General features: G+C 66.3%; 57 protein-coding genes (1 of these 57 running past the window's edge). 39 read left to right on the top strand and 18 right to left on the bottom strand.

Features of this window, described 5'->3' with window-relative positions; genetic code table 11:
- The 7 genes from ABZ827_RS13625 to ABZ827_RS13655 form a co-directional block, all read left to right on the top strand.
- Nucleotides 1-3: the 3' end of an ABC transporter permease gene (locus ABZ827_RS13625; protein WP_357236769.1), read on the top strand. 855 nt of this gene lie to the left of the window's left edge; 3 of the gene's 858 nt are visible here — the last part of the coding sequence; its start codon lies beyond the left edge, outside the window; its stop codon occupies nucleotides 1-3.
- A 2-nt stretch (nucleotides 4-5) separates the two neighbouring features.
- Nucleotides 6-1,283, top strand: coding sequence for an MCE family protein (locus tag ABZ827_RS13630; RefSeq protein ID WP_357236770.1), 1,278 nt, complete (start codon nucleotides 6-8; stop codon nucleotides 1,281-1,283).
- Complete coding sequence (locus tag ABZ827_RS13635) at nucleotides 1,280-2,296, top strand: MCE family protein (protein WP_357236772.1); 1,017 nt, start codon at nucleotides 1,280-1,282, stop codon at nucleotides 2,294-2,296. Before ABZ827_RS13630 ends, ABZ827_RS13635 begins: the two co-directional genes overlap by 4 nt.
- A gap of 1 nt (nucleotide 2,297) precedes the next feature.
- The gene (locus tag ABZ827_RS13640) at nucleotides 2,298-3,329 is read left to right on the top strand and encodes an MCE family protein (RefSeq protein WP_357236773.1); all 1,032 of its coding nucleotides are present in this window, start codon (nucleotides 2,298-2,300) and stop codon (nucleotides 3,327-3,329) included.
- A complete protein-coding gene (locus tag ABZ827_RS13645; protein ID WP_357236775.1) occupies nucleotides 3,326-4,579 on the top strand; it encodes an MCE family protein in 1,254 nt (417 codons plus the stop codon). Before ABZ827_RS13640 ends, ABZ827_RS13645 begins: the two co-directional genes overlap by 4 nt.
- A 67-nt stretch (nucleotides 4,580-4,646) precedes the next feature.
- The gene (locus tag ABZ827_RS13650; protein ID WP_357236777.1) at nucleotides 4,647-5,855 is read left to right on the top strand and encodes an MCE family protein; all 1,209 of its coding nucleotides are present in this window, start codon (nucleotides 4,647-4,649) and stop codon (nucleotides 5,853-5,855) included.
- A 2-nt stretch (nucleotides 5,856-5,857) separates the two neighbouring features.
- The gene (locus tag ABZ827_RS13655) at nucleotides 5,858-7,306 is read left to right on the top strand and encodes an MlaD family protein (protein WP_357237411.1); all 1,449 of its coding nucleotides are present in this window, start codon (nucleotides 5,858-5,860) and stop codon (nucleotides 7,304-7,306) included.
- A 117-nt stretch (nucleotides 7,307-7,423) separates the two neighbouring features.
- Here the strand turns inward: ABZ827_RS13655 and ABZ827_RS13660 are convergent, their stop codons facing one another.
- Nucleotides 7,424-8,599: an acyl-CoA dehydrogenase family protein gene (locus tag ABZ827_RS13660; protein WP_357236779.1), complete on the bottom strand. Its 1,176-nt coding sequence runs from the start codon at nucleotides 8,597-8,599 to the stop codon at nucleotides 7,424-7,426.
- Between the two features lie 86 nt (nucleotides 8,600-8,685).
- Between ABZ827_RS13660 and ABZ827_RS13665 the strand changes: the two genes are divergently transcribed.
- The 6 genes from ABZ827_RS13665 (at nucleotide 8,686) to ABZ827_RS13690 (ending at nucleotide 13,036) form a co-directional block, all read left to right on the top strand.
- A complete protein-coding gene (locus ABZ827_RS13665) occupies nucleotides 8,686-9,345 on the top strand; it encodes a TetR/AcrR family transcriptional regulator (protein WP_357236781.1) in 660 nt (219 codons plus the stop codon).
- A 135-nt stretch (nucleotides 9,346-9,480) separates the two neighbouring features.
- The gene (locus ABZ827_RS13670) at nucleotides 9,481-10,983 is read left to right on the top strand and encodes an AMP-binding protein (protein ID WP_357236783.1); all 1,503 of its coding nucleotides are present in this window, start codon (nucleotides 9,481-9,483) and stop codon (nucleotides 10,981-10,983) included.
- Between the two features lie 26 nt (nucleotides 10,984-11,009).
- Nucleotides 11,010-11,315, top strand: a complete 306-nt coding sequence (locus tag ABZ827_RS13675) for a hypothetical protein (RefSeq protein WP_357236784.1) — start codon at nucleotides 11,010-11,012, stop codon at nucleotides 11,313-11,315.
- Nucleotides 11,316-11,337: 22 nt separating this feature from the next.
- The gene (locus ABZ827_RS13680) at nucleotides 11,338-12,309 is read left to right on the top strand and encodes a hypothetical protein (RefSeq protein WP_357236786.1); all 972 of its coding nucleotides are present in this window, start codon (nucleotides 11,338-11,340) and stop codon (nucleotides 12,307-12,309) included.
- Nucleotides 12,306-12,815 carry a twin-arginine translocation pathway signal gene (locus tag ABZ827_RS13685; protein WP_357236787.1) on the top strand — a complete coding sequence of 170 codons (510 nt, stop codon included), beginning with the start codon at nucleotides 12,306-12,308 and terminating at the stop codon, nucleotides 12,813-12,815. Before ABZ827_RS13680 ends, ABZ827_RS13685 begins: the two co-directional genes overlap by 4 nt.
- Entirely contained in the window at nucleotides 12,812-13,036 is a 225-nt protein-coding gene (locus tag ABZ827_RS13690) for a hypothetical protein (protein ID WP_357236789.1), read from the top strand. Before ABZ827_RS13685 ends, ABZ827_RS13690 begins: the two co-directional genes overlap by 4 nt.
- 3 nt (nucleotides 13,037-13,039) lie before the next feature.
- Here the strand turns inward: ABZ827_RS13690 and ABZ827_RS13695 are convergent, their stop codons facing one another.
- A complete protein-coding gene (locus ABZ827_RS13695) occupies nucleotides 13,040-13,804 on the bottom strand; it encodes an SDR family NAD(P)-dependent oxidoreductase (RefSeq protein WP_357236791.1) in 765 nt (254 codons plus the stop codon).
- Nucleotides 13,805-13,980: 176 nt separating this feature from the next.
- On the opposite strand from ABZ827_RS13695, the gene ABZ827_RS13700 reads away from it, so the two are divergent.
- Nucleotides 13,981-14,871, top strand: a complete 891-nt coding sequence (locus ABZ827_RS13700) for an RNA polymerase sigma-70 factor (protein WP_357236793.1) — start codon at nucleotides 13,981-13,983, stop codon at nucleotides 14,869-14,871.
- A gap of 169 nt (nucleotides 14,872-15,040) precedes the next feature.
- Nucleotides 15,041-15,175: a hypothetical protein gene (locus tag ABZ827_RS13705; protein WP_357236795.1), complete on the top strand. Its 135-nt coding sequence runs from the start codon at nucleotides 15,041-15,043 to the stop codon at nucleotides 15,173-15,175.
- A 129-nt stretch (nucleotides 15,176-15,304) separates the two neighbouring features.
- Here the strand turns inward: ABZ827_RS13705 and ABZ827_RS13710 are convergent, their stop codons facing one another.
- Together ABZ827_RS13710 and ABZ827_RS13715 are read right to left on the bottom strand one after the other, a co-directional pair.
- Nucleotides 15,305-15,598: a ferredoxin gene (locus tag ABZ827_RS13710; protein ID WP_357236797.1), complete on the bottom strand. Its 294-nt coding sequence runs from the start codon at nucleotides 15,596-15,598 to the stop codon at nucleotides 15,305-15,307.
- A complete protein-coding gene (locus ABZ827_RS13715; RefSeq protein WP_357236799.1) occupies nucleotides 15,595-16,923 on the bottom strand; it encodes an NADH-ubiquinone oxidoreductase-F iron-sulfur binding region domain-containing protein in 1,329 nt (442 codons plus the stop codon). Before ABZ827_RS13715 ends, ABZ827_RS13710 begins: the two co-directional genes overlap by 4 nt.
- Before the next feature lie 53 nt (nucleotides 16,924-16,976).
- Here ABZ827_RS13715 and ABZ827_RS13720 point away from each other — a divergent pair, with 53 nt between their 5' ends.
- Complete coding sequence (locus tag ABZ827_RS13720) at nucleotides 16,977-17,450, top strand: hypothetical protein (protein WP_357236801.1); 474 nt, start codon at nucleotides 16,977-16,979, stop codon at nucleotides 17,448-17,450.
- Between the two features lie 17 nt (nucleotides 17,451-17,467).
- Here ABZ827_RS13720 and ABZ827_RS13725 read toward each other — a convergent pair whose 3' ends face one another.
- The 6 genes from ABZ827_RS13725 to ABZ827_RS13750 form a co-directional block, all read right to left on the bottom strand.
- On the bottom strand, nucleotides 17,468-18,337 hold the full coding sequence (locus ABZ827_RS13725; RefSeq protein WP_357236803.1) for an alpha/beta hydrolase: 870 nt from the start codon (nucleotides 18,335-18,337) through the stop codon (nucleotides 17,468-17,470).
- A 93-nt stretch (nucleotides 18,338-18,430) separates the two neighbouring features.
- Entirely contained in the window at nucleotides 18,431-18,859 is a 429-nt protein-coding gene (locus ABZ827_RS13730) for a Rieske 2Fe-2S domain-containing protein (RefSeq protein ID WP_357236805.1), read from the bottom strand.
- Nucleotides 18,859-20,004: an amidohydrolase family protein gene (locus ABZ827_RS13735; RefSeq protein ID WP_357236807.1), complete on the bottom strand. Its 1,146-nt coding sequence runs from the start codon at nucleotides 20,002-20,004 to the stop codon at nucleotides 18,859-18,861. The genes ABZ827_RS13730 and ABZ827_RS13735 overlap by 1 nt, the downstream gene beginning before the upstream one ends.
- Nucleotides 20,005-20,118: 114 nt before the next feature.
- The gene (locus ABZ827_RS13740) at nucleotides 20,119-21,210 is read right to left on the bottom strand and encodes an amidohydrolase family protein (protein ID WP_357236809.1); all 1,092 of its coding nucleotides are present in this window, start codon (nucleotides 21,208-21,210) and stop codon (nucleotides 20,119-20,121) included.
- A gap of 62 nt (nucleotides 21,211-21,272) precedes the next feature.
- Nucleotides 21,273-22,637: a cytochrome P450 gene (locus tag ABZ827_RS13745; protein ID WP_357236810.1), complete on the bottom strand. Its 1,365-nt coding sequence runs from the start codon at nucleotides 22,635-22,637 to the stop codon at nucleotides 21,273-21,275.
- Nucleotides 22,638-22,809: 172 nt separating this feature from the next.
- The gene (locus ABZ827_RS13750; protein ID WP_357236811.1) at nucleotides 22,810-23,670 is read right to left on the bottom strand and encodes a mycofactocin-coupled SDR family oxidoreductase; all 861 of its coding nucleotides are present in this window, start codon (nucleotides 23,668-23,670) and stop codon (nucleotides 22,810-22,812) included.
- A 788-nt stretch (nucleotides 23,671-24,458) separates the two neighbouring features.
- On the opposite strand from ABZ827_RS13750, the gene ABZ827_RS13755 reads away from it, so the two are divergent.
- The 14 genes from ABZ827_RS13755 to ABZ827_RS13820 all read left to right on the top strand — a co-directional run bounded on the left by ABZ827_RS13755 (nucleotide 24,459) and on the right by ABZ827_RS13820 (nucleotide 39,815).
- Nucleotides 24,459-26,072 (top strand): FAD-dependent oxidoreductase, encoded by a 1,614-nt coding sequence (locus ABZ827_RS13755; RefSeq protein ID WP_357237413.1) that lies wholly within the window; start codon nucleotides 24,459-24,461, stop codon nucleotides 26,070-26,072.
- 75 nt (nucleotides 26,073-26,147) lie between these two features.
- Entirely contained in the window at nucleotides 26,148-27,011 is an 864-nt protein-coding gene (locus tag ABZ827_RS13760; protein WP_357236812.1) for an alpha/beta fold hydrolase, read from the top strand.
- A gap of 1 nt (nucleotide 27,012) precedes the next feature.
- Entirely contained in the window at nucleotides 27,013-28,683 is a 1,671-nt protein-coding gene (locus tag ABZ827_RS13765) for a bifunctional 3-(3-hydroxy-phenyl)propionate/3-hydroxycinnamic acid hydroxylase (RefSeq protein WP_357236813.1), read from the top strand.
- A complete protein-coding gene (locus ABZ827_RS13770; protein WP_357236815.1) occupies nucleotides 28,640-29,608 on the top strand; it encodes a 3-carboxyethylcatechol 2,3-dioxygenase in 969 nt (322 codons plus the stop codon). The genes ABZ827_RS13765 and ABZ827_RS13770 overlap by 44 nt, the downstream gene beginning before the upstream one ends.
- The gene (locus ABZ827_RS13775; RefSeq protein ID WP_357236817.1) at nucleotides 29,605-31,404 is read left to right on the top strand and encodes an FAD-binding protein; all 1,800 of its coding nucleotides are present in this window, start codon (nucleotides 29,605-29,607) and stop codon (nucleotides 31,402-31,404) included. Before ABZ827_RS13770 ends, ABZ827_RS13775 begins: the two co-directional genes overlap by 4 nt.
- Nucleotides 31,401-32,705, top strand: coding sequence for an LLM class flavin-dependent oxidoreductase (locus ABZ827_RS13780; RefSeq protein ID WP_357236819.1), 1,305 nt, complete (start codon nucleotides 31,401-31,403; stop codon nucleotides 32,703-32,705). The genes ABZ827_RS13775 and ABZ827_RS13780 overlap by 4 nt, the downstream gene beginning before the upstream one ends.
- A gap of 40 nt (nucleotides 32,706-32,745) precedes the next feature.
- Nucleotides 32,746-33,576 carry a coniferyl-alcohol dehydrogenase gene (locus ABZ827_RS13785; protein WP_357236821.1) on the top strand — a complete coding sequence of 277 codons (831 nt, stop codon included), beginning with the start codon at nucleotides 32,746-32,748 and terminating at the stop codon, nucleotides 33,574-33,576.
- 70 nt (nucleotides 33,577-33,646) lie between these two features.
- The gene (locus ABZ827_RS13790; RefSeq protein ID WP_357236823.1) at nucleotides 33,647-34,636 is read left to right on the top strand and encodes a cyclase family protein; all 990 of its coding nucleotides are present in this window, start codon (nucleotides 33,647-33,649) and stop codon (nucleotides 34,634-34,636) included.
- Between the two features lie 10 nt (nucleotides 34,637-34,646).
- On the top strand, nucleotides 34,647-35,258 hold the full coding sequence (locus tag ABZ827_RS13795) for an NADPH-dependent FMN reductase (protein WP_357236825.1): 612 nt from the start codon (nucleotides 34,647-34,649) through the stop codon (nucleotides 35,256-35,258).
- 53 nt (nucleotides 35,259-35,311) lie between these two features.
- Complete coding sequence (locus ABZ827_RS13800) at nucleotides 35,312-36,190, top strand: alpha/beta hydrolase (RefSeq protein ID WP_357236827.1); 879 nt, start codon at nucleotides 35,312-35,314, stop codon at nucleotides 36,188-36,190.
- Between the two features lie 57 nt (nucleotides 36,191-36,247).
- On the top strand, nucleotides 36,248-37,087 hold the full coding sequence (locus ABZ827_RS13805; RefSeq protein ID WP_357236829.1) for an SDR family oxidoreductase: 840 nt from the start codon (nucleotides 36,248-36,250) through the stop codon (nucleotides 37,085-37,087).
- 43 nt (nucleotides 37,088-37,130) lie between these two features.
- The gene (locus ABZ827_RS13810; RefSeq protein WP_280426192.1) at nucleotides 37,131-37,328 is read left to right on the top strand and encodes a ferredoxin; all 198 of its coding nucleotides are present in this window, start codon (nucleotides 37,131-37,133) and stop codon (nucleotides 37,326-37,328) included.
- Between the two features lie 2 nt (nucleotides 37,329-37,330).
- Entirely contained in the window at nucleotides 37,331-38,578 is a 1,248-nt protein-coding gene (locus tag ABZ827_RS13815) for a cytochrome P450 (protein ID WP_357236831.1), read from the top strand.
- A 37-nt stretch (nucleotides 38,579-38,615) separates the two neighbouring features.
- On the top strand, nucleotides 38,616-39,815 hold the full coding sequence (locus ABZ827_RS13820; RefSeq protein ID WP_357236832.1) for a cytochrome P450: 1,200 nt from the start codon (nucleotides 38,616-38,618) through the stop codon (nucleotides 39,813-39,815).
- A gap of 463 nt (nucleotides 39,816-40,278) precedes the next feature.
- On the opposite strand, the gene ABZ827_RS13825 is transcribed toward ABZ827_RS13820, so the two are convergent.
- Complete coding sequence (locus tag ABZ827_RS13825) at nucleotides 40,279-40,746, bottom strand: hypothetical protein (protein ID WP_357236834.1); 468 nt, start codon at nucleotides 40,744-40,746, stop codon at nucleotides 40,279-40,281.
- Between the two features lie 88 nt (nucleotides 40,747-40,834).
- Here ABZ827_RS13825 and ABZ827_RS13830 point away from each other — a divergent pair, with 88 nt between their 5' ends.
- A complete protein-coding gene (locus ABZ827_RS13830) occupies nucleotides 40,835-41,038 on the top strand; it encodes a zinc-ribbon domain-containing protein (RefSeq protein ID WP_357236835.1) in 204 nt (67 codons plus the stop codon).
- A gap of 41 nt (nucleotides 41,039-41,079) precedes the next feature.
- Complete coding sequence (locus tag ABZ827_RS13835; protein WP_357236837.1) at nucleotides 41,080-41,799, top strand: siderophore-interacting protein; 720 nt, start codon at nucleotides 41,080-41,082, stop codon at nucleotides 41,797-41,799.
- Between the two features lie 22 nt (nucleotides 41,800-41,821).
- On the opposite strand, the gene ABZ827_RS13840 is transcribed toward ABZ827_RS13835, so the two are convergent.
- Nucleotides 41,822-42,652, bottom strand: coding sequence for an NAD(P)-dependent oxidoreductase (locus tag ABZ827_RS13840; protein WP_357236839.1), 831 nt, complete (start codon nucleotides 42,650-42,652; stop codon nucleotides 41,822-41,824).
- A 75-nt stretch (nucleotides 42,653-42,727) separates the two neighbouring features.
- Here ABZ827_RS13840 and ABZ827_RS13845 point away from each other — a divergent pair, with 75 nt between their 5' ends.
- From ABZ827_RS13845 to ABZ827_RS13860, 4 genes are all read left to right on the top strand, one after another.
- On the top strand, nucleotides 42,728-44,305 hold the full coding sequence (locus ABZ827_RS13845; protein WP_357236841.1) for a methylmalonyl-CoA mutase family protein: 1,578 nt from the start codon (nucleotides 42,728-42,730) through the stop codon (nucleotides 44,303-44,305).
- A complete protein-coding gene (locus ABZ827_RS13850; RefSeq protein ID WP_357236843.1) occupies nucleotides 44,305-44,706 on the top strand; it encodes a cobalamin B12-binding domain-containing protein in 402 nt (133 codons plus the stop codon). The genes ABZ827_RS13845 and ABZ827_RS13850 overlap by 1 nt, the downstream gene beginning before the upstream one ends.
- 90 nt (nucleotides 44,707-44,796) lie before the next feature.
- Nucleotides 44,797-45,753, top strand: a complete 957-nt coding sequence (locus tag ABZ827_RS13855) for a TIGR03564 family F420-dependent LLM class oxidoreductase (RefSeq protein WP_357236844.1) — start codon at nucleotides 44,797-44,799, stop codon at nucleotides 45,751-45,753.
- A gap of 52 nt (nucleotides 45,754-45,805) precedes the next feature.
- The gene (locus ABZ827_RS13860; RefSeq protein WP_357236845.1) at nucleotides 45,806-46,852 is read left to right on the top strand and encodes a CoA transferase; all 1,047 of its coding nucleotides are present in this window, start codon (nucleotides 45,806-45,808) and stop codon (nucleotides 46,850-46,852) included.
- Nucleotides 46,853-47,000: 148 nt separating this feature from the next.
- On the opposite strand, the gene ABZ827_RS13865 is transcribed toward ABZ827_RS13860, so the two are convergent.
- From ABZ827_RS13865 to ABZ827_RS13875, 3 genes are all read right to left on the bottom strand, one after another.
- Nucleotides 47,001-47,252 carry a hypothetical protein gene (locus tag ABZ827_RS13865; RefSeq protein WP_357236846.1) on the bottom strand — a complete coding sequence of 84 codons (252 nt, stop codon included), beginning with the start codon at nucleotides 47,250-47,252 and terminating at the stop codon, nucleotides 47,001-47,003.
- A gap of 93 nt (nucleotides 47,253-47,345) precedes the next feature.
- Nucleotides 47,346-48,623: an MFS transporter gene (locus tag ABZ827_RS13870; protein WP_357236848.1), complete on the bottom strand. Its 1,278-nt coding sequence runs from the start codon at nucleotides 48,621-48,623 to the stop codon at nucleotides 47,346-47,348.
- Nucleotides 48,624-48,684: 61 nt separating this feature from the next.
- Entirely contained in the window at nucleotides 48,685-49,935 is a 1,251-nt protein-coding gene (locus ABZ827_RS13875) for an FAD-dependent oxidoreductase (RefSeq protein WP_357236849.1), read from the bottom strand.
- A gap of 89 nt (nucleotides 49,936-50,024) precedes the next feature.
- Between ABZ827_RS13875 and ABZ827_RS13880 the strand changes: the two genes are divergently transcribed.
- Complete coding sequence (locus tag ABZ827_RS13880) at nucleotides 50,025-51,017, top strand: LysR family transcriptional regulator (protein ID WP_357236851.1); 993 nt, start codon at nucleotides 50,025-50,027, stop codon at nucleotides 51,015-51,017.
- Nucleotides 51,018-51,048: 31 nt separating this feature from the next.
- Here the strand turns inward: ABZ827_RS13880 and ABZ827_RS13885 are convergent, their stop codons facing one another.
- Nucleotides 51,049-51,921, bottom strand: a complete 873-nt coding sequence (locus tag ABZ827_RS13885; protein WP_357236853.1) for an aldo/keto reductase family oxidoreductase — start codon at nucleotides 51,919-51,921, stop codon at nucleotides 51,049-51,051.
- A gap of 157 nt (nucleotides 51,922-52,078) precedes the next feature.
- Here ABZ827_RS13885 and ABZ827_RS13890 point away from each other — a divergent pair, with 157 nt between their 5' ends.
- A complete protein-coding gene (locus ABZ827_RS13890) occupies nucleotides 52,079-52,951 on the top strand; it encodes a LysR family transcriptional regulator (RefSeq protein ID WP_357236855.1) in 873 nt (290 codons plus the stop codon).
- A 126-nt stretch (nucleotides 52,952-53,077) separates the two neighbouring features.
- Nucleotides 53,078-54,481, top strand: coding sequence for an MFS transporter (locus tag ABZ827_RS13895; RefSeq protein ID WP_357236857.1), 1,404 nt, complete (start codon nucleotides 53,078-53,080; stop codon nucleotides 54,479-54,481).
- A gap of 9 nt (nucleotides 54,482-54,490) precedes the next feature.
- Here the strand turns inward: ABZ827_RS13895 and ABZ827_RS13900 are convergent, their stop codons facing one another.
- Together ABZ827_RS13900 and ABZ827_RS13905 are read right to left on the bottom strand one after the other, a co-directional pair.
- Nucleotides 54,491-55,426: a hypothetical protein gene (locus ABZ827_RS13900; RefSeq protein ID WP_357236859.1), complete on the bottom strand. Its 936-nt coding sequence runs from the start codon at nucleotides 55,424-55,426 to the stop codon at nucleotides 54,491-54,493.
- Nucleotides 55,427-55,546: 120 nt separating this feature from the next.
- Nucleotides 55,547-56,431 carry a hypothetical protein gene (locus tag ABZ827_RS13905; protein WP_357236861.1) on the bottom strand — a complete coding sequence of 295 codons (885 nt, stop codon included), beginning with the start codon at nucleotides 56,429-56,431 and terminating at the stop codon, nucleotides 55,547-55,549.
- Nucleotides 56,432-56,507: the final 76 nt, after the last annotated feature.

A 56,507-nucleotide genomic window follows, 5' to 3' on the forward strand; every position in this document is an offset into this window, starting at 1 on the left:
TAGGGATGGCGCTGGTAGGAAACGAAACGCAGCACCGGTCCGCCGGACGTCCACCGGACGGACCGCCACAGGCGCCGGCCCCCGTACGCCGGGGCTGGCGCGACCGGTTGCGACCGCTGTCCGCCGCGGGCCGCCCGGCGGCGGGATTCGCGGCGATCGCGGCCGGGACGGCGATCGTGGTGCTCGCGGTAGCCCTGTTCCAGGGCGCATTCGCCGATACTGTGGCGATTACCGTGCACGCGCCGCGGGCCGGCCTGGTCATGTACCCCGATGCCGAGGTGAAACTCCGCGGGGTGACCGTGGGCGCGGTGGATTCGATTGTCGAGCGCGCCGACGGGACCGCGGAGATCGAACTGGCCATCGACCGTGGCAACCTCACCCGGATACCCGGCGACCTCACCGTGGATATCGCATCCACCACGGTTTTCGGCGCGAAGTACATCCAGTTGGTGCCGCCCGAGCAATCGTCGGAGGGCCACCTCGAACCGGGGCAGGTGTTCGAGGCCGAACATGTGACGGTCGAGATCAATACGGTGTTCGAACAGCTCACCCAGGTGCTTGGGCAGATCCAGCCGGAGAAGCTCAACGAAACCCTGGGCGCGCTGGCCAACGCGATGCGCGGGCGCGGCGACCGGGTGGGCCAGATGATGGTCGATCTGGAATCGTTCCTGGCGAAGGTCGAACCCGGGCTCCCCGCCCTGCAGGCCGATCTCGCGATGGCTCCGCAGGTCGCCGGAACGTACGCGGACAGCGCGCCCGCCCTGCTGGATACCGTGCGGAACACGACACAGATCAGTAAGACCGTGGTGGAGGAGCAGCAGCAACTCGATGTGCTGTTGATGAGCCTCATCGGACTCGCCGATACCGGGAACCGGGTGGTCGGCGAGAGCGGCCCCGGACTGGTGAGCAGTATGGACGCGCTGGTACCGAGCACCGACCTCACCAACCGCTATCACGCCGCGCTCACCTGTGCCCTGGACGGGCTCGGCTACCTGTCGTCGGTGACGCCGGTGCAGGTTCCGGGTATCGGGTTGTCGGCGAACTTCCTGTGGGGCGTGGAGCCGTACAAGTATCCGGATCATCTGCCGAAGGTCGCGGCGTCGGGCGGGCCGCAATGCTCGATGCTGCCGGTGGCCTATGAGGATTTCCCGCCGTTCGTGGTCGCCGATGTCGGGGCCAATCCGCAGGCCGGACCCTTCCGGCCCGGGTTGACGCTGAATACGACCTCGCTGGCCCAGGCGCTGTTCGGGCCGGCCGCCGCAGGGAAGGAAGCACCGCGATGAGCAATCGCAATACTCCGCTGCTGAAATTCGGTGTCTTCGCCGCGGTGATGGTGGTGCTGTCGGCCTGCCTGATCCTCGTTTTCGGCGAATACCGCAGCGGCTCGACCAGCGATTACTCGGCGGTGTTCGCCGATTCGTCAGGGTTGAGTGTCGGGGATACGGTACGAGTCTCGGGGGTCGTGGTGGGTTCGGTGCGCGCAGTCGCGCTCCAGGACGATCACCGGGTCGAGGTGGAGTTCGATGCCGACCGTTCACTCTCGCTCACGTCCGGGACCGAGGTCGCGGTGCGATACCTGAATCTCGTCGGCGACCGCTATCTCGAACTCACCGACCGCCCCGGCGACAAACTGCCGGAGGGCGGGCAGCTGCCGATCGAGAACACCGCCGGGGCATTGGATCTGGACCTGCTGCTCGGTGGGTTGAAACCTGTGATCCAGGGACTCAATGCCCGCGATGTGAACGCCTTGACCTGGTCACTGCTGGAAATCGTGCAGGGCAAAGAGGGCACCGTGAATTCCATCCTCGGAAAGACCGCGTCGTTCTCCGCCGCACTGGCCGATAAGAACGAAATCGTCGAGCAGCTGATCGACAACCTGAACACCGTGATGCAGACGATCGCGGCCGACGGTGGGCAATTCTCGGGTCTGGTGGACCGGCTCGAACAGCTCATCACCCAGCTGAACAACGACCGTGATCCGATCGCGTCCGCGATCGATTCCCTGGAAGCCGGAACGGCGACGGTCGCAGATCTGCTGTCTCAGGGGCGCGCGCCGTTGGCGGGGACGGTCGATCAGGTCAACGCCCTGGCCGCGAATATCGACAACGATAAAGGCACGCTCGACACCGCGTTGCAGAAAGCCCCGGAGAATTTCCGGAAGCTGGTGCGCACCGGCGCCTACGGCAATTTCATCCAGTACTACCTGTGCGATTTGACCCTGCGGGTCAACGATCTGTCCGGGCAGGTCGTGGAGATTCCGGCCGCCGTACAGACAGACGGAAGGTGCGCTGCCTGAGATGCTTCGATACCGCGGAAAACATCTACTGCGGCACGGCCTGGTCGGGATCGTGCTCATCCTCTGCGTCATATCGCTGGGTCTGCAGTCGCAACAGGCGATCGCCTGGGCTACGACCGTCCGCTATCAGGCGGTGTTCGAGGAAGCCGGCGGTCTGGAGTCCGGTGACGAGGTGATCGTCTCGGGTGTGAAGGTCGGCACTGTCAGTGATGTCGGACTCGAGAACGGACAGGCGCGGGTGGTGTTCACCGTCCGCGAGAATGTCTCGCTCGGTGAGTCCAGCGGCGCGCAGATCAAAACGGGTTCGCTGCTGGGCAAACGGATCATGACGCTGGTTTCGCACGGTGACGAGCGGCTGCGCCCCATGGAAACCATCCCGGTCGAGCGCACCTCCTCGCCCTATTCGCTGACCGACGCGCTCGGTGATCTCACGAATACGACCGCCGCGATGGACACCGATTCGCTGAACAGCTCACTGGAAATGTTGTCCTCCACGCTCGATTCCATCGCGCCGCAACTGGGCCCGGCCTTCGACGGACTGTCCGATCTGTCGAAATCCATCAACAGCCGCAATACCGCGCTCGGTGATCTGCTCACCGCGTCGCAGGAGGTCACCAAGATCCTCGCCGATCGCAGCGGACAGTTGAACACCATGCTGCTCAACGCCAACACCCTGGTCGGGGTGCTCGATGAGCGCCGGCAGGCGATCGCCACCCTGCTGGCCAATACGGCGGCCGTCGCCGACCAGCTCACCCAGTTGGTCGCCGATAACGAGGCCGAACTGGGTCCGGCGCTGGACCGGCTGAACTCGGTGACCGAAATACTGCAGAAGAACCGGGACAATATCGCCAAAGCGATTCCGGGGCTGGCGAAAACCGCGCTCACCCAGGGTGAAGCGGTTTCGGGCGGGCCGTTCTACAACGCCTACGTCGCCAACCTGATCCCGGCCCAATGGATCCGGCCGTTCGTCGACGCCGCGTTCGGCGGTGCGGTCCCACCACCACCTGTACCGCAACCGGGGGCGCCACGATGAAGCGGAAACTGATCATCCGGCTGGCCGCGGGAGCCCTGGCGCTGGTGGTGGTTGCCGCCGCGTTCGTCGTGGTGAACCGCACGCTGTTCGCGCCGACCACGGTCCGCGCGATCTTCACCACCGCCACGGCGATCTATCCGGGCGATGATGTCCGGGTGTCCGGGGTGAAGGTCGGCACGATCGCCGATATCGAGCCGCGGGGCGAGACCGTCGAGATGACGTTGCATGTCGACCGCGGGGTGGAGATCCCGGCCGACGCGGGTGCGGTGATCGTCGCCCAGAGTCTGGTGGACTCCCGTTATGTCCAGCTCACCCCGGCCTATCACGGGGACGGCCCGACCATGGACGACGGCGCGGTGATCCCACTGGAACGTACGGCCATTCCGGTCGAATGGGACCAGATCAAAACACAGCTGACCCGGCTGGCCACCGAACTGGGGCCCGACGGAGACAAATCGTCCGGTCCGGCCGGGCGGTTCATCGACAGTGCCGCCAACGCGCTCGCGGGTAACGGCGACAAACTGCGGGAGGTGCTGACCCAGCTGTCGGGGGTCGGGCGAATCCTGGCAGACGGCAGTGGTGATATCGCGGCCACCATCGCGAACCTGCAGACCTTCGTCACGGCATTGCGCGACAGCAATGTGCAGATCGTCCAGTTCGAGAACCGGCTGGCCACCCTGACCAGTGTCCTGTCCGACAGCCGCTCCGATCTCGACGCCGCACTGTCCAATCTGTCCATCGCGGTCGGCGAGGTACAGCGATTCGTCTCGGAGAACCGGGACAAGGCGAGCGAACAGGTGGGCCGGTTGGCCGACGTCACCCAGAACTTGGTCGACAATCGCGGCCAGCTCGAGGAGCTGCTGCATATCTTCCCGACCAGCCTGGCCAACTTCTACAACATCTACAACCCCGATACCGGCACCGAGGCAGGCGTTTTCGTGCTGAACAACTTCTCCAATCCGATCGAGTTCGTCTGCGGTGGTATCGCCAGCGTGGAGAATATCGGGGCCGAGGAGGCGGCGCGTAAATGCCGCGACTACCTCGGTCCGGTGCTCGGTCTGCTCAACTTCAACTATCTACCGGTGCCGGTGAACCCGGCCCTGGGCCCCTCCGCCGATCCGAAGAACGTCATCTACAGCGAACCCGATCTGATTCCGCCGGCCGCGAATCCGGCGGCGCCACCACCGGGTCCGGCGCCGGCACCGCCGGTGCCCTCACTGGCGGATATCCTCTTCCCCGGCGGGCGGTGACCATATGACGAATACGGGTTGTCGAACGAAGTTCCGCAGAGTCGTACTCGGCTGTGCGTGTGTCCTGATGACGGCCACCGGCTGCAACTGGGACGGGGTCAATTCCCTGCCGCTGCCGGGCGCCACGGGTCGTGGGGCCGATGCCACCGTGCTGTATGTGGAAATGGACGATGTCGGCACGCTGACCCCGAATTCCCCGGTGCTGATCGACAATGTGGTGGTCGGCAGTGTCGGCGATATCAAGGTCGAGAACTGGCACGCGCTGGTGGAAGTCTCCATCCAGCCCGGTCAGGTGGTGCCGGCGAACGCCCATGCCAGTGTCGGCCAGACGAGTCTGCTGGGTTCGATGCATCTCGCGCTCGATCCGCCGCCGGGGCAGCCGCCGCAGGGACAGCTCGAGCCCGGCGCGCGTATCGGACTCGACGAGACCGGGACCTATCCGTCGACCGAACAGACGCTGGCCTCGCTGTCGGTGGTGGTCAACGGCGGGGGTCTGGGCCAGATCGGCGATATCGTCGGCAGTCTCAGTTCTGCGTTCGAGGGGCGCGAAACCAATGTGCGCGCGCTGCTGGATCGCCTCGACGTCTTCATGGGCACGCTCGACGCGCAGCGCGCCGATATCGTCGCCACGATCGACGGGCTCAACCGGCTCGGCGCTACCTTCGCCGGCCAGCGTGATGTGCTCACCGAAGCACTCCAGAAGATCCCGCCCGCGCTGGATGTACTCATCGCCGAACGCCCGGACCTGATCACCGCCATGGACAAGCTGCGCACGTTCAGTGACACCACGAACGGGGTCCTGACGGCCGTGCACGACGATCTGCTCACCAACCTGCGCAATCTCGAACCCACGCTGAAGGCGCTGGCCGATGTCGGGCCGGATATCAATTCGGCGCTCCAGTTCGCGACGGTGTTCCCCTACGGGCAGTACCTGGTCGACAACGGTGTCCGCGGCGATTTCATCAACCTGTTCGCGACCGTGGACCTCACCATTCCCCGGTTGCGCCGGGAACTGCTCCTGGGCACCCCCTGGGGCGACCCGACCTCTGTTATCCAGGCCGCCGTCGGTGACCCCGGCTATGCCGAACAGACCAAGAATCCGCTCGGTTTCGGTATCACCCCGCCCCCGGTCGCGGCGCCCGCACCGGCTCCGGAACAGCCACCGGCACCGGCACCGGCCCCGCCGCCTGCTCCCGCGCCCGCCCCGGTGCCCGGTCTGCCGTTCCCGCTGCCGCAGATCCAGCTTCCCCAGATTCCCGGGCTTGGAGGCCGCTGATGCTGCTGTCCCGTTTCGTCCGTGCCCAGCTGATCATCTTCAGTATTCTCTCGGTGATCGGCATCGTGGTGATGTCGGTGGTGTACATGAGACTGCCGACCCTCGCCGGCGTCGGCACCATCGGCGTGACCGTCGAACTTCCGGAGGCCGGCGGGCTCTACCGCTTCGGCAATGTGACCTACCGGGGGATCCGGGTCGGCAAGGTGACCGGCGTCGAGCTCAGCGGAGACGGTGTGCGGGCGACGCTGGCGATCGACAGCTCCTACCGGATTCCGAAGGATCTGACCGCCGAAGTGCGCAGTGTGTCGGCGGTGGGTGAACAGTACGTGGACCTGCTGCCCCGCACCGATTCTCCGCCGTACCTGTACGACGGGGCGACGGTCGAACGCCGCGATACCGCCGTGCCGCAACCGGTGGGCCCGATGCTCGACAAACTGAGCGCCCTGGTGGACACGATCCCCAAGGACGATCTGAAGCGTCTGCTCGACGAGATGTTCGCCGGGGTCAACGGGGCCGGCTACGACCTGGATTCGCTGCTCACCTCGGCCGAGAAACTGACCGCCGATATGAACGGCGTCGGCGATTCCACCCGGACCCTGGTGCAGGACGCGCAACCGCTGCTGGACACTCAGGTGCAGACCGCCGACGCGATCCGCATCTGGACCCGCGCTACCGCGGATGTCACCGGTCAGCTGGTAGCCAACGATCCCCAGATCCGCACTGTGCTGCATTCCGGTCCGGGTTTCGCCGACGAAGTGTCCGAACTACTGGACTCCGTGGATCTGACGTTGCCCGTTCTGCTGAACAACCTCACGTCGGTGGGGCAACTCGGGGTCACCTACAACGCGGGCCTGGAGCAGCTGCTGGTTCTGCTCCCGCCGGTGGTCTCGCTGGTGCAGGCCGTCCAGCCGACCAAGAACGCGTCCGGGCTGGGGCTCGGTGACTTCCGCGTCAGCGGTGTTTCCGATCCGCCCGCCTGCACCCTCGGCTTCCTGCCGCCCTCGGAATGGCGGTCCCCGCAGGACACCACGACGATCGACACCCCGGATAATCTGTATTGCAAACTGCCACAGGATAATCCGGTAGCAGTGCGCGGGGCTCGCAACATACCCTGCGCCAATAATCCGGCGAAGCGCGCCCCGACCGCCGCGATCTGCAACAGCGATCAGGATTTCGTACCGGTGGCGCCGGAGCAGCCGGTGGTGGGGCCCTATCCACGGGATCCCGAACTGGAAGAACAGGGAATTCCCCCGGATTCACGTTTCGCTCCGCCGCCCGGAAACGCGCCCGCGGCCGCGACAACACCGGCACCGGCCGCCGCCCCGGCGGTCGCGTACGCCCAGTACGACCCGAGCACGGGCGAATATATGGCCCCGGACGGTCAGCTCTACCGCCAGACGGATCTGGTGGCCGACAGCCCCGGCAACTGGGAGGCAATGCTCCCGCACTGATGTCCCGTGTGCGGGATGCTCGAACGCGCTGAGGGTGGGAGCAGAATCTCTGCTCCCACCCTCACTCTCGTTTCGCGGTATTCCGACCGGTTCCCGGTCGCGGGTTCGGTATCGCGGTCAGCTCCGCGGCAGTCCGAGGACGCGCTGGGCGATGATATTGCGCTGGATCTCGGAGGTCCCGCCGGCGATGGTGCCGGAGAAACTGCGCAGATACCGCTCGAACCAGCTCGGTGCGTGATCCTCCAGATTCAACAGGCTGTGCCGGGAGGTGACCGCCGGATGTTCGAGTCCCTCGGCGCCGGCCGCGTCGAGAGCGGCCTCCAGACCGCGTTGCACGCTCTCGGATCCCAGCAGTTTCAGGACCGACAGGGCCGCGACATCCGCCTCGCCGCGTGCTTCTTTGGCCAGTGCCGTCGACCCCAGCAGTTCGAGGGCCTGCAGATCCATGACCGCGGTGGCGAACCGGTCGGTGTCGAGTTCGGTGCGTGGCGTGAAATCCTGCACCAGCATGCGCAGGCGCTGCGCGAAGCTCATCCACAGCAGTGTGCGCTCGTGGCCGAGGGAGCCGGTGGCCACCGTCCAGCCCCGGTTCAGTTCGCCGACCAGGTTCTCCACCGGAACCCGGGCATCCTCGAAGAACACTTCGTTGAAGTCCAGATCGTCCTCGGCGCAGGCCGACGCGAACGGGCGGCGGCGTACGCCGGGGGTATCGGTGGGTATCAGCAGTACCGAAATACCCTTGTGTTTGGAGGCATCCGGATCGGTCCGCACGAAGGTGAGGATGACATCGGAATCGTGCGCGCCCGACGTCCACACTTTCTGGCCGTTGACCACGAAATGGTCCCCGTCGCGGACGGCGCGGGTGCGCAACCCGGCCAGATCCGAACCGGCTCCGGGCTCGCTCATCCCGAGGGCGGCCGGCATCTCGCCGCGCAGGATCGGGACCGCCCAGCGTCGCTGCTGTTCGGGTGTGCCGAAGGTGATAAGCGACGCGGCGATGATGCCCTGCCCCTGCGGGTTGCAGCTTTCGTAGATCTTGCGGGCGCCGAGTTCTTCCCGGTGCACATATTGCTGCAGTACCGTCGCGTTGCGACCGCCGAATTCGGGCGGATATCCGGGGACCAGCCAGCCGTGGTCGAATTGCGTGCTCTGCCAGGCGCGTGACCATTCGGGCACGTGTGAGCTCGAACGCGGCCGCTCGCCGGCGACCGCCTCGGGCGGCAGATGCTCGTCGAGGAACGCGATGAACTCGGCGCGGAACTGTTCCACATCCTCGTCGAAAGTCAGCTGCACTTGGTACCTCCTTTGGCCAAATATGAGAATATCATTCTCTCAACGGGATATTCTAGTTTCCGTAGGCGGCGATGGGAGGTACGGCCATGCGGAGTACCGGCAGTGGGCTGACCCTGCAGCAGCGGATCGATGCGCGTTCGGTGCGCACCACCAAACTGTTCGGCAGTGTGCAGGTGCAGCGATTTCTGGATGCGGCGCGGGCGTTGATCACCGAGCGGGGCAGTACCGATTTCACCATGCACGAAGTGGTCGACGAAGCCGGTCAGTCGTTGCGCAGTTTCTATCTGCTCTTCGACGGTAAACACGAGTTGCTGCTGGCCCTCTACGAAGAGGCGATCGCCAAGGTGGCCGAACAGATCCGTGAGGCCACCGGTAACGACGCCGACCCCCTGGACAAGTTGCGTATCGCGGTGGAACTGCTGTTCGAGTTCTGCCGGCCCGATCCGGGGGCGCACCGCCCGCTGTTCACCGAGTTCGCGCCCCAACTGCTGATGTCGGACCCGATCGAGATCCAGGTCGCGCACGCGGCATTGTTCGACCTGCTCGCCGATCTCGTGCGCGCGGCCGACGCCGCCGGATATCTGCGCACGGGGGCGCGGCCGCGGCGGCTGGCCGCCATGACTCTGCAGACCGTGATGTTCGTGGCGCAGAGTGCCCGTGCCGAGGACGGTGCGCATCCGATCACTGCGTCCGAGGTGTGGAATCTGTGCGCGTTCGGTGCGCTCAGTGGTGCCGGCCGTGGGTGAGTCGCGGACATACCGGCCGGTTGGTCGATCCGGGCTCGCAGGCCAGCGAATATGCTATTCTCGGTTTTCGAGAATACCGATATCACTACCGGCTGGGCGCTGGATCGCGGCGCTCGGCGTTCAGAAAGTAGTCGCATGAGTATTTCGCTACTGCTGGATATGGCGGCGTCGAGCAACCCGGACCGGGTGGCCGTCGTATCCGGTGAATCGCGGTGGACCGGCGCCGAGTTGGACGCCCTGGCCCACGGTGGCGCGGGGGCGATCACCGCCTCGGGCGCCCGCAGTGTCGCGTACGTGGGTACCGGCGGAGCGCTCCTGCCGCTGCTGATCTTCGCCTCGGCCCGGGCCGGGGTGCCGTTCACTCCGTTGAACTACCGTCTCAGTGCCGATAAGCTCGCCGAACTGGTGCAGCGGCTGGACGCCCCCCTCGTGATCCACGACGAGGCCTACGCCGACGCGGTGGCCGGTACCGCCGAGCTGCTGTGGGATTCGGCGCAGTTCCCGGACCGGGCTCGCCGTGCCGAACCGGCCGGCGTGGAACCGGATCCGGACGCGCCCGCGGTTGTCCTGTTCACCTCGGGGACGACCTCACAACCCAAAGCGGTCGAACTCTCACACAACAACCTGGTCAGCTATATCACCGGCACGGTGGAATTCGCCGCCGCGGCGGACGACGATGTCTCGCTGATCTGTGTGCCGCCCTACCATGTGGCCGGGGTGAGCGCGGCACTGTCGAACCTCTACGCCGGCCGCAAAATGGTCTACCTGCGGAGTTTCGATCCGCGCGAGTGGATCCGGCTGGTCGAGTCCGAGCAGGTCACCACCGCGACCGTGGTCCCCACCATGCTGGACCGGATCGTTAGCGGGCTGAAGGACACCGAGGCGCGGCTGCCGACCCTGCGCACCCTGGCCTACGGCGGCTCGAAAGTGGCGCTGCCGCTGGTACGCACCGCGCTCGAACTGCTGCCCGAGGTCGGATTCGTCAATGCCTACGGGCTCACCGAGACCAGTTCCACCATCGCCGTGCTCGGGCCCGATGATCACCGGACCGCGCTGGCCTCCGACGACGAGAAGGTCGCCCGGCGGCTCGGGTCCGTCGGGCAGGCGGTGCCCGGTATCGAAGTGCAGATCCGTGACGAGGGCGGTGCCGTCCTGCCCGCCGGGGTCACCGGTGAACTGTTCGTCCGGGGCCCGCAGGTATCCGGCCGCTACACCGGGATCGGTTCGGTACTCGATGCCGAGGGCTGGTTCCCGACCAAGGATCTCGCGGTACTCGACGCCGACGGCTACCTGTTCATCCACGGCCGCAGCGACGACACCATCATCCGCGGGGGCGAGAACATCGCCCCGGCCGAGATCGAGGACGTACTGGTCGAACACCCCGCCGTGCACGATTGTGCGGTCGTCGGCGTAGAAGACGCCGAATGGGGACAGATCATCGTCGCGGTCGTGGTACCCGCCGAACCCGGCCGCAATCCCGATCCCGAAGAGTTGCGCACCTACGTCCGGTCCGGGCTGCGCGGTTCGCGGACCCCGGATCGGGTCGTGTTCCGGCCGGAACTGCCCGCGACCCCCACCGGGAAGATTCTGCGCCGCGAACTGGTCGCCGAACTGTCCCGCGAAACCGCCGGCGCGTAGCCGCACCCCTCGAAAGGAAGAAGATCATGGTCAAAACCGGTACCCGGCTACGGAGTCAGGTGTGTAATACCGAGGTCATCATTGTGCGGGCCGCCGACAGCCTGGACGATCTGCGGGCCGGCGGTGTACCGATGGTGCCCATCGACGGCGGCGCCGCGGACTCGGCCGGCAGCCCGCAGGAGGGTTTCGGCGACGGCAACCTGATCGGTAAACGCTACGTCGACGACCAGGGCGCCGAAGTTCTGGTGACCAAGGCGGGTGCGGGCACGCTGAGCGTGGGCAGCACACCGTTGACCATCAAGGAAGCAAAGCCGCTGCCCGCAAGCGACTAGACGAGTGATCGAGGTGGGATAGATGCCCCAGACCGCCACCGACCCGCTGATCCTGGCGGCCGAGGAAGCCGATGCGGAAGCAGCGGCGGCGGAAGCCGACGCGCTGGCCGCGCAGGCTTCCGCGACGGCGGCGCGGGCTCGGGCCCGGGCCGCGAAATTGCGCCGCGAAGCCGGGGACACGGGGGAGCACCCCGCATCCGGTGCAGACGCGGACGATATATCGGCCGAGAGCGCGGTCGAGGGTTCTTCGGCGGAGACCGTATCGCCGGAGACCGATGCGGTCACCGCGGAGAGCGCCGAACACTCGGGGGAATCGGCTCCGGCCGGTGAGACCACCGCGGACTCCGGCTCGGACGAGACCGCTGCCGCGACATCCGCGAGCGCATCGCTGTCGAAAGATGCCGATTCGGATGGCACCGGCTCGACGAGTGATGCCGCCGAGACTGCGCGTAAGCCGGCCGGGAGGTTCGTGGCGGCCATCCGCCGGGTGAAGCCACCCCGGCCGCGCCGTCCGGGCCGCCGGACCGCCGGCCGTGCCCTGGTGGTGCTGGTGGTCCTCGTATCTCTCGTGGCCGGCGGGTACTCGATGTGGAATCACCACCAGATCACCGCGGATCAAGCACGGGAAGACGAGTACCTCAATGCCGCCCGGGACGGCGTCGTCGCACTCACGACGCTGGATTCCGGCCGGGCCGCCGACGATGTGAAACGGGTCCTGGACCATTCCACCGGTGCCTTCCGCACCGATTTCCAGACTCGCTCGGAGGACTTCACCAAGGTCGTCGAGCAGTCCAAGGTCGCGACCCAGGGCGAGATCACCGCGTCCGCGGTCGAATCCATGACCGACGAATCGGCCGTGGTGCTGGTATCGGCCGTCTCCAAGGTCACCAATACAGCGGGAGCGCAGCAGGAACCACGGGTGTGGCGGCTGAGCGTCACCGTCACCCGGGAAGGTTCGGAGTTGAAGATGTCGAAAGTGGAGTTCGTCCCGTGAGTGTCCCCAGCTTTTTCCGTTCGGTCCGCAAGTCCCCGGAACCCGTCCTGCTCACCCTGGTGGCCGTGGTCGCGGTGGCCGTGGCGGCCTCGCTGCTGATCTTCCAGTACCGGCCGGATTCCCGGGGCGACGCGGCGAAGAACGAAATCCTCTCCGCCGCCACCGAGGGCACTGTGGCCCTGCTGTCGTATTCCCCCGAAACCCTGGACCAAGATTTCGCGGCCGCGAAATCGCGGATGACCGGCGATTTCCTCAACTACTACACCCAGTTCACCGAAAAGGTGATCGCGCCCGCCGCGAAGGAGAAGTCGGTGAAGACTTCCGCGACGATCGTGCGCTCGGCCGTGGCCGAATCGCACCCCGATTCGGCGGTCGCGCTGCTGTTCATCAACCAGACCACCACCAGCGCGGAGAAACCGGACCCGGCAATGGCCGCCAGTAGCGTGCGTGTGTCGCTGTCGAAGGTAGAAGACTCATGGCTGATCTCGTCGTTCGATCCCGTGTGAGATCTGGTGGTGCCGCCCGCGGCGAGCACCCGCCCGGCATTCGCCGCGAGGCGCCGGTGCTCGTCACGGTGTATCCGGTGCTCGACTACTTCTCGGTCTGTCCACGCTGCGGCTATGCCGCTGAAGCATCGAAGACCGTGCGGACCTTCGCCGACGGTGCGACCGATTCCGAAACTCACATCACCTGCGGAATGCCGTGCGGCTGGCAGGAGACGCGGTAGCCGTTACCAGGGCGCCGGGCCGTCCGCGGTGAAGAAACCGCCGGTCGGCCCGTCGGCGCCGAGCGTGGCCAGCCGCACCAGCACCGCGGCACCTTGTGCGGGCGTGAGGAATCCGGTGTGGTTGTTGCTGTCGGTGTCGACGTAGCCGGGGGCCACGGCATTGACCAGGATGCCGTCCTTGCGCAGCTCGTTGGCGTAGTTCACGGTCAGCGCGTTGAGGGCGGTCTTGGACGGTGAATACGCCGCCGAGGGCAGCAGTGCGGCGAACGGCCCGTCCGGATCGCCGATCAGGGTCAGCGACCCGGCGTGACTGCTGACGTTGACGACGCGCGGCGCGGCGGAACGCCGCAGCAGTGGCAGAAAGGCGTTGGTCACCGCGATCACGCCGAAGACGTTGGTCTCGAATACCGCCCGGACCATATCGAGATCCACGGTGCTGGGGATCTGATCGACGGCCTTGTCCGGGTCGACCTGCTGGTAGCTGGTCATACCGGCGTTGTTGATCAGTATGTCCAGGCGTCCGAAGCGTTCCTCGGTCTGTTGCGCGGCCGCCCGGATGCCGGCCGGGTCGGTGACGTCCAGAGCGACCGCGTGCGCCACACCGCCCGAAGCGCGTACTGCCGCCGCGGCCTCCTCGCCGCGTTCGGCATTTCGGGCGCCGATCAGGACCGTCGCGCCCAGTTCGGCGAGTTGTCCGGCGGCCGCCCGGCCGATCCCTTTGTTCGCTCCGGTGACGAGCGCGATCTGCTGGTTCGTGGTGGTATTCACGGTGTTGTCCTCACTGGTGGATGCTGTGTTCCGAACGACCACAAGATGTCGGCGCCAGCCGGCTTGTGACGGACCGGCAGTGTGACGTGAACCACGGGCTGGGTGGTGTCACAAACAGGGGCCGGCCGGCGTCTCGTGTGTGCCCGCAGTCGACGCGAACGGACAGGAGTCACCCCATGAGCGAGCCGACGGACCCCGCCACCGCAGCTTTCGTAGCTCACCGCAACCTGCTCTTCACCGTCGCCTACGAAATGCTGGGCTCGGCCGCCGACGCCGAGGACGTGCTGCAGGAGACCTGGATGAAATGGATGGCTGTGGACCTCGGCGCTGTCCGGGATCAGCGCGCCTACCTGGTCCGGATCACCACCCGGCAGTCGTTGACCCGGCTGCGTACGCTCGGCCGGCGCCGGGAGTCCTACGTCGGGCCCTGGCTACCGGAGCCGCTGCTGACCACACCCGACGTGGCCGAAGATGTCGAACTGGCCGACAACATGTCGATGGCGATGCTGCTGGTCCTGGAGACACTCGCGCCCACCGAACGCGCGGTGTTCGTGCTGCGCGAGGTCTTCGACCTGGGCTACGACGAAATAGCCGAAGCCGTGGAGAAGACCCCTGCGGCCGTCCGTCAGATCGCCCATCGGGCCCGGACGCATGTCGCCGCCCGCCGGCCCCGCGGAGTCGTCTCCCCGGCCGAAACCCGCGATGCGCTCGCCGCGTTCCAGCGGGCGATCGAAACCGGCGATCTGCAGGGCCTGCTCGACCTGCTCGCCCCGGACGTCGTCCTGCTGGGTGACGGCGGCGGGGTGAAGGAGGCGGCCCCGCAGCCGATCGTGGGATCCGCCGCGGTCGCGCGCCTGCTGTCGGCGGGCCTGCCGCGGTTCGGAAATGCGCTCACAGCCGAGCCGGTGGATATCAATGGTTCTCCGGCCCTGATCATCCGATCGGCCGGGCTGGTCGACGATGTCGTCGCGATGCGGATCGACAACGGCAGGGTCACCGGGCTCTACATCGTCCGCAATCCCCACAAGCTGGAGCGCATGCAGAAGGAGATCACGCTGAGCCGGTGAGTCCTCGGCGGCCGGCGTCCGGGTGTCGTGCGGCGTTCCTGCCGCGGTCGTCACGGATTCGGCGCTCCCTGGTGTCGGGTAATTCGGCTCAGCGACAACATAATTCGAGGATGTGATGGGATCGGATCGGCTGAGGTACATCGGTTCCCCATCGATCTTCTCGAGGAGTATGGATGCCGCACTACGCGGAATCTTCGCCGGCGCCCTGGTCGGCGCCGCACCCCTGATCGGCGGGGGAGCTGCCACAGCAGCTCCCCTCCCGCTCGAATTGTCCAACGTGGCGCCGGCCGGTCTGTCCAGGTGAAATTGTGCCGGTGCCGTCCACCCCCTGAATCAGATTATCTGCGTGCTCAGCTCGCCCTCGGGATAGCACCGGCAGCCGGCCCGGCCGGTGGCAGCACCGGCCGGCAGGAACGTTGAGGTCCGGCGGGAATCACGAAGCGTGCCGGGGTCCGCCGGCGTCGCCTCCGGTCGGCGTATCGGTGACTCGGGTTCCGGTAGGGCTCGAGGGCCCGCCTTCTGTGGGGCGCTGCTCGGGCAGCGTGGTGATGGCGTGGACCGGGCAGTCGAGCAGGGCTCGGGTCACGGCGGGCTCGTCCGTGGGGGCGATGACCGGGTCGCCGGAGAGGGAGGCGTAGCCCCAGTCGTCGAGGGGGAAGTGTGCGGGGGCGTGTTTGGCGCAGATACCGAATCCGTCGCAGAGCGTGCGGTCCAATTTGATCTTCACAGCAGGGCCTCCGTTTCCACCTGGAAGGGGGAGCGGCCGGTGGCGGGCCCGCCCGCACAGTCCGGGCAGCGGTTGTCGAGATGGGCGGCGACCTCCTGCGGGAAGCGGTCCAGCAGGCTCGCCGCGGTATTGCAGGCGGCGTCGAGGGTGCCGCAGGCGCCGCGGCCACGCAGGACCGTGGACCAGCGCCGCAGGCGTTGCAGATCGTCGTCGTCGGCGCGGCCCTCGGCCAGTGCGGTGGTGGCGGCGGCCATGGCGGCCGTGCCGTTGAAGCAGGACCCGCACTGGCCGGCGTTCTCCCGGTCGAAATAGTTCAGGACCGCCGCGGCGACCGCCACCGGGCATTCCTCGGTGACGAGGGCGATCGCGCCGCAGCCCAGGCCGGCGCCGGCGCGGCGCAGGGTTTCGTGGTCGAGGGTGAGGTCGGCGACGGTCCGGTCGAGCAGACCGGTGAAATATCCGCCGACCAGGGCGCCGCGTACCGAATCGGCCGGGACACCGTGCAGGGCGAGCAGATCGGCGACCGGCAGGCCGTGCGGCAGTTCGTACAGCGTGGGCGGGTGACCGGCGGCGGTCACCGTGGCCAGGAAGGTTCCGGGGGAGAGTGCCGTGCCCGCCGCGCGGTAGGCGTCGGCGCCCCACCGGTCCAGGAACGGCAGGTTGGCCAGGGTTTCCACGTTGCTGACCAGGGTCGGCAACCCGGCGACGCCCGCTTCGTACGGGCGCGGCGGTTTGTCGGTGGGGACGGCCCGGCCGCCGTTGATCGCCTGTACCGCCGCGGTTTCCTCACCGGCGACGTACCCGGGGTCGACGCGGACGACAGCGAGTTCGGGGCCATCGGGTATCGCGCCGCCGAGTTCCTCGAGCGCCGAGATCACCGACCGTTCGGATTCCGGGTCGGATACGTAGAGGTATCCGCGCCGGGAGGCCACCAGCGCGGCGGCCAGCCGTAATCCGTCGAGCACGAGATGCGGCCGGTTGCGCAGCAGCCAGCGGTCCTTGAAGGAGGCGGGTTCACCTTCCTCGCCGTTGGCCACGATCACCGTTTCGGTCCAGCCCGCGGGCGCTGCCGCCCCCGCCCGGCCGCCGGCGCGCACACTGCTCACCTTCACCGCGAACGGGAACCCGGCGCCGCCGCGTCCACGCAACCCACTGTGCTCGACCGCGTCGGCCAGTGCGGTTACCGACCCGATGGGGCGGTAACCGCCGCTGTCGCGGTATTCGTACGCGTTTTCGACACCCCCACCCAGCCGGAGCAGGCGGGGATCGCTCCCGGGGTAGGGGACCACCGCCAGGCCCCCGGCCGTCGAGAAGGTGTGCTGCATCGTGCCTCCTGAGTGGGCGCGGCGCCCGGGCCGCTCGTATTAGGCTGATCCGCATGCGAACTGCGGTGTTGCGGGTGAATGTCGATCCGGCCGGTGCACTGACCGGTGAATCGCTGGCCCGCGGTATGGCGGAGCTGGCCGGCGTCCTCGCGGAGTCCGGCGGGGAAGTACTGGAGAAGGATCTCGGTGCGGCGCCGCGCACCCGGCGTGAGGTGCAGGTGCTGCTGGATACCCCGGATGCCGCGGCGGATACGGTCCGTATCGTCGCCGCCTGCGCCCGGGCATTCGGCACCGAACCGGTTCCCGGTGTCGTCACCTACGTCAGCCGCGGTACCGACGCCGACGCCCACGGGGTGCTCGCCGGTTTCGGCGTCACCGGCGAGATCATCCGGATGCCGGGGACGGACGGTTACGACGTCCTGCAGGTGCGGTTGCGCGAATCCGATCTCGAACGGGTCCCGGAGAGCCGGATCCATACCGCGCTGGAAGCCTCGACCAATTGCGAGGTCCGGATCAGCACGGTGTGACGCCGCGGGGCCCGCGGTCATCGGTCACCAAGGAACTTCAGGATCTCCGGGGCGGCCAGCACCCACGTGTCGAACATGTTGTACCCGTCGGCCCGGCCCTGTGCCCGGTCCTCGATCGCGCGCTCCCAGGCATCCTCGGGCCACGGAGGATCGATGAGGGTCGACCCATCGATCAGGCAGTGCACCTCGAGCGAGGTGCGTTTGGGATGGTCCATATCCCCGGCGCCGCCGCGGATGATCAAGGTGGGTACCTGGATCCGCTCGAACATCTCGTCGTCGACCCCCGGGATCGTCTGTCCCGGTTTCGGCACATAGGCGTTGAGCCAGCGCAGCGACAGTTTGATGAATTCGTCGGAGTCGAGGGAGCGCAATCGCTGTTCGTTGTCCGGGTTTTCCGCGATCAGCTCTTTCCATTCCCTCATCCGCGGCAGACCCTCGGTGCCCAGCCCGCGCACCGTCTGCAGACTGGGCAGGACGTAATAGGCGCCGAGATTGAAGGTGCCGTAGACACCGCCGACGATATTCCACAGCACGAGGTGGGTGACCAGTTCCGGATACAGCATCGTGGTGAGCATCGAATCCCGCGCGCCACCGGAACCGCCGGCCAGGATCACCGGGCCCTCGCCCAGTTCCGTCAACAGTCCGTGCAGGGTTTCGGCACGCATATGCGATTCGGTCTGCCCGTAGAACTGCACATCGGAGGCGCCGCAGTTGGGCCGGTCCCACAGCAGCACCCGATACCCACCGGCGACGAGCGCCTCGCCCAGTGGACGGAGTCCGGGGATGTCCTTGCCGTAGCGGCCGCCGGGCGTCAGCACGATGAGATCGCCGGAGCTACCGAGTATCTCGTAGACGACCTTGCCGCCGTTGACCGTTACCGCGGGCATAGCACCTCCTGAAAAGGGTTCGGGGAGCCGCCCGGGGCGGATACTCCCGCGGCCGGCCGTGGAAACGGCCGGCCGGGATCTGTCGCTGTTCGGTCAGGCGGTGACCAGCACATCGTCGCCGACGACTCGAACGGGGTAGGTGCGGATACTCCATTCGGGTTTCACCGCGGTGGTACCGGTGGCGAGTTCGAATCCCCACTGGTGCCAGGGGCAGTAGATGAACTCGTTGTCCCGCACCATCACCGAATCACCGGGTACCGATTCGTCGACCACGGTGCGGCCGCGCGCGCGGCCGGCGCACAGCGGGCCGCCTTCGTGCGGGCAGTAGTTGGCGATCGCGTAGAACGTGCCGTTGACGTTGTACACCCCGACCCCGTGCCGTCCGATCGGGACAACTTTCGACGACCCGGGTGGTATCTCGTCGACTGTGGCCACCACATGTTCCCGCCCCTGCGCGAGCCGCGGGCGAGGTTCCCGCGCGGCCGAGGGACTGCCCGCCGGGGCCTGGTTATCGTCTGCCATCAGTGCACCCGCATCTGTCCCGGCAGCGCCGGAACGGTTTCGGGCAGATGGTAGGTCTCGATACCGTTGCGGAACATCACCTTTTCCCGGGCCGCGGCCGGCAGGTGTTTCACCAGCCAGCGCGGGTCGTCGAAGGTCCAGTGCGGATAGTCCGAGGAGTAGAGCAGGATCTTGTCCGCCTCCATCCATTCGAACGCCCGGGTGAGCTCGGTTTTGTCCTCCGGGTAGTCCAGCGGCTGGGTGGTGAACTTGATGTGTTCCTTCACGTACTCCGAGGGCTTGCGCTTGATGGACATATACGATCCGCGGGCCGCGTAGATGGCGTCCATCCGCCACATCAGCGGCAGGATCCAGGTGAACGCGTGTTCCACGAAGACGATGCGCAGCTCGGGGAACCGGTCGAAGACACCGTCGAAGATCAGGCTCATCACCTGGTTCGCCGCGAGCAGCGAGTAGGTGACCATGAAATCGTGGTTGTAGCTGGGGAAACCGACCGGCGGCATGGGCATGGTTTCGTAGGCGCCGCGGCTCAGATGGCAGCTCACCGGCATGTTGTGCTTCACCGCGGCAGCCCAGATCGGATCGTAGGACCGATCGCCCCAGGAGGGCCGCGGCTCGGCCTTGATGAGGATCTGCGCCATATAGGGATGGCCCGCCCAGTGCTCGATCTCGGCGACGGCGGACTGCGGATCCTCGATCGCCACACAGATCGAACCGCGCCAGCGCTGATGCCAGTTGTTGTGCGCGTCCAGCCACTGCGCGTTCAGCCATCCGTTGACCCCCGTCGCCATCGCGGCGGTGGCCTCCGGTACCCGGGTCGCCTTCACCGACGGCTCGAGGATCGCGATATCGGAGCCCGCATCGATGATGAGCTGGCGGAATGCCATATCCGGATCGCTACCGGGGAATTCACCGTCGGCCGGGAAGGTGTCGATCCGCATGGCCTTCGAATGCGCGTAGTCGGGCGCGTCGTAGACGATGGTGTCGCCGACCCGGTGACTGAGAAAGAACTTACTGCGCCACGGTTCCGGGATATGTTCCACCAGATCGCCCCGCCGGGGGACCGGGTGCACATCGGAATCGACTACGCGCACCGGAACCAGCTCCGTGGATGGAACTCGTGCCTGTTCCTGTGTTGCTGTCATCACGCCTCCTTCGTAGGGGCTACATATGATCGGCGGAGGCCGTAGCGAAGGCGGAGGTATCGCATCATAGCGCCTCCTAGAGCACCATCGTGAAAAGATCCGACCGCATCGGCATCAGCCGACCGCGGTTACGGCGTCTATATCGATGCTGTACAGACGCGCGGCATTTCGCCAGCAGAGTTTTTCGCGCTGCTCGGCGGTGAGGGCGGCCGGTAGCGTATCGATATCGCCGCTGTGCCAGTGCGGATAGCTGGACCCGAACATCACCATGTCGTCCTTGCCGGTGAAGTCCAGCCATTCCGCCGCGAACGGCGCGTCGCCGGGACCGTCGATCGTTGCGTGCACGAAATAAATATGTCCGGGCAGGTAGTCGCTGGGGATGCGGGGCGCCCAGGGTGTCTGTTCGAGGTGCGGGCGGCCGAAGGTATCCATCCGCCAGGTGAAGGGGGTGAGCATATCGGCGCCCCCGTCGCCCCAGACGAATTTCAGGTTCGGATACCGTTCGAAAACGCCCTCGGCGATCATATTCATCAGGTGATAGATGTAGTTAAGCCCCATGAACCCGTAGTACTGCTCGTAGGTCCGTGTGTGCCCGGAGGGCGTGGGCGGGTAGCCGATGCTCTCCCCGGTTTCGATATGGGTCGCCACCGGCAGATTCGCCGCGGCGGCCGCCTCCCACAGCGGCCAGAACTGCGGTTTGCCGTACACTTCGCGCGATTGCAGCGGGATGCCGAGCTGGACGATCCGCGGATGGTCACCCAGCCGGTCGATTTCGCGCAGGGCGCCACTGATGTCGTCCGGGTTGACGCGCAGGGTGCCGCGGAACCGTTCGTGGTAGGTGCCGGTATCGAGCCAGCGCGTCACCATCATGTCGTTGTGCGCCGACAGGACGGCAGTGTCGAGATGCCGGTCGGGCAGGACACCGCGGGTCATCGGATGCAGGACGGCCACGTCCACACCACGTTCACCGAAGAGTTGTTGCCCGACGAAGTCCGGATCCGAACCCGGGTATCCGCGATGCGGTCCGCGCGCGCCTTTGACGTATTCGCCGCCGGGCGCGCCGTACCAGTCCATCTCGGCGTCGGGGATTCCGCGACTCTTGAACGGCTCCTTCAGGAATGAACGCATATCGTCGTTCGAGCGGAAGAAGATGTGCACGCTGGTATCGATCACCGGGGTGCGGTTGCCGTCGGGCAGGTCCTTCATCGCGGTTCCTCGTCGGGAAAGGGGTACCGGCCGAACCCCGCGGTATCGGCCGGTACCGCGGGTCAGTACTGGAAGTCGATCACTGCGGCGTCGGGCCGCTCGGTCACCGGTGCGGCCAGGCCCTGTTCATCGCAGATGCGCTGCAGGTGCTCCAGTGTTTCGTCCAGTCCCGGGCCCACACGTTTACCCGGGGTGAAGGTGGCCGGCAGGTTACGCATTCCCTGGATGACACCGATGGTGTCGTAGTGGACGGTGCCGTCGGGATCGCATTTGTAGTCGGGCATCCGGTCGAGTACGGCCAGCAGCATCGATTTGAACACCGTGCGGGCCACATTGGACCCGATGCACCGATGGACGCCCAGCCCGAAACTGAAGTGCCGGTTGCCCTTGCGGTCCAAAACGATATCGTCGGCATCCGGAAAGATCGTCTGGTCGCGGTTGGCCATCGCCCAGGACAACCACAGACGGTCGCCCTCTTTGAATTCGGTGCCCTGGTAGGCACAGTCGTCGGACATGGTGCGGCCGTCGCCCGGAGCGGGGGTGAAGTAGCGCAGGAATTCCTCGGTGGCCGAGTCGAGCAGTTCGTCCCGGTCCCGGCTGAGTTCCTCGCGCTGCTCGGGGTTCTCCGCCAGCCATTCCAGCGAATGCGCGGTGAGCGCGGTGGTGGTGTCGAAACCGCCGCCGATGAGCAGGCCGATCATGCCGAGCAGTTCCATATCGGGCGCGGGTTCACCGTCGATACGCAGTTCGGTGAGCGCCTTGATCAGACCGGGCCGCGGATCGGTCTTGGCCTCGTTGAGGCTGGTCAGGATATCGATACCCATCGTCCGGTGCATTTCGGCGACCCGCGCCGCATCCGGCGAATCCTCCGGCGTGTAGACCGAGGCGTGGACCGGATCGCTGTACACCGACCACTTCTTCAGCGGAATGCCGAGCATGGCCAGGGTCAGCACCGCCGGGACGATATTGGCCAGGTCGTCGACGAAATCGATACGGCCGGTTTCGATCTTCTCGTCCAGGCAGGCCCGCACGATCTCGTCGATGAACGGCTGCCAGCGTTTCACCGCGGCGGGGGACAGGTACGGGTTGAGGACGGATCGGTAGGTGCGATGCTCCGGTTCGTCCATCTCCAGCATCCCGCCGCGCACCATGGCGGCCCGGCGCGGGGTGGGAATGGAAATGCCCAGATAGCCGCGGCGTTCGTTGTGGATATCGTGATCGACCGATACCTCGGGGCAGCGAGCGAGTTCGAAGACCGCATTACCGCTGGCGGCGACCCAGTGCCCGTCGTAGGTATCGGTCCACGCCACCGGGCATTTCGCGTGCATTTCATGAGTGATCTCGGTGAACTGCTCGCGGTATTCGGGGGTGTGCCGATCGAAGTGGAAGCGATTCTGCTTGCGCTGGTCGTTATCCGTAGAAGTCACGGTCTGTTGTCCCTCTGCTGGTCACTGGGTGCGGCGAACCTTCGCCGGGGGCCCGGAACTCTGCTGCGCCGCTCCGGGAGTCGTCGGGGTGCCGACTCGCCACCGGCCGGCGGCGCGCGTCTCGATCGCCTGCGATATTCGCGCGCCGCCTGCGCCGGCGTGGCCGGGTGGGTCAGAGCTTGTGGTCGTACCACTTCAGGTAGCCGCCGCCGTCGACCCGCATCTGCATACCGGTGACGAAGCGCGCTTCCTCCGAGACGAGATACAGGATGGCGTTGGAGATATCGACCGGCTCGATCCACGGGGTCTTCATGGCCTGCTGGACGTGGAAGGCCGGTTCGGCGTCCGCGCGGGTCGGGTTCTCCAGATCGGGCCGGAACGAGCGGTACATGGGCTCGCTCTGCAGCATGTCGGTATTGCAGTTGGTGGGGTGTACCGCGTTCGCCCGGATACCGCGGGGCGCGAGATGCCGGGCGATATCGAAGATGTAGTACGACAGGGCGCGCTTGGAGTGCACGTAGGCCATACCGCCGAGATCCGAGCCCGGGTTGTCCATCTTGCTGACGTCCACCATCGCCGCCGTCGAACCGGTGGCCACGATGGACGCGCCGTCACCGAGATGCGGGAGCGCGGCCTGGATGGCGTTGATGGTGCCGACCAGGTTGGTGTTGATGACATCGGTCCACGCCTGGATATCGGGCTGGCCCTTCATACCGGCGACACCGGCCTGGGCGATCACGATATCGAGCTTGCCGAATTCCGCGACGCCGGCGTCCAGCGCGGCTTTCAGGCCGACGGCATCCCGCACGTCGGCCTTGGTCGCGATGATGCGACGGCCGGTCTTCTCGACCAGGCGCACGGTTTCCTCGAGGTCTTCGGGCGTGGCCAGCGGGTATCCGATGGTCGACATGTTCTCGCAGATATCGACGGCGATGATGTCGGCGCCTTCTTCTGCCAGACGTACCGCGTGGCTACGGCCCTGACCGCGCGCGGCGCCCGTGATGAATGCGACCTTGCCCTCAACACGTCCCACAGCATTCCCTTTCGATCTGTTTTCGGGAGTGACCTGCCCGGTATGCCGGACTGCCGGTGAGGGCAGGCGGCACGGGGCAGGGTGCGCGGCGAATGCCGCGCGTCGATCCGGCCGCGGACCCGATGCTGTATCGCCGGCGGAGACCCAGCGCCGCCGGGTAGCGGCTGCGGACATACGGCTGTTCTCGTATGCGAAAAGAACTGCGTTTTCGCATACGAGAACGGTACTCTACCGCTGGGGTCGGCGGCAAGGTTTCGGGAGAAGCCCGGTCGGCCGCATCAATACTGATGTGCTGGACAATTCGGTCGCCGTACCTCGCTATATGACCGGGTGTCGCGATTTCGTTCGGTGAAATCGACGCTCGCGTATTAGGAGAATTAGATTTCCATCAGTCGGCGATGTCAACACCTGGCGCGCATGCCCGTTGAACCCGGGTGTCCGGGTTGCCGAAGGTCTTCATCGCCACGGCGGAGTTCGGGCGCCGCACCCATGGCTTCGAGGTGCCGATCGTGGGCGTGGCGGGGTGGGGTGGGTTCGGGCGAGCCGCCGATGAAGAACAACGGGCTCGTGGTGGGCGGCGGCGAGATCCGGAAACATTTGATCCGCCGAAGAGTTGCGGCATCCATCCTGCGAGAATAGTATTCTCACAAAGGGAGATTAGCGTTCCGCCCGCCGTCCCGGCCCGTGCTCCGCACGGCAGCCCGCCGGGCCGGCACTCGAACTCCCCTGCTCGCCGAAAGGACTGCGCTTTGCCATCGCATCAGCCGCCGGCTGCCGAACCCGATCCGATGAACAACTGGGACAGCGAAACCGATGTCGTCGTCCTGGGCACCGGCGCCGCCGGGCTCACCGCGGCGCTCGCCGCCGCGGTCGAAGGCGCCGCGGTGGAACTGTTCGACAAGGCGCCCACCGTCGGCGGGACCAGCGCGGTCTCCGGCGGACTGGCCTGGATCCCCGCACATTCCCGGGCCGACCGGGAACTGTCGGTCGAGGACGCACTGGCCTACCTCGGCGCCCAATCGCTGGACTCGATGGACGACGAGCTGGTCGATGTATTCGTCCGGACCGGCGCGCGGATGCTGGACTACGTCGAACAGCACAGCGGTGTGAAATTCGAGGTGGCCGAGGGCTTCCCCGACTACAAACCGGAACTTCCCGGTGGCCGGCCCGCCGGCGGCCGATCCATCGGGCCCGCCGCCTACGACCTGGCCCGGCTCGGCGAATGGCGTGACCGGATCACCACCTTCCCGCTGGACTGGAGCAATGTCGGCTTCGACGCCGAGACCCGGGCCCGGCTGCGGGCGGTGCTGGGGGATGCCACCGCGGATGTCTGCGTCGCCGGTCAGGCTTTGGTTGCAGGACTGCTCGAGGGTGTCCTGGCCGCCGGGATCACGCCACGCACCGGTGCGCGCGGGATCGAGCTGATCGCGGAGAACGGGGCTGTCGCGGGAGCGCGTATCGCGATCGATGGACAAGAGATCGCGGTCCGGGCGCGGCGCGGGGTCGTCCTGGCCACCGGCGGTTTCGAATGGGATGCCGGACTGGTGAAGGCGTTCCTGCGCGGACCGATGACCGGCCCGGTATCGCCGCCGAACAACACCGGTGACGGACTCCGGATGGCCATGGCCCACGGTGCCGATCTCGGCAATATGGGCGAGGCCTGGTGGGTTCCGGTGGTGCAACTGCCGGGTGACACCATCGACGGCCGGCAGCGCAGCCGCAGTGTCCGGCTGGAACGCACCCGGCCACGCAGCATCATCGTGAACCGGGCCGGAAAACGGTTCGTCAACGAAGCCGCCGAATACAACTCGATGGCCGGGGCCTTCCACTACCTCGATCCGCGCGGTGGATACGTCAACAACCCCGGATGGATGGTGTTCGACGCCGAACATCTGCGCAGGTACGGATTCCTGGGTGTCGAACCGGGCGGCGCGGCGCCGGACTGGTTCTGCGAATCCGCCGATCTCGCCGAGCTCGGGGCCAAAACGGGTATCGATCCCGAGGGGCTGCAACACACCGTCGCCGGCTGGAACAGTGCGGTGGCGGCGGGAGCCGACCCCGATTTCGGCCGCGGTGCCAGCGAATACGACGGCTACTGGGGCGACCCCGATGCGGAGACCGTCGCCGGCCGCACTCTGGGGCCCGTCGATACCGGCCCCTACTACGCCGTCCCGGTGACCGTGGGCGCGATGGGGACCAAGGGTGGTCCGCGGACCGATCGCGATGCCCGGGTCCGGCATATCAGCGGTGCGGTTATTCCCGGTCTGTACGCGGTCGGCAATGCGATGGCAGGGGTGACCGGCCGGGCCTACGGCGGCGCCGGCGGAACGATCGGCCCCGGCATGGTCTGGGGATTCCGGGCCGGATACAACGCGGCCACCGGTGAATCGGTGAAGTGCTGAGCGACTACGCGCGGCCGGACGACCGGCCGTGACATCGCCGCGGGCACGGAGGAATGGACGGAGCGGAAGGTAGCAGTGTCGGAATACGAGAGCGTGTGGCGCGACCTGCAGGGTGTCGCGTTCAGTCAGGGATACCTGGACGTGGCGGGAGTGCGTACGCGCTACCTGCACGCCGGTGACCGGAACAAGCCGGTATTGGTATTCCTGCACGGGTCCGGCGGTCATGCCGAGGCCTATATCCGGAACCTGGCGGCGCATGCCGAGCATTTCTCGACGTGGTCGATCGATATGCTCGGGCACGGGTACACCGATAAGCCAGGTCATCCACTCGAGGTCGAACACTATGTGCGGCACCTGATCTCGTTCTTGGACACCATCGGTGCCGCCCGCGCGCATATCAGCGGGGAATCGCTGGGTGGCTGGGTGGCCGCACGCGCCGCCTGCGACCATCCCGGCCGGGTGGACCGGCTCGTCCTCAACACCGCGGGCGGTTCACAGGCCGATCCCGAGGTGATGGCGCGAATCGTGAAATTGTCGATGGCGGCCGCCGCCGACCCCACCTGGGAGACGGTGCAGGCGCGCATCAAATGGCTGATGGCCGACAAGTCCAAGGATTACGACGATATTGTCGCCAGCCGCCAGGCGATCTATCGGCAGCCCGGGTTCGTCGACGCCATGCGCGACATCATGGCCCTGCAGGATCCGGAGATCCGGGCCCGCAACCTCCTGGGCCCGCGGGAATACGGTGCGATCACCGCGCCGACGCTGGTGGTGTGGACCAGCGACGATCCGACCGCCGATGTCACCGAGGGTAAGCGGATAGCGTCCATGGTTCCCGGAGCACGGTTCGAAGTGCTCCCGGAATGCGGGCACTGGCCGCAATACGAGGCGCCGGCGGCGTTCAACGCCCTGCATCTCGGATTCCTACTGGGTGGCTGAGATGGATTCCGGAAACGGCCACGCCCCCGAACTCTTCGATGTACTCATCGTCGGAGCGGGACCGGTCGGGCTGACGATCGCGAATATGCTGGGCCGTTACGGGGTTCGCACCCTTCTGGTGGAAGAGCGGCCCAGCCTCATCGACTATCCGCGCGGTGTCGGTATCGACGACGAATCGCTGCGCACCATGCAGGCAACGGGTCTGCTGGACCGAATCCTGCCGCATACCAACCCGAACCAGATCATGCGGTTCGTGGACGGTGACCGGCGGCTGCTGGCCGAGATCGCCCCCACCGATCAGCAGTTCGGCTGGCCGAAACGCAGTGGTTTCATCCAGCCGCTGGTCGATGCCGAACTGCTGCGCGGGCTGGAGCGGTTCGACAGTGTCGAGATCCGCTGGGGCACGGCGATGAACGACTGTGACGACACCGGTGACGACGTCCGGGTGCAGTTGGACACCCCGGACGGACTGGAAGTCGTACGCGCACGCTATGTGGTGGGCAGTGACGGCGGGCGCAGCGCCACCCGTCGCACCATGGGTGTGACCTTCGAGGGCACCACCTCCTCGACCCGCTGGCTGGTGGTCGATATCGACGGTGATCCGCTCGGGCATCCGAACCTCGAGGTCGCCGCGGATCCGGCCCGGCCGAGCGTATCGATCTCGCTGGCGCACGGTATCCGGCGGTTCGAATTCCTCTTGCACCCCGGCGAATCCGACGCGGACGCCGAGTCCCCGGAATTCCTGGCGCGGCTGCTCGAATCCTTCGTTCCCCATCCGGATCGGCTGGACGTGATCCGACGGCGGGTCTACACCCATCATTCGAGGATCGCGGGCCAGTTCCGGAAGGGCCGGTTGCTGCTGGCCGGGGACGCCGCTCACCTCATGCCGGTCTGGCAGGGGCAGGGTTACAACAGCGGGATCCGGGACGCGGCGAATCTGGGCTGGAAACTCGCGGCCGTGGTCACCGGACTGGCCGGCGACACGCTGCTCGACAGCTACGATCTCGAGCGGCGCAAACACGCGCGGGCCATGATCGATCTGTCGACCATGGTCGGCCGGATCATCTCGCCGACGAATCCGCGAGTGGCCGCGGTACGGGATGTGGCGGTGCGTGCCCTCGCCGCGGTGCCCCCGCTGAAACGCTATGTGCTCGGAATGCGGTTCAAGCCGATGCCGCGTTATGACCGCGGTGCCGTCGTGCACGGCTGGTCCCGCTCGCCGAATTCCGCCGTCGGAACGCTGTTCATCCAGCCGTGGGTGGCTACCCGGGCGCAGCCGGATGTTCTGCTGGACGAGACCCTCGGACCGTGGTTCGCAGTCCTGTGCTGGAACAACCAGCCCCGGAAGCTGCTGGGAAACAGTGAATTCGAACGCTGGAAAGAGCTGGGCGCCCGATTCGTCGAGGCCCGGCCCGCAACCCAGTTGCACTGGACCGGCCACGACGACCCCGATGTTCTGGTGGTCGGTGATCACACCGGTGCGCTGAAGAAGTGGTTCGACGGGCACCTCGATTCCGTCCTGTTCCTGCGCCCGGACCGGTTCGTCGCCGGCGCCTGTATCGCCCAGCATGCCCCCGAACTCGGTGCGGCACTGCGGAGCACGCTCACCCTGACCCCGGGAGGTACCGATGCCGCTGGCCGTATGCTGCGTCTCGCACAGCCCGCTTCTTGAGTTACCGGGGCCGGGCCCCGAACTACTCGACGAGGTGGGCGGGGCGCTCGACCGGGCCCGGGATTTCGTGCGCGAATTCGACCCAGAACTGGTGGTGCTGTTCTCCCCGGACCACTACAACGGCTTCTTCTACAAACTCATGCCGCCGTTCTGCCTCGGTACCGCGGCCACCGGAATCGGCGACTACGGCACCTACGCCGGCCCGCTGGACGTGCCCGAGCACGAGGCGCTGGGGCTGGCCTCAGCGCTGCTCGACGCCGGGATCGATATCGCGACCTCCGCGGAGATGGAGGTCGACCACGGCACCGTGCAGCCGCTGCAGCGGCTGTTCGGCGACGCCACTGCCCGCCCGGTGATTCCGATCTTCGTGAACTCGGTGGCCACCCCGCTGGGCCCGCTGCGCCGGGTGCGGGCGCTGGGTACCGCGGTCGGCCGGCATCTCGCGACGCTCGAGCGGCGGGTACTGGTGATCGGGTCGGGCGGGTTGTCCCACGACCCGCCGGTTCCGCGGCGGGCCACCGCTCCCGAACCGGTGCTGGACCGGATCGTGCGCGGCCGCCCCATGACGACCGAGCAGCGGCAGGCCCGGCAGAGCGCGGTGATCGACGCCGCTCGCGATTTCGCCGCCGGCGACAGCGCCCTGCAACCGCTCAACCCGGACTGGGACAGGGCCTTCCTCGACCTGGTCGATACCGGCGCGCTGGCCGCGGTGGACGACTGGGACAACGACGAGATCACCCGTACCGCAGGTAATTCCGCGCACGAGGTGCGCACGTGGGTGGCCGCGTTCTCGGCGCTCGCCGCGCAGGGGTCGTATCGCACCGATGTGCGCTACTACCGGCCGGCTCCCGAACTCATCGCGGGTTTCGCCGTGCGCACAGCCCGGCCGGCCGATGAGACGAACGACGACAGGAGCGATGAGTGAGCACCGACGATGCCACGGACTTCGACGCAACCGTCGATCTGCTGGTCGTCGGCTCCGGCGGCGGCGGTATGAGCGCCGCGCTGCGAGCCGAGGCACTGGGCCTGGACACCCTGGTGGTGGAGAAGGCCGATTCGTACGGCGGGTCGACGGCGCTGTCCGGCGGCGGTATCTGGGTACCGAACGCGCCTTCGCAGCAGCGGGACGGTTTCTCGCTCGACCCCGAGGCGGTGATCGGCTACCTACGTACCATCACCGACGGCCTGGTCAGCGACGTTCGTCTGCGGGCTTATGTCGAGAAGTCACCCGCCATGATGGCCTTTCTCGAAGAACGCAGCCGCTGGCTGGAATTCGTCTGGAAACCCGGTTACGCCGACTACTACCCCGAACTCGAGGGCGGTTCGCCGCAGGGCAGCACGATCAACGTGCCGCCCATCGACCTGCGCGCACTCGGTGACGAGGAAGACAAACTGCTCAAACCGCTCGCGCTGGCGCCCAAAGGTATCTGGCTGGGCCCCAAGGATCTGCGGCTGTTCTATCAGGTCCGGCAGAACTGGGGCGGTAAGGCCATGATGCTGAAGCTGATCTGGCGCATGGTGCGGGCGCATATATTCGGCGACCGGATCGTCACCATCGGCCAATCGCTGATCGCCCGGCTGCGCCTGGCGATGAAGGAACGCGATATCCCGCTCTGGCTGGGAACGCCGATGACCTCCCTGATCACCGGCAGCGACGGCGCGATCATCGGTGCGGTGGTGGAACGGGACGGGAAGCCGGTGCGTATCCGGGCCCGCCGCGGCGTGATCCTCGCGACCGGTGGGTTCGACCACGATATGGTCTGGCGCAAAGAGGAACTGCCGGAAGTCGATCAGGACTGGAGCTTCGGCAATCCGGCGGCCATGGGTGACGGTATCCGGGCCGGGCAGGAGGCCGGGGCAGCTACCGACCTCATGGACGAGGCGTGGTGGTTCCCGGCGATCCAGTGGCCGGACGGCCGGATGCAGTTCATGCTCAACGAGCGGATGATGCCGGCACAGTTCATCGTCAACGGCGCCGGGAAGCGGTTCATCAACGAGGCAGCGCCCTATATGGATTTCGGGCACGCCATGATCGAAGGCCAGCGCACCGGGGTGACCCATATCCCGTGCTGGCTGGTCACCGACCATCGCTCCTGGCACAGGTATGTGATCGGCGGGCATCTGCCCATCCCGAAGGTCCCGTTCGCCCCGGTGCCGACCGGTTACAAGATGGTCCAGGCCTGGCTCGAATCCGGAGTGGTGAAAACGGCGAAGAGCTGGGCCGAACTGGCCGCGCAGATCGAGGTTCCGGCGGAAGCGCTCGAAGCGACGGCCGCCCGGTTCAACGAATTGGCCGAAGGCGGGCACGACGACGATTTCCAGCGCGGCGACAGCGTCTACGACAACTATTACGGCGACCCGACACTGCCCAACCCGAACCTGTATCCGATCGGGAAACCGCCCTACTACGCGTTCCGCATCGTCCTCGGCGATCTCGGGACCTCGGGCGGATTGCGGACCGACGAGCACGCCCGCGTCCTGCGCGGGGACGGGTCGGCGATCGACGGCCTGTACGCCGTCGGTAACGCCTCGGCCGCGGTGATGGGCCGCAGCTACGCCGGCGCCGGCGCCACCATCGGGCCGGCCATGACCTTCGGATATATCGCCGCCGAGCATTGTGCCGGGACAGCGGCGGGCGAACCGGCGGGGGATACCAGCGGAGGGTCGGCAGCGGCCGGAGGAGACGACACGACGATCGACACCACTGGAGGTAATCGATGAAAATATCCCTCTTCTACGAGTTCGCCCTGCCGCGGCCCTGGAGCGACGACGACGAATTCGAGATGTTCCAGGACGGGCTGACCGAGGTAGAAGCTGCGGATAAGGCCGGTTTCTCCACGGTATGGCTCACCGAACACCATTTTCTCGAGGAGTACTGCCACTCCACCGCGCCGGAGATGTTCCTCGCCGCCGCCAGCCAGCGGACGAAGGATATCCGGCTCGGCTTCGGCGTGATGCATCTGCCGCCGGGGATCAATCATCCCGCCCGCGTGGCCGAACGGGTCTCGACCCTCGACCACCTGTCCGGTGGGCGGGTCGAATTCGGGACCGGCGAATCGTCGTCGGTCGGAGAGCTGGGCGGATTCGCTATCGACCCCGCGGATAAGCGCGGTCAGTGGGAGGAAGCGCTCGACGTCACGCTGCGGTGTATGACCGAGACGCCGTTCACCGGGTTCAAGGGGCAGCACATCGAGATGCCGCCCCGCAACATCATCCCCAAGCCCCGGCAGACCCCGCACCCGCCGCTGTGGGTCGCCTGTACGCGGCCGTCGTCGGTGCAGATGGCCGCCCAGAAGGGTATCGGCGCTCTGAGCTTCGCCTACACCGGTCCGGGTCCGCTCGGTGACCGAGTGCGCGGCTACTACCAGGAATTCGAAGAAAAGGCGGCGCCGACTGTCCCGCAGATCAACCCGAACATCCTGGCCATCGGCGGCGACCTGTCGATGATGGTGGCGCGTACCGACGACGAGGCCGTCAAACGGCTCGGCGTGGGCGGCGGATTCTTCTCGTTCGGGATCATGCACTACTACATGACGGGTATGCACACTCCCGGCCGTACCGGGGTGTGGGAGAAGTATCTGGAGGCCGTGAAAGAGGACGAGTCGCTCGCGTACGGTCCCGGGCGCGGTGCCATCGGTGGTCCGGAAACGGTGCGCGAGTTTCTGCGCGGGTACGAGGAGAGCGGGGTCGACGAGATCATCCTGCTGCTCAATCCGCGCAGCCACGAAGGCACGATGGAATCCATCGAGATCATGGGCAAGGAGATCCTGCCCGAGTTCATCGAGCGTGACGAGAAAGCCGTGGCCGCCAAGGCCAAACGACTCGAGCCGGTGATCGAGAAGGTGGAGGCCCGGCGCCGTCCGCTGGCCTCGCCGGACTTCGACGAGGAGTACTCGTTCGGTGGTCTGCCCACCGGCCGCGGCGGCAAATTCACCGCCAGCGAGATCCCCGAGGCCATGGCCGAGATCAACGAAGGCCGTGTACAGGCCGCCCAGCGAGCCAAGGACGAGCAGCAGGGCTGAATGCCGGGCTGCGGTGAGATACGAGAGCGAGGTGCCGGTGGTGGAGACGATCGACCAGCGGTGGCGTTTCGACGGGAAACGCGTAGTGGTGACCGGTTGTGCCTCCGGTATCGGCGCCTGCGTGGTGACGCAGCTGCGGCAGCTGGGCGCCGAGATCGTCGGGCTCGATCTGCTCCGTCCGGGAACCGAACTCGACGAGTTCCACGAAATGGACCAGGCCGACCCGAAATCCATCGATCGTGCCGTCCGCAAGGTCGGCACGGGTGTGGACGCGCTGTTCAATATCGCCGGCGTCTCCTCGGGGATCGGCGACCCACTACGCGTGGTCACCATCAATTTCCTCGGTCTGCGGCATTTCACCGAATCACTGGTGCCGGATATGGCACCCGGGTCGGCGGTGGTCAGCGTGTCCTCGCTGGCCGCCTCCGGCTACCTCGACAACCGATGGGCCGTCAAAGGGCTGCTGGACACGGATTCCATGGCGGAAGGTCTCGCCTGGTGTGCGGAGAATCCGGACGCCCTCGCCGACGGCGGCTACCGGCTGTCAAAGGAGGCGATAATCCTCTATTCGGTGCGGCGGTCGGTGGAACTGGCCGCCCGCGGAATCCGGATGAACTGCACCGGCCCCGGCGTCACCGAAACCCCCATCCTGGACCAGTTACGCGGTGCGTACGGCCAGGACTATCTCGACGGGATCCCGAAACCCCTCGGCCGGTCTGCCGATCCCGTCGAGCAGGCGGCAGCACTGCTGTTCCTCAACAGCCGGGCCGCCGGATATATCACCGGCCAGGTGCTGTGGGTGGACGGCGGGAATCTCGCCGGACGCCTGGCGAACGAAATGGCCGGTTCCGTACCCGCGGATACGGAATGAGACCGGCGGATACCGAATGTCCGCGGATCGCAACGAGGCGACCGCGTAACAATGGGAAAGGAGGAACACCGTGGCAACTCTGACCGAATTCCGGAAAGTCGGCGACAGTGTTCGCAACTGGGGGCGCTGGGGCGAGGCCGACGAACTCGGCACCCTCAACTTCATCACTCCCGCGAAGGTTGCCGCCGCGGCGGGGTTGGTACGGCACGGCAAGGTGTTCCCACTGGGTATCGATTTCGGCTCCGCCGGACCGCAGGGCGCGTTCCAGTTCCGCCAGAATCCCACCCATGTGATGACCGTCGACGGCGGTGACGCGGAAACCCTGGTGGAATACGGTCCGAAATGGCTGCGCAACTCCGTCGCGGGCCAAGTGAGCGGGTTCTTCGCCGATAATCCGCTCCGATTCAACGACGATATGATCGTGATGCCGTTGCAGGCGGCGACCCAATGGGACGCGTTCTCGCATGTCTACTACGACGACAAGCTCTACAACGGATTCCCCGCGAACTCGGTCACCAGTATGGGCGCCTTCTACTGCGGTATCGACAAGGTCGACAGCAAAGGCATCACCAGTCGCGGTGTCCTACTCGACCTGGTGAAACACCGTGGCGCGGAAACATATCTCGCACCCGGTGAACCGATCACCCCGGACGAACTCGACGAGGTCGCGCAGCGGCAGGGCGTCACCGTCGAATCCGGTGATATCGTCCTGATCCGCACCGGCTGGTGGAACCGTTTCCTCGAAGCCCGCGACGGCGCCGAACCCTATTCGGGTCTGGACTGGCGCTGCGCCCAGTGGCTGCACGAGCACGAGATCGCGGCCGTCGCGGCGGACAACCTGATGGTCGAGAACCCGGTATCCGGCGTCGAGGGCGCCTTCCTGCCCATGCATATGCTCTGCCTCCGCGATATGGGGCTGATGCTCGGCGAATACTGGGATTTCACCGCCCTGGCCGCTGATTGCGCCGCCGACGGCGTCTACGAATTCCAGCTGATCGCCCCGCCGCTGAGCATTGTCGGCGCCGTGGGATCGCCGATCAACCCGATCGCCATCAAATAGGAGACCGGTTATGACCGTGGGAAGCACTGTGGTGGATCGCACTGAACTCGATACGGAGACAAAGCCGTTCGTTGTCGGACTCGGCGGGACGCTGCGCGCGAACTCCTCGACCGAACGAGCGCTGCGGCACTGCCTGGACGAGGTCGAGCGCCGCGGCGGGCGTACCGCGCTGTTCAGCGGCGAGGATATCAACCTGCCGATGTACAACCCGCACGATCCGGCCCGCACCCCGCAGGCCGTGGCCCTGGTGGAGGCGTTGCGTACCGCCGACGCGGTGATCGTCGGATCGCCCGGCTATCACGGTGCGATCTCCGGGCTGGTGAAGAACGCGCTCGACTATGTCGAGGATATGCGCACCGATCCCACGGTCTACCTGGACAACAAGCCCTGGGGCTGTATTACCTGCGCCTACGGCTGGCAGGCCGCGGTCGGCACGCTGGGCCAGCTGCGCGGTATCGGGCACGCGCTGCGCGCCTGGCCCACCCCGATCGGGGTCGCGATCAACTCGGCGGACAAGATCTGGGACGAGTCCGGTGCGCTGGTCGATACCGGGGTGCAGGGTCAGCTCGAGTTGCTGGCCGTGCAGGTGCTCACCAGTGCCAAGCCGATCGGCACGGCATGAACGAGTCAGGCCCGGAGGCGGCAGCGGAGCGTAACCACGGAGGGCCCTCGGTCATGCCCGATCGGCAGAGCATGAGTGGGTTCGAGCATCGGACGGTCCGGGTCGATGGTCTGCATACCCATTTCCTCGAAGCGGGTTCGGGCGAACCGGTTGTCCTGCTGCACGGCGGGGAATTCGGGGCGAGTGCCGAAATAGGCTGGGAACATACTATTTCCGCGCTCGCGCAGCGGTATCACGTCTTCGCCCCCGATATGCTCGGCTTCGGCGAATCCGCGAAGGTTGTCGATTTCACCGATGGACGCGGTATGCGTATCCGGCATATCGCGCGGTTCTGCGATGTGCTCGGGATCGAGTCGGCCTTCTTCATCGGCAATTCGATGGGCGCGGTGAATCTGCTCGCCGACACCACGTCCGAGAATCCACGGCTGCCGGTGCGCGCCATGGTGACGATCTGCGGTGGCGGGCAGATCCAGGCCAACGAACATATGCGCGCCCTCTACGATTTCGACGCCACTCTTCCCGCCATGCGCGCGATCGTCACCGCCCTGTTCGCCTCGCCGGCCCATCCCGCCGACGAGGACTATGTGCTGCGCCGGTTCGAATCGGCGACCGCGCCCGGAGCCTGGGAGGCGATCGCGGCCGCGCGGTTCCGGCGCCCCGGAGCCGAGGCGCCGGCCGGACCGGGGGACCGGCCGTTCGAACGTATCCGGGTACCGACCCTGGTCGTCGAGGGTGGTGCCGACAAACTCCTGCCGCGCGGCTGGTCCGCCGAGGTCGCCGCCCGGATACCGGACGCCCGGTCGGCGGTGATCGCCGACGCCGGCCACTGCCCGCAACTGGAACGCCCAGAAGCGGTGAACGCGCTGCTCCTGGAATTCCTGGACGAGCAGTCCCGCACCGGATCGGCTTCGGAGTACGCACACAGCGGATGAGCCGAAGCCGCGCCGGGATCGGCGGAGGGTATGTCGTTACGAGAGGAAGAGCAGCGTATGGGCAACGAGTTGGCGGGAAAGGTCGCGGTGATCACCGGCGGCGCGTCCGGACTGGGCAGCGCCATGGTCGAACGGTTCGTTGCCGAGGGCGCCCGGGTCGTCATCGGTGATATCGACGGTGACGCCGGTTCGGCCCTGGCGGATCGCTGCGGTCCCGGGGCCCTGTTCCGCACCACCGATGTCGGTGACCCCGAACAGATCGGCCACCTCGTGGACCTCGCCGTACAGGAATTCGGCGGACTGCACATCATATGTAACAACGCCGGTATCTCCGGCACGATGCACAAGAGCATCCTGCACGACGATTTCGCCGATTTCCACCGCGTGATGTCGGTGAACGTACTCGGTGTCATGGCCGGTACCCGGCTGGCCGCGAAACATATGGCCGAAAACGGCGGCGGTTCGATCATCAACCTGTCGTCGGTGGGCGGTGTGCAGGCCGGCGGCGGGGTGATGACCTACCGCGCCTCCAAGGCGGCGGTCATCCATTTCACGAAATCCGCGGCGATCGAACTGGCCCAGCACGATGTGCGGGTGAACTGCATCGCCCCCGGCAATATCCCGACCGATCTGCTCGCCAAGGCGTCCACCACCATGTCGCCGGAGAAAGCCGAACGGATGACCCGGGCCATGCGCGAGATGATGAACCGGGACCGCCCGCTGCCCCGCGAAGGCACCCCCGAGGATGTCGCCGAGGCCGCCGTCTACTTCGCCGGTGATCGATCCCGCTATCTGACCGGAACGGTACTGGCTGTCGACGGCGGCACCACCGCCGGCAAACCCGTCATGCGGCGAAGTTCAGCGGAGGCCAACGGTTCCGCCGCCGCGAAATCATGAGTGGAACCAGCCCCGACCCCCTCCACCCGAGAAAGAGCCCGTCATGAAAGTGACTGTCGAACAAGGGAAATGCATTGCCGCCGGGCACTGCGTGATGGCGGCCGACGCGGTATTCGATCAGCGGGAGGAAGACGGAATCGTCGTCCTGCTGGACGAGAACCCCCCGGACGACCTCGCCGACGAAGTCCGCGAAGCGGCCGCCGTCTGCCCCGCCATGGCCATTCACGTCAACGAGGAGTGACAATGACGAATACGTCAGGGTCCGAGACCCGCGCCGTATCCGATACCGGGGCGATCCTGGAGTACCCGATGGAACGGGCGGCCGGCTGTCCGTTCGCGCCGCCGCCCGAGGTGCTCGGGCTGGTGACCGAACGCCCGCTGTCCCGCGTCCGGATCTGGGACGGCAGCACCCCGTGGCTGGTCACCGGTTACGCCGAACTCAAATCTCTCATGTCCGATCCGCGGATCAGCACCGACGATCACCAGCCCGGTTTCCCGCATTGGAACGAGGGCATGCTCGAAATGGTGAATCACCGGGCCCGCTCGGTGTTCAATACCGACGGCGAGGAACACAGCCGCTTCCGCCGGATGATGACCAAACCCTTCACGGTGAAACGGGTCGACGCACTGCGACCGGCGATCCAGCAGATCACCGACGACCATATCGACGCCGTCCTCGCCGGTCCGCAGCCCGCGGATCTCGTCGAGGCACTGGCCCTGCCGGTGCCTTCGCTGGTGATCAGCGAAATGCTGGGCGTGCCCTACGAAGACCACGAATTCTTCCAGCAACATGCGACGACCGGCGTGTCCCGTTTCGCTACCGCGGAGGAATCCGCGAAGGGGCGAGTGGGTCTGGCGCGGTATCTGATCGACCTGATCAAATCCAAAATGGAGAATCCGGCCGAGGATATGGTCACCGAACTCGCCGAACGGGTCACCGCCGGTGAGATCTCCATGAAGGAAGCCGCGCAGATCGGCACCGGCGTGCTCATCGCCGGGCACGAGACCAGCGCAAATATGATCTCGCTGGGTACGCTCGCGCTCCTGGAGAACCCGGACCAGCTGGCCCTGCTGCGCGATACCGATGACCCCAAGGTCGTCGCGAACGCGATCGAGGAACTGCTGCGGTATCTGAGCATCATCCAGAACGGGCAGCGCCGGGTGGCCCTCGACGATATCGAGATCGGCGGGCACACCATCAAGGCCGGCGAGGGCGTGATCATCGACCTCGCGCCCGCGAACTGGGATCCGAACCAGTTCCCGAATCCGGACGCTCTGGATCTCACCCGTCCCGCCCGGTTGCATGTCGGTTTCGGTTTCGGCCCGCACCAGTGCGTGGGCCAGCAGCTGGCCCGGGTGGAACTGCAGATCGTTTTCAAAACCCTGCTGAAGCGGATTCCGACCATGCGGCTCGCCATTCCGCTCGACGAGGTCGAATTCAAACACGACAAGCTGGCCTACGGTCTGTACCGCCTGCCGGTGACGTGGTGATCCGCCGAAACAACTGCGCCGAGAGGAAATATCAGCCGTGACCACCACTGCGCCCACTGACGTCTACTACGACCCCTACGATGTCGAGCTGAATGCCGACCCGTACCCCATGTTCAAGCGGATCCGCGAGGAAAAACCGCTGTACTACAACGAAACCCACGATTTCTACGCTCTGAGCCGGTTCGCCGACGTCAACGCCGCGCTGATCGACAAGGACACCTTCAGCTCGGCCCGCGGCGCGATCATCGAACTGATCAAGGCGAATATCGAAATACCGCCGGGCGTCATCATTTTCGAGGATCCGCCGATCCACACCATGCACCGCAAACTACTGTCCCGGATGTTCACGCCGCGCAAGATCAAAGCGCTCGAGGACAAGATCAGGGAATTCTGCTGCCAGAGCCTCGACCCGCTGGTGGGCACCGGCAAGATCGATTTCATCGCCGATCTCGGCGCCCAGATGCCGATGCGCACCATCGGCATGCTGCTCGGTATTCCGGAGGAGGATCAGGAAGCCGTCCGCGATTTCGCCAATGACCAGATGCGCACCGAAGAGGGCAAGCCGATGAAGGCGTCCACGGAGGGCATGGTCAGCGGTGAGCTCTTCGAGAAGTACGTCGACTGGCGCACCGAGAACCCCTCGGACGATATTATTTCCGAGTTGCTGAATGTCGAATTCGAAGACGAGACCGGTACGCTGCGCCATCTCACCCGCGACGAAATCCTCACCTATATCAACGTCGTCTCCGGCGCCGGCAACGAAACCACCACCCGGCTGATCGGCTGGGCCGGAAAGGTACTCGCCGAGCACCCCGACCAGCGCCGCGAACTGGCCCAGAACCCGTCCTTGATCCCCGCTGCCATCGAAGAACTGCTGCGCTTCGAACCGCCGGCTCCGCACGTGGCCCGTTATGTCACCCGGGATATCGAATACCACGGTCAGACGGTGCCCGAGGGCAGTGCGATGATGCTGCTCATCGGCGCCGCCAACCGCGACCATCGCCAATTCGACCCCGATGGTGATGTTTTCGATATCCACCGGGAAAGCAAACCGCATCTCGCGTTCAGTGTCGGCACCCATTTCTGCATGGGCTCGGCCCTCGCGCGGCTGGAGGGCAGAGTCGCCCTGGAAGAGATCCTGAAACGCTTCCCGGAATGGGAACCCGATCTCACCAACGCGAAACTCTCGCCGACCTCGACGGTGCGTGGCTGGGAAAGCATGCCGGCATCCTTCTGAGTGGGAACCGGTAGCCGGGGCGGAAAGGTCGATGTACTCCGCCCCGGCCACTGGATGTCCAGCCCCTTATCTCTCGGAGTGGGGGTTGATTACCGGATGCGTCGGCCGCCCCCCTTGCCTCGATCTGTTATTCCTGGATGACCGGTTTCGGCCTTGGTAATCCACAACGTCCGCCGTTGGTCGTCGATCGCGTACCAGATTCGTGCCCCGCTTGTGACCTCGTATTGCCACTGCTCCAGTTCTGCCCCGTCGATCTTCACAGCGCTGAGAGTCGCCTTCAGTCTGTGCTGACGGGCCGGATTCTGGACACTGCGCGGTTCGGAGGTAATTGCGACCCACGCGCGGTCCAGTGCCTCGACCGCCTGCCGTTCCAGTTCGGACCAGCCACGCGCGGAATCTGTGTTGTGCAGGAGCACTCGCCACGGTTTGGGTCGAGGGACGTCATCTCCTCGCTTGTGACGGATCATCTGCGCCTACCCGGGCGGTCGACCTCCGTGAAATCAGAGGTGTCGAACGGACCGCTCAGCTGCGCTACCAGTGCTGGGTCCGTGTAGATCTCGGCGGTGTGCTTCCATGCGATCAGGTCCCTGAGGAACGGCAGGTAGTGCCCGGTGTCTGCTCCGGCGAGCAGATCATCGAGGAGTTCTCCGATTGCTTCGGGCCGGTGTTCGGCCGGTAGCCAACGTAGCCAAGGTAGCTCTTCCGCCAGGACATCTTCGGCCAATCGACGGTTCGCTTTGGCTACGAGTCCGAGCGATCGGGCGGCAAGTTGTAGAGCACCGTCCATCGCGCGATACCGCTCGTCGCGCATCAGGACGACGTTTTCGGCATCTCTGCGCTCCAGGAGCACATCGGCGTCGGCGAGTAGTGGGAAAACCGCTGTCTGCTTCCGCACCAACTCGCTGAACGGCAGGCTCTTCATCGCGCTCATGGACCCAGTGTAACACTGTGCTGAATTAGTTCAGCACTCCCAGTCCTTCCGGTCGGCGGCTCCATGATTCGCCCGTTAGGCTGGCCGGGTGTTCTTCATCTTCGGTTTCGGCACCAAGCGGCAGAACCTCGGCTCCGGAGAGACCCGGACCTGCCCGCGCTGCCACAACACGACCCAGTGGCTACGGATGCGGGAGTTCAAACAGTTCACGCTGTTCTTTGTTCCGGTCGCACGCTGGAAGCGCCGGCAGCTCGAGGTCTGCGGCATCTGCGGCACTGCGGTCGAAGTCTGAGCCGAGCCGCAAACGGGCGTGGTTAGGCTAACCTGAGTTCCATGAGTAAAGGCTTCGAAGGCCTGATGATGAAGGCCTGGCGTGCGGACAACTACACACTGACCGTCACGTCGGTTCGGTCCATCACCGACAAATACATCCGAGTGGGATTCACCGCCGGTGGGCTGCTCGCCGATCACCCCGTCCATCCCACCCAGTGGATCCGGCTGTGGTTCGATGACGGTCAGGGTAATTTCCGGCAGCGCGGATACACGCTGATAGATCAGGACCCCGAAAACGACACCTTCGATATCGAATTCGCGCTGCACTACGGCCCGGCCTCAGTATGGGCCGAGAACGCCGAGGTGGGTGACGTACTCGAGGCGAGTGTGATGGCGAAAGGTGTCGGCGCGTCCCGATTCGAGGTGCCGCATCCGGCGCCCGCCGAATTCCTCGTCTTCGGTGATACCGCCTCGCTGCCCGCTGTCAACTCGCTGCTCACCGCACTCGGCGATATTCCGGCCCGGGTATGGCTGGAATGGCAGTACGAATCCGATCCCGGCCTGCCGGTGCACGCCGGGGCCGCGCACGAGGTCACCTGGTTGCAGCGGGTGGACGACGGCCGTCTGATGCGTGAGCAGGCCGAGCGGATCACCTGCCCGGAAGGCGCTTTCGCCTGGGTCGCCTGCGATGGGCGCACCACGCGGTCCATAGTCAAGACATTCAAGGCCGGGCACCGGCTGCCCAGGGAATCGATCAAATATCAGGCCTACTGGAAGTAGCCGGGTTCAGCCCGGCCACCCTTCAGTCGAGGAACATATCGGGGATCGGGTTCGCACCGCCGCCGTACTCCGTGAGGTCGGTGCGCCCGGATTCGATGAGCGCGGTGGCGTCGATATAGCAGTTGCCGGTGTTGAATTTGGCATCGCGCGACAGGATGTCGGCGGCCGCGTCGCCCATGATCCGCGGGCTGCGGGAGGCTTCCAGCAGGTTCGTGCCGTCGGGGAGATTCGCGACGGCGGAGGTCGCGATATAGGTCTGCGGCCACAGGCAATTCGCGGCGATTCCGGCCTCGGCGTATTCCGCGGCCCAGCCGAGCGTCAGCAGTGTCATCCCGTACTTGGAGAGCGTGTAGGAGGGATGGGCGCCCAGCCAGCGGGGGCTGGTGTTCAGGGGTGGTGCGACGGTGAGGATATGCGGGTTCGGCGCCTGGCGCAGATGCGGTAGGCAGGCCCGGGTCAGCAGGAATGTGCCGCGCAGATTGATCTGCTGCATCAGGTCGAACTTCTTCGCCGACAGTTTTTCGGTGGGGTCGGTGGCGATGGCGCTCGCGTTGTTCACGCAGTAGTCGATACGACCGAAGCGTTCCAGCGCGGTCTCCACGACCCGTGCGATATCGGCCTCCTCCCGGACATCGCCCACCACGGCCGCCGCCTTACCGCCGGCCGCCTCGATCTCCGCGACCGCGGTATGCACCGTGCCCGGCAGCTTCGGGTGGGGTTCCGCCGTCTTGGCCAGGATCACCACATTCGCGCCGCGGCGGGCCGCGGACAGGGCGATGGCCAGTCCGATACCGCGGCTGGCGCCGGAGACCACCAGGGTCCGGTCGGTGAAGTTCTGCTGATCGGTCGACATGTCACTCCTGGTCGATTACGCGTTCGCGCGAAGCGGTATTGGCATTCTCATTTTCTGCAAGTATCGTATTCAACGATGAACGACGCAGTCCATACCTCCTCGGGTATCCCGCTCGATCCGGTCTACGGGCCGGACGACCGGCATACCGAACCACCCGCGCCCGGCGCGTTTCCGTTCACCCGGGGCAACTACGCCACCGGTTACCGGGGACGGCTGTGGACCTTCCGGCAGTACTCCGGATTCGGCACCGCCGAAGAGTCCAACCGGCGCTACCGCTATCTACTGGAACAGGGCGGCACCGGCTTGTCGGTCGCGCTGGACCTGCCCACCCAATGCGGCTACGACTCCGACGATCCCGAAGTGGGGGAGGAGGTCGGGCGCGTCGGTGTCGCGGTCGACACCCTCGCCGACGCCGAGATCCTCTTCGACTCCATCCCGCTGGACAAGATCAGCACCAGCTTCACCATCAACGGCACGGCCGCGATCCTGCTCGCGCTCTACGTGGCCGCGGCGGAGAAGAAGGGTGTGCCCCGGGAGAAGCTCACCGGCACCATCCAGAACGATATCCTCAAGGAATACGCCTCCCGCGGCACCTGGATCTGGCCGCCGCAGCCCTCTCTGCGACTCATCGCCGACACCATCGAGTTCTGTGCCGCGGAGGTGCCGCGGTTCAACGCGATCTCGGTGGCGGGCGCGCATTTCCGCGACGCCGGCGCGACCGCGGTCCAGGAGATGGCGTTCACCCTCGCCGACGGTGTCACCTACTGCGATACCGTCGTCGAACGCGGCCGGATGAGTATCGAGAAGTTCGCCCCGCAGATCTCGTTCTTCTTCTACACCCACGGCGATTTCTTCGAAGAGGTCGCCAAGTACCGCGCCGGGCGCAGACGCTGGGCGACCATCGTGCGCGAACGCTACGGCGCGACAACGGATAAAGCATCGATGTTCCGGTTCGGCTGTGTAGCCGGCGGTGCCTCGCTCTACGCTCCGCAGGCACAGAACAACCTCGTCCGCATCGCCTACGAGGCAATGGCGGCGGTGCTCGGCGGGGTGCAGTCGATGTTCACCGCGGCCTGGGACGAGCCGTTCGCGCTGCCCAGCGAGGAATCGGCGACCATGGCGCTGCGCACCCAGCAGATCCTGGCCTACGAGACCGGGGTGACCCGGGTGGCCGATCCGCTGGGCGGTTCGTATTTCGTCGAGGCGCTCACGGACAAGACCGAAGAGGCCATCAAGGAGATCATGACCGACCTGGACAACCGGGGCGGGATGGTCCGGGCGATCGAAGACGGATACCTGCAGGGCCTGATCGCCGACGAAGCCTACAAACTGCACCAGGAGATCGAATCCGGCGCCAAACCGATCGTGGGTGTGAACAAATTCGTCTCCGATGAACCCGCACCGGAGATCTCCACCTACGAACTCGACGCCGACGGACGGGAAACCCAGCTGAAACGGCTGGCCAAGGTGAAAGCCGAACGAGATTCCGCCGCCGTACGCGACACCCTGGCCGCACTGTCGCGGGGTGCGGAAGGAGACGACAACCTCATGCATCGTCTGATCGACTGTGCCAACGCCTACTGCACGGTGGGCGAGATGACCGCCGCCCTCAAATCGGTGTGGGGCGAATTCCAGCAGCCGGTGGTGTTCTGATGGCCGCGCGTGTCCTGGTCGCGAAACCGGGTCTGGACGGCCACGACCGGGGCGCGAAGATCGTCGCCCGCACCCTGCGTGACGCCGGATTCGAGGTCGTCTACACCGGGATCCGCCAGCGCATCGAGGACATCGTCTCGATCGCGGTGCAGGAAGACGTGGCAGTGGTCGGGCTGAGCATTCTGTCCGGTGCCCATATCGCGCTGACGAAGCGGGTGGTCGACGCGCTGCGTGCGGCCGACGCCGGGGATATCGCGGTCGTGGTCGGCGGCACCATCCCGCAGGGCGATATCGAGAAGTTGCAGGAAGTGGGCGCGGCCGCCGTCTTCCCGACCGGTACGGCGCTCGATGTGCTGGTCACCGCGATGCGGGAACTCACCGGGACAACGGCCCCGTCCTGATCTCCCGGACGCCTCGCGTCCGGGCCCGGAGCCGCCGCCGTGACGGTGGGCGGCGGCTCCCCTTGAATCATTTGTGAGAGTGGAGGAATCGTGCGTATCGGTGTGATGATCGGACCCGAGCGCGGCGATACCGCGCGCAAGGCCGCCCGGATGGTCGACGACATCAAATGGGCCGAATCGGCCGGTATGGACACCGCGTGGATTCCGCAGATGCCCACGGATTTCGACGCGCTGGTAACTATCGCGCTGCTCGGTTCGGTGACCGAACGGATCGAACTCGGGACCGCGGTGGTGCCGCTGCAAGCCCAGCATCCGATCGCTCTGGCCCGCCAGGCGCTCTCGGCGCACGCGGTGGCCGGCGGACGGCTCGCGTTGGGTGTGGGTCCCTCGCACCACTGGATTGTGCAGGACATGCTCGGACTTCCCTACGAGAAGCCGGCCGCGTACTCCCGCGACTATCTCGAAGTACTGAACCCGGCGTTGAACGGCCCCGGAACGGTGCAGGTCTCCAACGGCAGCTTCACCGTGAACAATCAGCTGGATCTCGGTCCGGTGGCCCCGCTGCCGCTGATGATCGCGGCGCTCGGACCGGTCATGCTGCGGATCGCCGGTGAACATACCGACGGCACGATCCTGTGGATGGCCGACGAACGCGCCATCAGCGACCATGTGGTCCCGCGGATCACCAAGGCCGCCGCGGACGCCGGTCGCGCGGCACCGCGCATTGTGGCCGGTCTGCCCATCTGCCTGTGTGCTTCCGGTGAGGTCGACACCGCCCGCGAGCGCGCCAACCGTATCCTCGGCGAAGCCGAGGTCTCCCCGAACTATCAGCGGCTCCTGGACAAGGGCGACGCCAAGAACGTCGGTGATATCTGCATCGCCGGTGACGAGGAAGCGATCGCGGCCGGACTGCGCCGTTACGCGGAGGCCGGCGCCACCGACCTGTCCGTGCGTCTCCTGCCGATCGGTGACAACCGGGACGAACTGGTCGCCTCGAAACGGCGTACCCGCGAAATGATCGCGCAGATCGCCGAGGACCTCCGATGATGCGATACCTCCGCCTTCGCCGACCGTATCGCCCCGTCCCGGAGGAGCTTCGATGAGCAAGGGGCCGCTGGCCGGAATCCGGGTGCTCGAGGTGGGCACCATGCTGGCCGGCCCGTACGCGACCATGATGCTCGCCGATCTCGGCGCCGAGGTGACCAAACTCGAGCCCGCCGGCGGTGATATCTCCCGCAAGGTCAGCGACTCGTACTTCGCCAGCCTCAACCGCGGTAAACGCAGTATCTGCCTGGACCTGGCTTCTGCCGAGGGGCAGGAACGGCTGGGGGAGCTGGCCGCCGAATCCCATGCGCTCCTGGTGAATCTGAAACCGTCGGCGATCCGCAAACTGGGTCTGACCTACGATGCCCTGCGCCACCACAACGAGCGCATCGTCTGCGTCGCTCTCACCGGTTTCGGGCTCGACAACGGTGACGACCCCGCATTCGATTACGTGGTGCAGGCGTCCACCGGCGTCGCCGCACTCACCGGAGATCCGGCCGGACCACCCACCCTGCCCGGCTATTCGTCCGCCGACAACTCCACCGGACTCACCGCCGCGCTCGGCCTGCTCGCCCAGATCGTCTCGGGGAAGGGCGGCCAGATCGACGTATCGCTACGCGATGTGATGCTCTCCCAGCTGAACTATCACGCCGCCGCCTACCTCGACAACGGCGTCGAACCGCAGCGCCGGCCGAACGGTGCACACTCGTATTACGTGCCCGCCCAGCTGTTCCCGACCGCTGAGGGCTACCTGGCCCTGTTCGTCACCCACGACGGCTTCTGGAAATCCTTCGCGAAGGAAGCCGGGCTCACCGGTTTCGAAGCCATGGCCGACCGGGTCGCGCACCGCGACGAAGTCCTGACTCTGGTGACCGACGCCCTGTCCACCGACACCGCCGCCTCCTGGGAATCCCGCCTCCGGCCCCTCGGTGTCCCCGCCGCCGCGGTCCGCACTCTCCCGCAGGCACTCGAAGCGACCCCCGAAATGGTCGTCCGGGCAGGCGAGCACCGCCTCGTCGCCTCCTCGATCCGGGTATCCGGCTGGACCCCTGACTACCGCCGGCCGCCCCGCCTCGGCGAACACGGAGGCTCCGCGGCCTGACGCCATCTCGCATCACCCGAAGCCACCGGACCCTGCGGAGGCCGATCGTCAGTGCGTCCTGATGTCGGGTATCGAGCGTGGTCGCGTCGCGCCGAGGTGGTGCTGTATGTAATCGAGATCGAGGATGAGGTCAGCGGTGTCGCATCGGTCAGCCGGCACGAGTCAACTCGGCATGTTTGGCAGCTACCGCTGCCGCGTCGGCCGGCCCATTGCGTTTATCGAAGTCAGCGATCAATTCGTCGAGGTTGTCGCGCTCGATCCGGCGCTGTACCGCTGGTTGGAGCGAATTCGGTATGCCGGGATCGCTCATGCGCTCGCTGCTCGCGCCTGATAATTCAGCGGTCGGGCTGACCGAGACAATGCTCCAGGACCCATCGCTGTGCGAGAACTCAGCATTCATGATGTGGGTATAGCATCCGAAATGTCGATGCGGAACGACCTCGCCTCCGGATCGATTTCCGGAGGCGAGGTCGATCCTGTCGGTTACGCGCGGCTACACGGAGACCTTGTGATCAACTGCCGGGTTCGGTCGGCCGGTGTCACCGCCGGCGCTTCTCCGGGGTCTATCGGAGCGGATGAAGCAGCAGGTGGCCGCGCCGATGAACGGGCCGACCGCCAGGACGATGAAGGCGGCGTAGAACGAGTCGGTGGCGTGGAATACGAAGCCGACGACCGCGGGCACGACCACACTGCCGAGCTGCCAGACCGCGTTGACGCCGCCGGCGGCCGATCCGACGAGGTCCCGTCCCGCAAGGGCCGGGGTCAACGCGGCGGTGAGCGGCGAATAGGCGTAGGCGCCCAGGCCCAGCAGCGGCGCGCACCACAGGAACTGGGTGAGGCTGGACAGCGACCCGAAGGTCAGCAGGGTGCCGCCGAAGACGACCAGGATCACGATGATCGGCAGTTTCTGACCCAGCCGGAATTGGTCGGTAACCCATCCGACCATCGGTTTCGCCACGACCGCGACCCCGGCGAAGATCACCAGAACCGTCCCGGCGTCGACCGGATCGATACCGTTGGCCTTGACCATGAGCGTATTCGACCAGGTCACGAATCCGTAGGTGCCCCACAAACCGCCGAAGCCCGTAATGGCCAGCAGGAGCAGATCGCGGTTGCGCAGCAGCGGACGCAGGTTCGGCAGAGCGCTGGAGCGAACCCGGGGCTTCTGCGGTTCCGCCTGCTGCTCCTGGCCGTTCGGGCGATCCCTGAGCAGGAAGAAACACAGGACGCTGATCACGACGGTCGCGATACCGAACACGTGGTACGACTCGCGCCAGCTCGCGGCCTCGATCAGCCGCGGTACGACGGCGTTGGCGATGACGGTGCCGAGTGAGGTCGCCGTCATGAAGACACCCATCGCGAACCCGCGCTGGGTCGGCGTGAACCAGGTCGCGATGAGTTTGAGCCCGCCCGCGTAGTCGGCGCCGGCGAACAATCCCACGATGCCCTGCACGATCAATCCGGCCGTGATGGATTCGATGGTGCCGAAAACGATCATGAACGAGCCCGCGACCAGTCCGGTGAGCGACAGGATCATGCGTCCGCCGAGCCAGTCGGTGAGGAATCCACCGAAGGCGTTGGAGGCGACGTAGCCGATGTAGTAGCAGGTCGCGAAGATACCGATGGCGGCGATCGGCACGGCGAGGGAATCGCTGACCGATGCCGAGGCCGGGCCCCAGGTCGAACGGTCGACCGAGGTCATGGTGAAGGCGGCCCAGCACATCGTGAGGACAACCCACCGATATGGGGAGGATTGCTGAACGACACTCATACTCGACGCTCCGGTTCCGATCCGCGAATCAATGGCTGGTGGGGTGACACGTGCTGCCGGCTCATACGATCGCGCCCTGCTCGAGCAGCGCGCGCCGGATGGCGGGCAGGTCGTGGTGCCGGCCGTCGCTGTGCTGCGCGGCGGCGATCCCCGCGGCGTGCCCGGTGGCGAACGCGGTGCCCATCACGCGGACCGAGGCGAATGCCTCATCATCCGAGCTGGTCAACCGGCCGACGCCCCACACATTGCCGGTATCGGCGCACCGGATGGCATCGTAGGGGACGTCGTACCAGCGCCCACCATCGATCTCCTCGTAATTGGTCACGCCCGGTCCGGCGTGGTCCTCGATCGGCCAGCCGCAGCGTCCGATGGATTCGTCCGGGCGCTTGCGGGCCTGCCGGACATCCGCGGCGGTGATCATGGTCTTGCCGACCAGCCGCCGGCTTTCCCGGATGCCGATCTGCGGGCCCGACGTCACCAGGTAGGCCTGCTGCCACCCGGCCATACCCTTGCGCATCGCGTCGAGGTAGCGCCACGACTGGGCACGCGCACTGGCTTCCGCGGCGCTGATCTGCCGCGGGTCGAGGGTGTCGAAATGTTCGTCGACGAGCAGTGCCATCACCTCACCGGTCACCGGCAGCCGCACGGCGATACCGTGGTCGCGGGGCAGCTCGGCGCCGGTTTCCTCGATATAGGCGGCCACCGCGGCGCGCATCCCGTCGGTCGAGAGGTCGGCATCCTCGGTGACCCCGCCGAAACGGCAGGCGAGGGTATTCGTCTGCCGGTCCGGGAGGTCCACCGTGCGCACCGCCGCTCCGGCGAGCGCCAGCAGCGAACCGTCACCGCTGGCGTCGATGAACGCATCGGCGGTCAGTCGCTCGGTGCCGCCCCGGTGGGCCACCTCGATCTCGGTGATCACGCCGTCGCGCCTGGTCGCACCGATCAGAGTCGAGTGCAGCCGGGTCTCGACCCCGGCATCGGCGACGATCTCATCGCAGACGATCTTCGTGGTTTCGGCGTCCAGCAGCACGATCCGGTTACCGGTCCAGCCCATGACCTTCTCGGCGTACACCCCGCGAGCACGCAGCCGGTCCAGGACTTCCCCGCCCACTCCGGCGACGACGGTTTCGTGGGTCTGATCGAAGAAACCGCAGAATGTGAGGACCGAACTGTTCGTCGCCGCCCCGCCCAGGAACGGGTACCGCTCGATCAACCGGACCCGCGCGCCACTGCGTGCGGCGCCGACGGCCGCCGCGATACCGCCGGCGCCACCGCCGACAACTACGACATCGACATGCTCGGTGAGCGTCACCGTTGAGCTCCTATCCCTGGCCCGGCGGCCGCCGGGTAACTCCTGTGGACTGAGTCACAACTCTCTGCGATACCTCCACCCGGCGTCCAATGCCTATTTCGGCGACCGGGCATACCTGTCGGGTATGGCAAGCTGAGGTGGTGGAGTTACGCCATCTCAGATACTTCGTGGCAGTGGTCGAAGAACGCTCGATCTCCCGCGCGGCGGATCGCCTCATGATGTCGCAGCCGGCACTCACCCGGCAGATCAAAGAGCTCGAGCGGGAATGCGGTATCGACCTCCTGGACCGGGTACCGCGCGGTGTGGAACCGACGCCGGCCGGTGCCGCTCTCTACCAGCACGCGGCCCGCCTCCTCGGGTTGGCGGCCGCTACTCGCGATGTGGCCCGCTCGGCCTCGGCGGCCCGTGAACTCATTTCCATCGGCCTGCCGCCGGGACTACCGGCCGACTGGCTGGCAGGGCTCATCCGCGCCTTCCACAACGAAACCCCCGATATCCGAATCGATTTCAGCGACGCGAACAGCAGCGCTCAACTGCGTTCGGTGCAGGAAGGCCGGCTCGATATCGGTATTGTCCACCAGAACCCGCCGTCGAATCTGTATTCGGTCGAACTGTTCGAGAAGCCGTTCGGACTCGCGGTCCGGCCGAATCATCCACTGGCCGAACGGGAAACGTGCCCCTTGGTCGAACTCGACAACCTCCGCGTGCTGGCCCACGCCCGCGAGCAGATCCCGGCCGAGCACGACCGGCTGATCTCGGTAGCCTACGAGGCCGGTATCGCCCCGATCTGGCAGTTCGCGTCCTTCGTCGAAAACGCCCTGGCCTGTGCGGAAGCCACCGGATCACACGCGGTACTCCTCAGTGAGTCCAGCGCGCACCGTCTCCTCCCGGGCTGGCCCTGGATCGAGCTGGTGGAACCGGCTTTCCCCATGCGCACCTGGCTGGTGCGACCGGAACAGACCCGGGCCGCGGTCGCGGCCGGTGGTGATCTGATCGCCCGATACGCCCGAAGCGTGAGCGAGACGATCGCGGGCGCGACCGGATCCGGAAACCCGGGGCCGGTCGGCCGCAACCACCGGTGATCAGGATCTACCGCCGCGGCGATCCCCGATTTCACACCTGGGCGCTGATGTTCTCCAACTCGGCGATATCCTCGCCGCTGAGCGTGACGCCGGCACCGGCGACGTTCTCCCGCAAGTGAGTTGCGGATGAAGTCCCCGGGATCAGCAAGATATTCGGCGACCGTTGCAGCAACCAGGCCAGCGCGACAGCCATCGGCGTGGCATCCACACGTTTCGCTACCGCCGAAAGCGCCTCGGACTGCAGCGGACTGAATCCCCCGAGCGGGAAGAAGGGCACGTAGGCGATGCCCTCGGCGGCGAGCCGGTCGATCAGCTCGTCATCGTGCCGGTAGGCGAGGTTGTACATGTTCTGCACGCAGACGATCGGCGCGATCGCCTGGGCCTCGACGACCTGTTCCGCCGTCGCGTTACTGACGCCGAGATGCCTGATCAGGCCCTGCCGCCGCAGTTCGGCGAGCGTTTCGAACGCCTCGGACAATGCGCCCGGCCGCGGGCCGGTGGCATCACCGAGGCGCAGATTCACCAGGTCCAGTCTGTCGAGTCCGAGGCTTTCGAGGTTCTCGTCGATCGCGCGGCGCAGCTGGTCGGGCCGGCGTGCCGGCGGCCAGCCACCCTGCTCGTCCCGGGTCGCCCCGACCTTCGTGGCCACATGCAGCGATCCGGGATACGGGTGCAGCGCTTCGCGGATGAGCGCGTTGGTGACCCGCGGACCGTACGCGTCCGCGGTGTCGATATGTGTGATGCCGAGGTCGACGGCCGCGCGGAGGACGGCGAGGGCACCGTCGTGATCGGCGGGCGGACCCATCACGCCGGGGCCGGCGAGCTGCATGGCGCCGTAGCCGAACCGCGTGACCGTCATATCGCCCAGAGACCAGGTGCCGCCGGGAAGGGAAGTTGTGCTCACCGTATGCCTTTCGTGAGGTCGGGGAAATCGTCCGGCGACTCGTGCGGTGACCGCCGCGACGCTCCGATGCAATCGTGCGGACGGCCCGGCGGCCCTGTCCAAGACCGGGTCCGATCCGATCTGATACCGCACCGGTATCAGGGGCCATACTGGAGGTGTGGACGGTCTCGAAACTCGGGAATTGCGCTACTTCGTCGCGGTGGCCGAAGAGCTGCATTTCGGCCGTGCCGCCGAGCGCCTGACCATGGCGCAGCCGCCGCTGTCCCGTGCCATCCAGCAGCTGGAGCGCCGCCTGGGAGTCCTTCTCCTGGAACGGGATCGCCGCGGAGTCGCGCTCACCGCCGCGGGCGAGACCATGCTGGTGGAAGCCCGGCGCGCACTCGATGCCGTCGACGCCGCCGTCCGTCGCACCCGCCGCGCCGCCGCGGCGCAACCGGCTCTCGTGCTCACCACGAAAGCCGGCGCGTCCCACGAACTACTGAAACAACTCCTCGACGCCCATGCCGCCCGCCCCGGCGCCGCCGAGATCGACGTGTTGCTGTGTGAGATCGGTGAGCAGGGTCAACTTCTCCGCGACGGTCGTGCGGACGTGGCCATCATGCATGCCCCGTTCGACGTGATGATGGGCCTCGACAGCGCCGAGATCCTCACCGAGGGCCAGGTCGCCATCGTGCCGGCGGCGCATCCGCTCGCCCGGCGCACCAGCCTGACGATGGCCGAAGTCAGCCATGTTCCCGATCTGCCCATCGCCCGGTGGCCCCGTCACGACTACACCTACCCGCCGGGGCCGGGCCCCGAGGTGCGCAGCCAATCCCAGCTCGCCCAACTCGTCGCGCTCGGCCGAACCCTCCTGGTGATTCCGGCTTCCAGCCGCGCCTGGCAGTGGCCGGAACACGTCGCGGTGCCGGTCCTCGACGCCCCCTTGGTCACCACTCTGCTCGCCTGGCCCGCCGGTACGCACTCCGCGGCCCTGGCCGGACTTGTGGAAACAGCTCATCAGTTGGAACTCGGGCAGGACGCGAGTGCTTGACATGTGACCGGTACCACGGTCTACATTCATATATCGCGCAACGTGTTGCGTTATATGAACGGTGCGGCCAGGATGGCGCTGATTGCGTCACGGATGGCTACACCTGATCGACTAGGAGCTTCATCCGTGACCTCGTCCACGAAGCTGTCCGACCCAGCCGTCGGTACCACCCGCCCCGCATTCGGAACCCTGGCTGTTGCGACCAGCATGGGAACTGCTGTCGAGCAGTACGACTTCATCGCATACGCCATCGCGACAAGTCTCGTGTTCAACAAGGTGTTCTTCCCGGAAACCGATGCGGTCGTGGGCACTTTGCTCGCCTTCGTCGTATTCTTCACCGGTTTCTTGGCTCGCCCGGTCGGTGGGGTCATCGCCGGACATTTCGGAGATCGGATCGGCCGCAAGCGGTTGCTCGTCATCACCGTGCTGACGATGGGTACTGCGACGATCGTGGTCGGTGCGCTGCCGACCTACGAGCAGATCGGAATCGCCGCTCCGATCCTGCTTCTCCTCTGCCGAATCCTGCAGGGCTTGGCCGTGGGTGGCGAATGGGGTGGTGCGGCGCTGGTCGGAGTGGAGCATGCGCCGCCCGGCCGCCGAGGCCTCTACGGCAGCTGGTCGATGGTGGGCATATCCGGCGGCGGCCTGCTGGCCACCGTCGCCTTCGCCCTCCTCGCGGGCCTGGATGAGGAGGCCTTCCTGGCCTGGGGCTGGCGCGTTCCCTTCCTCGCCAGCATTGTCCTTGTCGGGGTGGGCCTGTTCGTGCGCTCGAGGATTACAGAGACCGCCGCGTTCCGATCGGCTCAACACGGCCGGAATCTGACGCGCCTGCCGATCGTCGAGCTGCTGCGGACCTCCTGGCGTAAGGTCCTGCTGGCCACCGGTGTGAGTATCAGCTACAACGCCTTCGTCTATCTCGTGTTCACCTACGCGCTGAGCTACGCCACCGGGCCGCTCGAGCTTCCGCGTCAACTCCTGCTCAACGCCACCGTCGTGGGTCTGGCACTGCAGTTGCCCAGCATCGTCTTGTCCGGGGCACTGTCGGATCGAATCGGCCGCCGCGTGGTCATGACCGCCGGTTCGGTGTTCATGGCGGCCGATGCCTTCGTGTTCTTTCTGCTCCTCGACACCGGTTCTCCGCCGGCTGTCTACGCCACGATCGCCATCGCCTACGTGGGCGCCGGCCTGATGTACGGACCTCTCGCCGCGCATTTCGCAGAGGCGTTCGACGTCAACGTCCGGTACAGCGGCATCTCGCTGTGCTACCAGCTGGGCGCAAGTCTCGGTGGCGGCCTGACTCCCACCGTTCTCACGCTCCTCTATATGGGAACCGGCGGGACACTGGCCATCTCCGTCTACATCGCCGTACTGGCGCTGATCGCCTGTGCCTGCCTCGCCGCACTACCCACGAGTCGCCCGGGACAGATCCGGTCGCTGGAGGGCGTCGCGGGCGCCGAGCAGGCAGGCTCGGAGCGGGCCGAGCCTGCTCAGCCGATGAGCGGTGGTCCCGAGGTGCAATCAGCGAAGTGAGGCGAGCAGCTATTTCGTGCGCAGCCTGTCGAGCGTCCGCTGGGCTTGATTTCGAGCGATCGCGCCGAGCTCGTCCAGGCTCACCTGCGGCTCGCCGAGCTGGCGCATAACAGGAATTCTTACCTTCACCGACACGTTGCTGTCCTGTACGCCCACGACATATGTCATCGAGCCGTAGTACTCCTGGTCCGTAACCCAGGTCGCCTCGTAACCCTGGGCGCCGATGCCTGTGACCTCTCCCGAGGCGTGGCCCGGTTCGGCGGCGGTGTCGCCGAGTTTCCACTCGTCGTAGGCGGGAGCGGCCCCGGCAGCGGTGAACTCGACGTCGAGTTCGATCGCCACCTGGTAGTAGTGAGCACCGTCGCTCGACAGACTCTTGTAGCTGAATTGGCATGTCATATCGCCGCCGCTGTCCGTGCTCGGCGGGTTTTCGGCATGGTAGGGCGGTTGGTCCGGTGTGGACGACCACCGGTGCAACGGTGTGGGATCGACCAGGTCACACGCATTGGTGACCCCGTTCATCGAATAGATCCCCGGCGCCGGTTTCGGGGCAGCCGTTGTGGTGGCCTGGGCCGGGCTGGATTGGGCCGCCGCGCCAGGCGAGGCCGTGACCGCGGCAGATTCACCGTCGCTATCGCCGCCCCCGGCGACGAAACCGATCACCACACCGATAACCAGCACCAGCACAAGTCCCAGGACACCGGCGATGGCCAGCCCCGTCCTGCTGTTACCGGTCGGCGGTGGTGGATACGGAGGCGACGGCGGGTATCCCGGACCGGGTACGCCGTAACCGGTGACCGGCTCACCGGGTGCGGGCGCCTGTGGCTGGTAGTTGCCCGAGCCCGGGGCTCCCCAGCCACTGGCGTACGGGTCCGGTTGCCGCACAGTGGGATCAGTGCTGCCGGGCACCGCCGGGCCGCCGGCTTCGTGCTGGGAATCGGTCATCCCCCGTAGTCCCTTCGATTCCACAACGGCTCCGCGCCGGCCGCCACCTACGAACTTGATCGTATTCCAGCCGACGCCGAGCGGTCATCCTCACTCCGGCCGGAGCGAAGTGGGCGCCCGCTAGTTCTGCTTCAAACCATCGAATGTTCTGCGCACCTGGGCCCTGGCGACCGCATCGAGCTCACCCCAGCTCACCGGAGGCGAACCCTGCTCCCGCGTGAGGTTGATCCTTACCCCCACCCCGACATTGCCGTCCAGCGCCTCCACCCGGTAAGTCCTGCTCTCGACGAGGTCACCGTAGAGTTCGGAGATCCAGCAGCCGCGGGTCCCGAGACCGGAGATTTCCCCCATCTGCAAGTGGTCGCGGGCGGGTTTGGTGCAGAAATGGCTGAGCGCCTGTTCACTGTCGGCCAATTCGGCCTCGACCATCATTGTCGCTTCGTTCAGAGAGAATCTGGCGAGTGGGTCCTCGGTCTTGCTGGTGTAGGCGACTTCGCATTTCAGGGTGCCGTTGGAGTGGGGCGACTGCGGCGTCTCCTCGTGAACGGGAGCGCCTTCCGGCGTGGGCGACCACTTGGTCAACGGCGTGGGATCGACCAGATCGCACGCATTGGTGACCCCACTCATCGAATAGGTCCCCGGTCCCTGCTTCTCCGGCGCCGACTCACCGGCCGCCGCGCTGCTCCCGTCACCGCCACTGGCGACGAAACCGATCACCACACCGACAACCAGCACCACCACCAGCCCGAGAACACCGGCGACGATCAGCATCGTGTTCCCGCCGCGGGCCGGCGGCGGATACGGCAGTGGCGGCTGATATCCGGGGCCGGGAAGCCCGTACCCGGGCCCGGCGGCAGGCGGGCCCGGCATCGCGGAACCGTAGAACATCGAGTCCGCTCCGCCGGAGAAGTCGCCCGGACCGCCAGGAGCGGCAACGGGCGGCGGCACGGATTCGGCGGCACCCCGGCTCGGCTCCTCGCCGCCTTCGCCCTGGGAATCGGTCATGCCCACGTACCTCCCCGGTCTCGGCCAGGCCTTCCCCGCCGAGTTATCACATCGACGCCCGATCATAGCTGGCCCT

Source organism: Nocardia sp. NPDC019395 (genome assembly GCF_040632335.1).
In the GTDB taxonomy this organism is placed as follows: domain Bacteria; phylum Actinomycetota; class Actinomycetes; order Mycobacteriales; family Mycobacteriaceae; genus Nocardia.

Excerpts from the sequence above, each read along its gene's own strand:
- ABZ827_RS13630 (WP_357236770.1), top strand. The coding sequence starts at position 6 with ATGGCGCTGGTAGGAAACGAAACGCAGCACCGGTCCGCCGGACGTCCA.
- ABZ827_RS13635 (WP_357236772.1), top strand. The coding sequence starts at position 1,280 with ATGAGCAATCGCAATACTCCGCTGCTGAAATTCGGTGTCTTCGCCGCG.
- ABZ827_RS13640 (WP_357236773.1), top strand. The coding sequence starts at position 2,298 with ATGCTTCGATACCGCGGAAAACATCTACTGCGGCACGGCCTGGTCGGG.
- ABZ827_RS13645 (WP_357236775.1), top strand. The coding sequence starts at position 3,326 with ATGAAGCGGAAACTGATCATCCGGCTGGCCGCGGGAGCCCTGGCGCTG.
- ABZ827_RS13650 (WP_357236777.1), top strand. The coding sequence starts at position 4,647 with ATGACGGCCACCGGCTGCAACTGGGACGGGGTCAATTCCCTGCCGCTG.
- ABZ827_RS13665 (WP_357236781.1), top strand. The coding sequence starts at position 8,686 with ATGCGGAGTACCGGCAGTGGGCTGACCCTGCAGCAGCGGATCGATGCG.
- ABZ827_RS13670 (WP_357236783.1), top strand. The coding sequence starts at position 9,481 with ATGAGTATTTCGCTACTGCTGGATATGGCGGCGTCGAGCAACCCGGAC.
- ABZ827_RS13675 (WP_357236784.1), top strand. The coding sequence starts at position 11,010 with ATGGTCAAAACCGGTACCCGGCTACGGAGTCAGGTGTGTAATACCGAG.
- ABZ827_RS13680 (WP_357236786.1), top strand. The coding sequence starts at position 11,338 with ATGCCCCAGACCGCCACCGACCCGCTGATCCTGGCGGCCGAGGAAGCC.
- ABZ827_RS13700 (WP_357236793.1), top strand. The coding sequence starts at position 13,981 with ATGAGCGAGCCGACGGACCCCGCCACCGCAGCTTTCGTAGCTCACCGC.
- ABZ827_RS13705 (WP_357236795.1), top strand. The coding sequence starts at position 15,041 with ATGGATGCCGCACTACGCGGAATCTTCGCCGGCGCCCTGGTCGGCGCC.
- ABZ827_RS13715 (WP_357236799.1), bottom strand. The coding sequence starts at position 16,923 with ATGCAGCACACCTTCTCGACGGCCGGGGGCCTGGCGGTGGTCCCCTAC.
- ABZ827_RS13720 (WP_357236801.1), top strand. The coding sequence starts at position 16,977 with ATGCGAACTGCGGTGTTGCGGGTGAATGTCGATCCGGCCGGTGCACTG.
- ABZ827_RS13725 (WP_357236803.1), bottom strand. The coding sequence starts at position 18,337 with ATGCCCGCGGTAACGGTCAACGGCGGCAAGGTCGTCTACGAGATACTC.
- ABZ827_RS13730 (WP_357236805.1), bottom strand. The coding sequence starts at position 18,859 with ATGGCAGACGATAACCAGGCCCCGGCGGGCAGTCCCTCGGCCGCGCGG.
- ABZ827_RS13735 (WP_357236807.1), bottom strand. The coding sequence starts at position 20,004 with ATGACAGCAACACAGGAACAGGCACGAGTTCCATCCACGGAGCTGGTT.
- ABZ827_RS13740 (WP_357236809.1), bottom strand. The coding sequence starts at position 21,210 with ATGAAGGACCTGCCCGACGGCAACCGCACCCCGGTGATCGATACCAGC.
- ABZ827_RS13755 (WP_357237413.1), top strand. The coding sequence starts at position 24,459 with ATGAACAACTGGGACAGCGAAACCGATGTCGTCGTCCTGGGCACCGGC.
- ABZ827_RS13765 (WP_357236813.1), top strand. The coding sequence starts at position 27,013 with ATGGATTCCGGAAACGGCCACGCCCCCGAACTCTTCGATGTACTCATC.
- ABZ827_RS13770 (WP_357236815.1), top strand. The coding sequence starts at position 28,640 with ATGCCGCTGGCCGTATGCTGCGTCTCGCACAGCCCGCTTCTTGAGTTA.
- ABZ827_RS13780 (WP_357236819.1), top strand. The coding sequence starts at position 31,401 with ATGAAAATATCCCTCTTCTACGAGTTCGCCCTGCCGCGGCCCTGGAGC.
- ABZ827_RS13795 (WP_357236825.1), top strand. The coding sequence starts at position 34,647 with ATGACCGTGGGAAGCACTGTGGTGGATCGCACTGAACTCGATACGGAG.
- ABZ827_RS13800 (WP_357236827.1), top strand. The coding sequence starts at position 35,312 with ATGCCCGATCGGCAGAGCATGAGTGGGTTCGAGCATCGGACGGTCCGG.
- ABZ827_RS13805 (WP_357236829.1), top strand. The coding sequence starts at position 36,248 with ATGGGCAACGAGTTGGCGGGAAAGGTCGCGGTGATCACCGGCGGCGCG.
- ABZ827_RS13810 (WP_280426192.1), top strand. The coding sequence starts at position 37,131 with ATGAAAGTGACTGTCGAACAAGGGAAATGCATTGCCGCCGGGCACTGC.
- ABZ827_RS13815 (WP_357236831.1), top strand. The coding sequence starts at position 37,331 with ATGACGAATACGTCAGGGTCCGAGACCCGCGCCGTATCCGATACCGGG.
- ABZ827_RS13825 (WP_357236834.1), bottom strand. The coding sequence starts at position 40,746 with ATGAGCGCGATGAAGAGCCTGCCGTTCAGCGAGTTGGTGCGGAAGCAG.
- ABZ827_RS13835 (WP_357236837.1), top strand. The coding sequence starts at position 41,080 with ATGAGTAAAGGCTTCGAAGGCCTGATGATGAAGGCCTGGCGTGCGGAC.
- ABZ827_RS13840 (WP_357236839.1), bottom strand. The coding sequence starts at position 42,652 with ATGTCGACCGATCAGCAGAACTTCACCGACCGGACCCTGGTGGTCTCC.
- ABZ827_RS13845 (WP_357236841.1), top strand. The coding sequence starts at position 42,728 with ATGAACGACGCAGTCCATACCTCCTCGGGTATCCCGCTCGATCCGGTC.
- ABZ827_RS13850 (WP_357236843.1), top strand. The coding sequence starts at position 44,305 with ATGGCCGCGCGTGTCCTGGTCGCGAAACCGGGTCTGGACGGCCACGAC.
- ABZ827_RS13860 (WP_357236845.1), top strand. The coding sequence starts at position 45,806 with ATGAGCAAGGGGCCGCTGGCCGGAATCCGGGTGCTCGAGGTGGGCACC.
- ABZ827_RS13865 (WP_357236846.1), bottom strand. The coding sequence starts at position 47,252 with ATGAATGCTGAGTTCTCGCACAGCGATGGGTCCTGGAGCATTGTCTCG.
- ABZ827_RS13870 (WP_357236848.1), bottom strand. The coding sequence starts at position 48,623 with ATGAGTGTCGTTCAGCAATCCTCCCCATATCGGTGGGTTGTCCTCACG.
- ABZ827_RS13880 (WP_357236851.1), top strand. The coding sequence starts at position 50,025 with ATGCCTATTTCGGCGACCGGGCATACCTGTCGGGTATGGCAAGCTGAG.
- ABZ827_RS13900 (WP_357236859.1), bottom strand. The coding sequence starts at position 55,426 with ATGACCGATTCCCAGCACGAAGCCGGCGGCCCGGCGGTGCCCGGCAGC.
- ABZ827_RS13905 (WP_357236861.1), bottom strand. The coding sequence starts at position 56,431 with ATGACCGATTCCCAGGGCGAAGGCGGCGAGGAGCCGAGCCGGGGTGCC.